The following is a 57671-nucleotide window of genomic DNA, read 5'->3' as shown; positions in this document are numbered from 1 at the left end:
GCCTGTACAGAATTTTGCAGTGAAACAGGCCGCCTACTATGCCGGAAAAGCTACCGGGATGCAGATCGGGATCGAACGGATACGCCTCTCCTTCCCGCTGAACCTGACTGTGCGGGGTGTGGAGGTCCTGACGGCTCCCACCGATACGCTTCTGACGTTGAAAAGCCTTTCCGTCAATGTGCAAGCCTTGCCTCTGCTGAAAAAAGAAGTGCTGGTAGACGCTATCAACCTGGAAGGGGTGAAAGTGAATACCGGGACTTTTATCGAAGGCATGGAGATAAAAGGCGTGCTGGGACGCTTATATGCCAAGGCCGACCGCATCAATCTCTCGAAAGAACAGGTGACGCTCAATACAATCGACCTGTCCGATACCGCTATCACCCTGCTACTGAACGATACGACAACGAAAGCCGACACCACCTCCACCCCAGTCAACTGGATATTGAAACTGGAAAAAATCAATTTCGACCGGGTGGCGTTTGCCATGCAGATGCCTGCCGACTCGTTGCGCCTGACTACCTATATAGATAAGGCGAACCTGAAAGACGGCGTCGTAGACCTGGGCACTTCACAATATGGGGCGGACCTGTTCACACTGACCGGTTCGACACTGGGATACGACGGCAACGACCAGGAGCCGGTGAAAGGTTTCGACCCATCGCATATCGCCCTGAGTAATGTCAATATCACCCTGGATTCGCTGTTCTACGGAGGGAGGGACATAAAGGCACGGATACGCGAACTCTCTGCCGACGACCGTTCCGGACTGGCGATCACTTCGCTGACCGGAAGCCTTCACAGTGACAGCACGACTATTAGTGTACCGCAATTATTGCTGAAAACAGCTGCTTCGGAAGCGCGCCTGCTGGCGATGGTTCCCTGGAGTTCGTTCGACGAAAACCCCGAAGGTGATATGCGGGTGTTATTAACCGCCTCTTTGGGTAAAGAAGATGTGATGACATTCGCCGGTGCACTGCCCGAAGATTTTCAGAAAGCCTATCCGCAGAAACCGGTTTCACTGACTGCCGGAGTAGAGGGAAACTTATCGTCCATGCTGCTCCGCCAGTTGAAAGCGGAGTTGCCGGGGACTTTCCGCATGGACGTTTCCGGAACGATGAAAGCGCTGACCGACAGTGTGCGCCGTTCTGGAAAACTGGACCTGAAAGCTAAAACCGGCAACCTCGATTTCCTGCTGACAATGCTTCCCCCCGCCGAACGGCACCGGTATAATATCCCGGCAGGCATCACCCTGACCGGCGAGGCGGCTCTGAAGAATAATGAGTATCAGGCCGATCTCCTGTTGAAAGAAGACAAAGGGAAAGTCCTGCTGACAGGCCGTTTCAACCCGGCCAAAGAGGCTTATAAAGCCGACCTGAAAGTGGATAGCCTGGAACCTGTGCATTTTATGCCGCTCGACTCGCTCTATTATATGAGCGCATCCATACAGGCGGAAGGCCAAGGGTTCGATCCCTTCAAAACCTCTTCCCGGGCAAAGCTGGACGGAAAACTGACGGATATACGATACGGCAATTACAACGTATCGGACGTCACCCTGGCCGGTTCGCTGGAAAAGAACTTCGTAAAGTTCGACCTGCTGAGCAAATATCCGCTGGCAAAGATGGATATGACGCTGAATGCGACCTTGCAAAAGAAAGAGATCAAAGCCATGCTGATAGCCGATGTCGAAAACTTCGACCTCTATGGCATGCACCTGATGAACGATTCGCTGGCAACCTCCTTCCAGCTTTTCGCGGAAGCGGAAACCGACATGGGAAAGAACAACCTGGTCGACGTCACCCTCGGAAACTGGGAACTGACTACCACCACGGGTATTTATAAACCGAAGACACTGACCCTGCACGCCCAAAGCACCCAGGACACCACCCGCGTCTCCTTCCATGCCGGCGACCTCGGGATCGTGCTGACCGGCAACTCCGACCTGGAGACCATGACCGATAAGTTCAACAAGATTTCCGAAGGGTTGAACAAACAGCTCGAGAAAGATTCGATGATCAATATCCCCGCCTTTAAACCGTTGCTGCCGGATATGCATCTGGCCATATCGGCAGGGAAGGATAATCCGATTTATAATATATTGCAACAGGCAAACGTCTCGTTCAACAACCTGAACCTGGAGGCGTTCACCTCTCCCGAAGAAGGTTTCCGGCTGGATGCCGGCATTTACAACCTGATGCAGGACACGACGCGGATAGACACAGTCAGCTTTGCGATCCGGCAGGACTCGCTCGGACTGTTGTATCAGGCCGATGTCATCAAGACGAAATTCCGCCAGCAGGCTCCGTTCACAGCCGGAGTCAAGGGGAAGGTCAGGAATACGTTTGCCGATGCCGAACTCCTGTACACGGACGGCCTGGGGAAAACCGGTATCCTGCTCGGACTGCGTGCCGACAAGGTGGAAGAAGGTTTCAACCTCCATCTGTTCCCGGACAATCCGATCCTGGCATTCCGCCCTTTCAAGCTGAACCCGGACAATTATATCCTTTATAAGAACGAAAAAGATATTGCCGCCGACCTCCGCCTGTCGGGCGAAGAGAACGCCTCCCTGTGGATACATTCGTTGCCCGAAAAGGATAAGATGGAGGAACTGCATCTGGAATTGAGCCAGATCAACCTCGATGTGATCTCAAAGGCTTTTGCGGAGATACCATCGATGAAGGGTATCCTGAGCGCCGACATGCAATATGCTCCGTCGGACAGTTCGTTCCTGGTCGTTGTCGATGCAAATATCGACAATCTGATCTATGAAGGCGGACGGGTAGGCGAACTGATGTTCAGCACCGTTTATCTCCCGCTGGCCGACAATACGCACCAGGTCGACATGCACTTCTTCCGTGACCAAAACGAAGTCATGTCGGCAACCGCCCTTTACAAGATGGGGAAAAACGACCACCTGGACGGGACGCTCGACGTAACACATCTGCCGCTGGATATGGTGAACCCGTTTATCCCGGATAATATGGCGGCGCTCAGCGGCGTGCTTGAAGGGAACATGACGATAAAGGGCAGCAGCAAAGCTCCCGAAATGAACGGATATATCGAAATGGATTCGACTTCAATGTTCGTCACTGCCGTGGGTACCAGTTTCCGGGTGGACGACAAGAAAATCGTGGTGAAAGAGAATAAGATCCTGTTCGACAAATACCATATCCACGCAGCCGGAAAGAACCCGTTCGTGATAGACGGCACGATCGACTTCAATAATCCTTCGCGGATGATGGCCGACCTGAAACTGAATGCCGACAACATGCAGTTGCTCGACGTGAAGCGTAACAAGGAAAGCATGGTGTACGGCAAACTGCTCGTCAACCTGGCGTCGACGGTCAAAGGTCCGCTGGATGCCTTAATGATGCGCGGCAACCTGCAACTGTTGGGAGGAACCAATGTGACTTATGTCATGAAAGACTCGCCGCTGACGGTACAGGACCGTCTATCCGACCTGGTGACTTTCACTTCATTCGAAGACACGCTGGTGAACCGACGCCGACAAGAAGCCCCGCTGCCTTTGGGCGGCCTGGATATGCTGCTGACCATCCGCATCGACCAGTCCGTACGGCTGAACGCCGACATTACCCCCGACCGCTCCAGCAAAGTCGAACTCGAAGGGGGTGGCGACCTTTCTTTCCAATATACCCCGCAGGGCGAGATGATCCTGAACGGACGATATACCCTTTCCGGTGGTATTGTAAAATATGCCCTGCCGGTCATCCCGCTGAAAGAATTTAATATCGAAAACGGTAGTTATGTGCAGTGGAGCGGCGATCCGATGGACCCGTACCTGAACCTGACTGCCACCGAACGTATCCGCACGAACGTGACGCTCAGCGGACAGAATCCGCGCATGGTGAATTTCGACGTGGGCATCGCCCTCAAACAGCAGTTGGAGAACCTGGGCCTGCAATTCGTCCTGACGGCTCCCGAAGACCAGGCGATGCAGACCGAACTGAGCAGCTTGGGTGAAGATGAACGCACGAAACTGGCAGTCGGCATGATCATGACCGGCATGTATCTGGGCAACTCCGGAAGCGGCAAACAGAATCTGAACATGGGTGCCGCCCTGAACAGCTTCCTCAACAGTGAGATCAGCAACATTGCCGGAAGTGCCCTGAAGACGGTCGACATCTCCTTCGGCATGGATACCTACGACGAGAACGGCGACGGCTCAGGCGGCCAGCGTACCGATTATAATTTCAGTTTTGCCAAACGTTTCTGGAACGACCGCATCCGTGTCGTGCTGGGCGGACGCATCTCGACCGGCGAAAATGCCAGCAACAGCAGCCAGACACAGGCCTTTATCGACAATGTCTCGATCGAATACCGGCTGGATGCCAGCGGAACCCGCTACGTGAAGCTGTTCCACGATAAGAACTACGAAAGTTTGCTGGAAGGTGAGATCACCGAAACAGGCGCCGGTATCGTCCTGCGCCGCAAGATGCTCCATCTACGCGAACTGTTCAATTTTAAAAAGAATCGACCCAAACCGGTAAATGAAGAAGAATGATGGAAAATAAGGACATATTATACAGACTGTTAAACGGCAGAGGGTGTGTTATCGCCTCGATATTCACTACCCTGATCCTGCTATCCTCTTCCTGTTCGACAACGAAGAACCTGCCTGAAGGCGAAGTTTTATACACCGGTATCAAGAAAATAGAAGTCACCGATGAAGATAAAACCACCGCCGGCGAAGATGCCCTCGCCGAAGTGGAAGGCGCCCTTGCCTATCCGCCCAACAATGCATTGCTGGGAAGTTCGTCCATCCGTGTGCCGTTGCCTTTCGGCCTCTGGGTCTATAATGCATTTGTCAATAAAAAGGGGAAGATTGGGAAATGGATTTTCGACAAGCTGGCTGCTAAACCGGTGTTCGTCTCCACCGTAAATCCCGAAGTCCGCATCAAGGTTGCACAAAACCTGTTGAAGGAATATGGCTATTTCAACGGAACGACTTCTTTCCAGGTGGATACCAATCCGAAAAATGCGAAGAAAGCAAAACTCATTTACCAGGTGGCCATGAACCATCCCTACACCTATGATAGTATCCGTTATGTAAGGATGCGTCACCGGATGGATACACTGATACAAAATACGATAGGTGAACGCCTGCTTCATGACGGTGAAAACTTCAACGTGACGAACCTGGAAGCCGAACGGCAGCGTATCTCCTCCTTGCTGCGCAACAACGGTTTTTATTATTTCCGTCCCGAGTTCATCACTTACCAGGCTGATACCATCATGAATCCCGGCAAGGTGGCGCTCCGCATCATGACCAAACCCGGACTGTCGCGTGCCGCTCTTCGCCCGTGGAAGATCGGCGATATATCAGTCTGGCTGAACGGCTATAACAATGAGACACCCACCGATTCGGTACGTTACAAAGACATGACCGTCTATTACGAAGGCAAACTGCGCGTCCGTCCGTCGGTGCTTTATAACCGCCTGCGGTTCCGGTCGGGCGACCTTTATTCGCAGGAAAAACAGCAACGGACCCAGACCAGCTATTCGCGCCTGGGTATTTTCCGGTATTCCGAAATGCAATATACCCCGCGCGACACCACCCGCCGCCAGGACACGCTCGACCTGAAGATCAACACGGTCTACGACCTTCCGCTCGACGGTGAGCTGGAAGTGAACGTCACCTCCAAAAGTAACGACCAGGTGGGACCGGGAGCTATCTTCAGCGTTACGAAACGGAATGTGTTCGGTGGCGGCGAGACTTTCGGAGTACGCCTGCGCGGTTCTTACGAATGGCAGACCGGCAACCGGGTGGATGGTGCCAAATCGGCCATCAACAGCTGGGAGATGGGATTGAGCGGAACGCTGACGTTCCCGCAATTGCTTTTCCCGGGAATGATGAAGAAAGACGGCTTGTATCCGTCAAGTACCTCTTTCCGGTTGTATGTCGACCAGCTGAACCGGGCACGTTTCTTCAAGATGCTGGCTTTCGGCGGAAGTGCTTCCTACGATTACCAGTCGTCCGCTACCAGTCACCATTCGATCACGCCGTTCAAGCTGACGTACAACCTGCTCCAGTCTACGACGCATGAATTCGACAGCATAACAAAGGATAACAAGGCGTTAAAACTGAGTCTGGAGAACCAGTTCGTACCGGCAATGGGTTATACCTATACCTATGATGATGCCCCGATCACTACACGCCGGAACCATACGTGGTTCCAGCTTGCCGTTTCGCAGGCAGGTAACCTCCTGGGTGCCGGCTATGCCATTGCCGGAAAGAAATTCAACGAAGAAGGGAAACATCTGCTGGGAAACAAGTTTGCCCAGTTCGTCAAAGGGACAGCCGAAATACGCTACGATTATAAGATCGGCCATAACCAGCATCTGGTCGGACGTATGATGGCGGGTGCTGTCTACAGTTACGGGAACGCCCGGGTCGCTCCCTATAGCGAGCAGTTTTATATCGGGGGTGCCAACAGTTTGCGTGCCTTTACGATCCGTTCGATCGGTCCGGGCCGTTACCTTCCTGAAAAGACTACTTACAGCTATCTCGACCAGACCGGCGACCTGAAGTTCGAAGCCAACCTCGAATATCGTTTCCCGATCCTGGGCGACCTGCACGGGGCTGCATTCGTTGACGCCGGTAACATCTGGCTGATCCGTGAAGACAAGCAGCGTCCCGGCGGCCAACTGAAATGGGGACGTATCCTGAAAGACCTGGCACTGGATGCCGGTGTCGGCCTGCGTTACGACCTGACCTTTATCGTGATCCGCCTGGATATGGGTATCCCATTACATGTTCCTTACGAAACGGACAAGAATGGTTATTTCAACGTCCCCAAATATACGCCGGGATGGCACCTGGCAATCGGGTATCCGTTCTAGGAAGTATAGTTGTTGAGGGGAAGGTCGATTATTATTCCTCCTCCCCTCCATACCTATATATAGTTATTTTACCCTTTCCCTTACGCTTCTTTTTTACCTATAATCGGTGATTGATGCGCTTTCCTTTTCAGCCGACCTTTGCAGCAGTTTAATAATGTAAAAAGATTCGGACATTGAAAGCGATATTTAACACACTAATGTTTGCACTATTCCTTGTAATTCTGCCGGTTACGGTAAAAGCACAGGGGGAGGCCATGATTTCAGGGAAGATATTATCAACGGAGAAAGAGATTGTTGATTTTGCAACAGTCTATCTGAAAGGTACCAATTACGGAGGAACGACGAATGAAGAAGGTATCTACCATCTCAAAGCTCCCGCAGGAAATTATACACTGGTTGTATCCGCCATCGGCTATAAAACAGTTGAAAAGCAAGTTAGGCTTATCAACGGCCAGCGCGTAAAACAAAATATCACCATCACTCCGCAAGTGGAAGAACTGGATGAAGTCGTAGTCGTTTCCAACGGCATCAGCCGCCTGAAACGTTCGGCCTTCAACGCCATAGCCGTAGATACCAAGGAACTACAAAACTCCACCAAAAGCCTGAGCGATGCGCTCGCCAAAGCACCGGGCATGAAACTCCGCGAATCGGGTGGTGTAGGCTCGGACATGCAGCTGATGCTCGACGGTTTCAGCGGAAAGCACGTGAAGGTCTTTATCGACGGCGTGCCGCAGGAAGGCGTAGGCAGTTCGTTCGCCCTGAACAATATACCGGTCAATTTCGCCGAACGCATCGAAGTATATAAAGGAGTAGTTCCCGTCGGTTTCGGAACGGATGCCATCGGCGGCGTTGTCAACATCGTGACGAACAAGAAACGACGCAACTGGTTCCTCGACGCCTCCTATTCTTTCGGCTCGTTCAATACGCACAAATCATACGTCAACTTCGGACAGACGCTGGATAACGGTTTCACTTACGAAATCAATGCTTTCCAGAACTATTCGGACAACGACTACTATGTAGATGCCCCGGTAAAGGATTTTGAAACCGGACGTCTCGACACGGATAAGAAAGAACGTGTGAAACGCTTCAACGACACCTACCATAACGAAGCCATCATCGGAAAGCTGGGATTTGTCAACAGGAATTGGGCCGACCGCCTGTTGTTCGGTTTCACTTATTCCAATATGTACCAGGATATACAGACGGGTGTACGCCAGAACACGGTTTACGGCGAGAAACACCGCAAAGGCCATTCCCTGATGCCGTCGCTGGAATACAACAAACGCAACCTGTTCACCGATGGTCTCGACCTGGTATTCACCGCCAATTACAACAAGAACCTGACGACCAACGTGGATACCTCCGCCTACGAATATAACTGGGCAGGCGACAAGCACCTGATGAACTCACGCGGCGAACAGTCCTACCAGCACACCCGTTCGGATAACAACAACTGGAACGGTACGGTCACCCTCAACTACCGCATCGGCAAGGCACATATGTTTACGTTCAACAACGTACTGACCGCCTTCCGCCGCTCCAACACCTCCCTGCTGACAAACGAGGAACTGACGGACGCCATCGACAAGGAGACACGCAAGAACATTGCCGGCCTCTCTTACCGCCTGATGCCGTCCGAACACTGGAACCTGTCCGTTTTCGGAAAGCATTACAACCAGTATGTAGCCGGTCCGATAGCAACTGATAACACAAGTTCAGAATATGTCCGCACCTCCCGCAGCGTCAACTCGATGGGATACGGGGCCGCCGGTACCTACTTCGTACTACCGGGGTTGCAGGCCAAACTGTCTTACGAAAAAGCCTACCGCCTGCCTACCATCGAGGAAATGTTCGGTAACGAAGACCTTGAGATGGGCGACATGGGCATCAAACCGGAAAACAGCGACAACCTGAACCTGAACGTAAGCTACAACAAAGCATTCAACAAACATAACGTGTATGTGGAAGGCGGTTTGATTTACCGCAACACCAAAGACTATATCCAGCGTAACATCACCGACCTGAGCGGTGGCAAACAAGCGGCGAGCTATATCAACTACGGCAAGGTGCTGACCAAAGGCTATAACATCTCCGCCCGTTACAGCTTTGCTAACTGGCTGAGCCTGGGCGGAAACTATACGCAGATGAATGTCCGCGACAACCAAAAGACGGCCATCAGCAACGGCGCAAACAATATCGCCTATAAACAGCGTATGCCGAACCTGCCGTACCGTTTCGCCGACTCCGACGTGACCTTCTACTGGCGTAACCTCTGGAAGAAAGGCAACACGCTGATAGTGACTTACGACAATCAGAACCTGCACAGCTTCACCTATTATTCTTCCATCATCGGTTCGAATAAGGGCGAATATGTGGTGCCGAACCAGTTCTCACACAACCTGACTCTCTCTTACAGCCTTCAGAACGGACGTTACAACATCTCGTTCGAGTGCCGCAACTTCACGGACGAAAAGCTATACGACAACTTCAGCCTGCAAAAGGCAGGACGGGCATTCTACGGAAAGGTCCGTGTCTATCTAGGTAATTAATCTCTCTAAAATAAATAGTAATAAACAATATTAAAACAAGACAAGATGAAGAAGAATTTCTTTTTAACAGGCCTTTTCGCTACTGCAATGGCCGGACTGACACTGACAGCGTGTGACGACGATCCATCTACCGGTGGCGGTGATGGCGGTGACGATGACAACAACGCGGAATATGTAATCGCAGCCTCTGTAACGGCTTCCGGAAATACAACCAATGTGCTGGTCAACGCCGAATCGTTGGACGAAGGTACCGTTACGACCATCAACAACGGCGTTGTGAACGACGGTGCAACCTACTGGGTATTCTTCAAGGAACAATATCTCTACGCCCTGACATACAACCAGGGAGAAGCCGGCGGAACCCGCTCGTATATCATGGATGCCAGCGGCGAACTGAAGAAGCGTTCTGCCGAGTTCGGTGTAAAGCGTTTTACCACCTATGGCATCTACGACAAATATATCATGACCTCTTCTACCGGTGACGGTCCTACGGAATGGAACGACGAAAACGGTTACACCCCGAAAGTATTCCTGCTTTCTTACCTGGACCCGGCAGCCGAAACATTCACCACCAACGATACGCAGAACAAAGCCTATTTGTCTGAAAACTTCCTGGGCACCGGTGAATACGTAACCCTGTCCGGTATGCTGGAACACAACAACAAGATTTACACAGCCGCCGTTCCGATGGGTCTGAGCCAGTACGGTACAAAAGACCAGAACGGCAAATGGGTATTGCCGGGCAACGAAGACCTGGTGAAGAAAGAATCGGGTGGTTCCAACAGCAGCGCCTACAAGAAAGACGAATTGCAGTGGACACAGTATCCGAACGAATGTTGGGTAGCCATCTTCGACGATGCAACCATGACCAGCAAGAAACTTATCAAAACAGACAAAATCAGCTATGCCGCAGGCCGTAACAAATCCCAGTATTACCAAATGATCTGGGCAGCCGACAACGGTGACGTATATGTATTCTCGCCGAGCTTCGCAAAGACGATGACCGATGCCCGCCAGAAGACAACGCTGCCCGCCGGTGTCGTTCGTATCCCCAGCGGAAGCACTGAGTTCGACGATTACTACTGCAACCTGGAAGCCCTGACCAACGGTAACTCTTTCCTCCGTAGCTGGCATATCGCAGACGATTATTTCATGTTACTGATGTACGACAGACCTCTCACAGAAACAGGCTATGTAGCCAACCAGTTGGCTATCTTCAAGGCCGGAGACAAGAAGTTGACATACGTAACAGGTCTTCCTTCAACCGACCAGATTTCCGGCTTCGGCAACGAACCGTATGTTGAAAAAGGCAACGCTTACGTAACCGTTACCTTCAACGAAGGCGGCGGCAACCCGGCTATCTACAAAATCGACCCGGCAACAGCCTCGGCAACCAAAGGTCTGACAATCGAAGCTACACAGGTGAGCGGTGTCGGTAAACTGACGGCTGCACAGTAAACAATAACAACGAAAGATGATTCGCATGTATATCTTTCTTATACTCCTCCTGCTCCCGCTAACCATACGGAGCCAGGAGGATATTTGTATAGGCAAGAAACAGTCTCTCCACTCTGCCGTATTAAATGAGGAACGGAACTACTGGATACACCTTCCCGCCGGCTATGAGCAGGATACAACGAAAAGATATCCGGTCATCTACCTGCTCGACGGAGACGCCTTCTTTCATTCGCTGGTAGGTATCAGCCGGACATTTACAACGGTCAGAGGCAAATACCTCCCGGAAAGCATCATCATCGGCGTGCTCAACGTCGACCGGACACGCGACCTGACGCCGACAGCCTCGGCAGCGGGACGGGACGGACGGATTGCCCCGGATGCCACTCCCCAGGGCGGCGGAAGCGAAACATTCAGCCGCTTCCTGACCGAAGAGCTCCGCGGCGTTATCGACAGCACCTGCCGGACGAACGGAAAGAATATGCTGATAGGCCATTCCTACGCGGGACTGTTCACCCTGAACACCTTCCTCCGCCATACGGAGCTGTTCGACACCTATCTGGCTGTCGACCCGAGCCTGTGGTGGGACCAGGGCAAGCTATCGCAGGAAGCTGCCGCATGGGTTGAAGGGAAAGACTTCACGGGTAAAAGCCTGTACATCGGCGTCGCTTCGAAGAAACGGACCGACCGGGTGGACATCCACCTCAACAAAGTAAACCACCTCCTCACGGAGGTATTGCCGCAGGCGAAGAACCTGCGTTTCTTTCATAAATCATTCCCCGAAGAGAACCACGGAACAGTCGCCATTCCGGGAATATACGACGGGATCAAACAATTATTCGGAAAATGAGAAAACTCTTTGCTAAAATACATCTATGGTTATCCATACCCTTCGGTATCATCATCGCCATTGTCTGCCTGACAGGGGCAATACTGGTATTTGAAACGGAGATACAGGAACTTTGCCACCCTTCCCACTACTTCGTAAAAGAGGTGAAGGGCGAACCGCTCCCGCCGGCCGCATTGATAGAATCAGCCCGGCGACAACTCCCCGACTCCATTAAGATAAACGGTATCCGCGTCACTCCCGACCCGAAACGTACCTACCAACTGGTGCTGCCGGGCAAAAAGGCCGCCGCCTTCATCGACCCCTACACCGCAGAGGTCACCGGCATCAACGACGGACAAGGTTTCTTCATGCAGATGATGCGCCTCCACCGCTGGCTGCTCGACTCCTATAAACGCGACGGCAGCTTTTCACTGGGGAAAGCGCTTGTAGGATACTCCACACTCGTACTGGCCATCATCCTCGTAAGCGGCCTTGTCATCTGGTATCCCCGTAACAGGAAGGCGTTGAAGAATCGCTTGAAAATAAAGGCGAACGCCGGCTGGTATCGTTTCTTCTACGACCTGCATGTGGCAGGAGGCTTTTACTCCACCCTCCTTCTGCTCGTCCTGACGCTCACCGGGCTGACCTGGTCGTTCGGTTGGTACCGGGATGCGTTCTATACGGCTTTCGGCGTAGAGACAACCCAGCCGCAGGTACATGCTCCGGCCCCTTCCGCCCAACAGGAACAGTCCGAAGATAAAAAGCCGGGGGAAAGAAGTCGCGGGGAGAGAGGCGGTCATCCGGAACGTTCCGGTTCTTCTGAAAGAAAAGAAAGGCAACAGAAAAGAACGGATTATACGGTATGGGCCGGCGTTCTATCGGATTTGCAGCACCGCTATCCGGCATACAACTCCATCACCATCCAGGACGGTTCAGCTTCCGTCTCCACCGCCCGATACGGTAATACTCGGGGGAGCGACCGTTACACATTCGATGCGGCAACGGGCCAAATCACCGATATCCAGTTATACAAAGACCTGCCCAAATCAGGAAAGATAAGAGGCTGGATATATTCCGTGCATGCCGGCACCTGGGGCGGCATGACGACGAAGATACTGAGCTGCCTGGTCTCCTTCCTCGGTGCAGTCTTCGCCATAACGGGTTATTATTTCTGGATTAAGAAGAAGATACGGAAAAGGAAGAGATAACCGCCCGGCTAAATGGCACACAAATGACGCTCATCTGTTTAATCTGCGTCATCTGCGTGCCATAGTGCGACATCACCTGCGGACTATCACCTTCTCCACCGTCCCATTGTCGAGGCGGACGAGGTAGATGCCGGGGGAGAGGGCATCGATGCGCGTCGTGCCGGCTGTCAGGGCGAGGCTACGGACGATGCGGCCGGTGAGGGCAACGACCTGCGCCTGCATCGGGCGGTCGGCTGTGATGAAGAGGCGGCCGTCGCGGGTGAAGATGCGGGTGGCGGTGGAGGCGACAGGTTCGTTCGCTACCGGGGGATTCTTCACGATGCCGCTGATGGTGACGGAGAGGTCGCTGCAGACGTTCTTCAACACATAGGCGCCGTCGCTGGTGCGCGGCGTGATGGTCTTGCCATCGTCGGTCGTCACTACGGGGACGGACTGGTCATAGGCCGCGTCGAGGGTAAGGTAGAAGCGGAAGTTATCCCAGGATTCGACCTGGTGGGAACCGGCTGCCGGGTCGGTCGTGACGCCTTCCACCGACGGGAGGGTGACGGTGTAGTAGACCGGCTCGGGCGGCGTGGGCGCTTCGTAGCGGAAAGAGGCCCTCAACCAGAGGTCGGCGCGGGGCATCTCGACGGTGGAGCCGCCGAGCGGCGTGTCGACGCTGCCCTGGCCGGTGCCGGAGAAGAAGCCTTCGAAAAAGTAATCCGTCCCGGTACTGTAAGAGAGCGTAAGAGGCGTTCCGGGACGCACGGCATCGCCATCATTGAGGGGCGTTGCCGGTTGTCCGGCGGTTACCGACAGGGTTCCTCCCGTTGCCTGGGTGAGATGAAGGAGCGGAAGGGCGGCAAGCGTACCGAAAGCGTCGTTGGGCGACTGTCCGGCGAGCAAGGTGCCGGGATACGAGAGGGAGCCGTCGGTAGCTTCTTCGACCAGCTTCAGGCGGGGCGATCGGGTGCCGTCCGTCCAGTCCCAGGCCTCTTCCCATCCGGCAGCGGCGGGCGAAACGCCTGCCAGGTCTTCGCGGACGGTTTCGCGGTAGGTGTCGGCGCCATCCAGCGAACCGGCGTCATAGCTATTGGCAAGGTTGCCGTTCAGGAGCATGGCGGGGTTGGCGTAGTTGGAAAGATAATTTAAAACGGTAGAAGTATTATTATAAGATGATACTATCCGGTGGATATTATCTCCTGTCCCGTTTACGTTCTTATTGAGAGCAAGGTTATGGGATAATTCACCGTCGCCGCTATAGACTCCGCAAATACCACCTGCATATTGTTCGGTTCCTCCCTGTGCCCGCACGTCTCCGGTGGCGTAGGTGCAGGAAAGGGTACCTAATGCATATCCGGCAATACCGCCGACATAGCAGTCTTTAGAAGCCGTAGCCTCCACTTCCACCGTTGCGTAACAATTAGTAAGGGTAAGGGAACCTGTACCGAAAAGGGCTGCACTTGCAAAACCAGCTATTCCTCCGGCATAAGCACCGTTTCCGTTTCCTGTCTCTGTTATCTTTATCGCCCCTGCCCCTTCCGCATAACAGTTGCGGAGGGTGGCAGCGCCATCGATACCTTGTATCCTTCCGGCTATTCCTCCGGCACAGACATAGCTACCTGTTGAAGCAGCCTCTATCCCATCAGCCGCCAGTTCGACACCCAGGTTTTGAAGCGTACCGTTTATGACATCACCGAATAAGCCGGCAAAAACAGCGGTAATTGTGTTATCACTCTTAATCTTCACCTTCAACCCTTTCACTTTATACCCTTTCCCATCGAAATGGGCACGGAAGGAGGCGCCGCTACGATTCCCTATCGGCATCCAGTTCTTCCCCTTCAAATCAATATCAGCAGAAAGGGCGAAGCAATAGCCGGAGAAGCCGGATTTACCGGAAGTACTGTTATCTATACTTTCCCCCTTATCCAACTTCAACTCTCTCGCCCTGGCATTCACCTGCCGTGCGAAATACGCCAGTTCTTCCGCGTTGGCGATAAGGATAGGATTCTCGAAACTTTTGCCGTCGCCCCCGTTTACATTGGCGATGGAAGTAGCCGCATAGTCTGACCAGATAAAGGCATTGAGGTAATTGCTTGCCAGGTAGTCTGTCTGGGAACCGGCAGGCCAGGCTGCAAAGGAGGGAGTGCCTTTCCCATCATCCGTTGCCATTCGGAGTTGCGGCAGGTTGTCTTCGGGAAATACCCAGGCGGTAGACCAGGCGTTATCGTTGGAGGGCGCATTTCTCAGGACGCTTTCAAAGTCTTCAAGGCTGGTGTTGCCGCCGTCCTGCGAGTCGGACGTGCTGCCGGATACTGCTTTGTAGTTTACCTTGACACCGGGGTTGGCGTAGTTGGAAAGATAATTTAAAACGGTAGAGGTATAAGATGATGCTATTCGGTGGATATTATCTCCTATCCCGCTTACGCTCTTATTGAGAGCAAGGTTATGGGATAATTCACTGCTGCCGTTAGAGAGTCCGCAAATACCACCTGCACATTGTTCGGTTCCTCCCTGTGCCCGCACGTCTCCGGTGGCGTAGGTGTAGGAAAGACCTGGTGCATATCCGGCAATACCACCGACCCTGCACTTATCAGAAGCCGTCGCCTCCACATTAACTGTTGCGTAACAATTAGTAAGGGTAAGGGAACCGGTACCGGTACCAGCAGCATCGGCTGCACCGGCTATTCCTCCGGCAGAAGCACTCTTTCCGTTTCCGGTCCCTGTTATCTTTATCGCCCCTTTCCCTTCCACATAGCAGTTGCGGAGGGTGGCAGCGCCATCGAAACCTTGTATCCTTCCGGTTATTCCTCCGGCATAGACATCGTAACCTGTTGAAGCAGCCTCTATCCCCTCATCCGCCAGTTCGACACCCAAGTTTTGAAGCGTACCGTTTATGACATTACCGAATAAGCCGGCAAAGACAGCGATAGTTGTGTCATCACTCTTAATCTTCACCTTCAACCCTTTCACTTTATGCCCTTTCCCATCGAAATGGGCACAGAAGTAGGCAGTACTGCCATTCCCTATCGGCACCCAGTTCTTCCCCTTCAAATCAATATCAGCAGAAAGGGCGAAGTAATAGCCGAAGAAGCCGGAAGTACCGGAAGTACTGCTTTTATCTATACTTCCTCCATTATCAACCGTCAACTCTCTCCCCCCGTCATTCACCTGCCGTGCGAAATACGCCAGTTCTTCCGCGCTGGCGATAAGGATAGGATGATCGAAACTTGTGCCGTCGCCCCCGTCTACATTGGCGATGGAGGTAGCCGCATTGTTCTCCCAGTCGTCGGGGTTGCCTGCCGTGGCAGCGAATGTCATAAAAAGAAAAAACAGCCCGGCGAATAAACGGAGGACTGCGCAAGGTCGTTGTACTGTTATTTTCATATGCATAATCAATATTAATATAGTGTGTGTAGATGGATGCGGAAATTTATGGGAGTCGTAACCGAGCAGTTACGAGTGTCGTAAACGCTCAGTTACGGGTGCCGTAAACGGTCGGTTACGACTCCCGTAACAAAAGGGTTACTCAATCTCGGGACGATCGCTTCCGCCTGTACCTACCTTCAGCAGGTAAGGGAAACGGCTGCGGCGTACGTCTTTGAGGAGGGTCTTGCTGTTACCGCCATACTGCGTGGCAACTTCCAGATAGTAGTTGCCGTCAGCCAGCGCGGGGATGATAAAGGCGAAGTTCGACGGTTCGTTGCGCGAGAGGACGGTCTCGGGCACGGCAACGACCTTCGTTTCGTCGGTGACGTCGACAAAGAAGAAGCCGACTTCCTTGCCTGCCTCGCCGACAATTTTCACGCGGTTGCCTTTGCCGTTGAGCGTGTTGCCCGGACTGAGTTTCTCGTTGGTCGTCTTGGTCAACACGTCGTAGACGGTCGTCACGGTCGGCATGCCGTCTTTCGTTCCGTTGATGATTACGTCGATCATATCGAGTTCCTTACGAAGCTCCGCCAGCGGGATGCAGCGCATAACTACCCGGTTGGTTGCGGGATTGAAGCCTGCACCGGGGCCGATCACGGCGCCTTCGACGCCCAAAGAGTTGTTGGCGAAACCGAATTCGACGGTAGCACCTGAGTATACTTCCTCCTTCGCCTGCTTTTCGATATCCTTGTAAGCGGTCAACAGTTCGGAAGCCGAGAATTTGCTGCCTGCTTTGGCGGCAAGGCTGCACAGGCCGTCGATAGAGCGTCGGCCCACATAAGTGATGTTGATGGTGGAGTCGTCTTCGCGCTCGGTCAGCTTGTTCTCGACCAGCGTTCCAATGATGCTTCTCCTTTTGGGTTCATCGTTTGCCATAATTATTGATTGTTTTAGTTCATGGAGAACTCCCGCATTCCTATTGATAATGAACCACTTTACAGAGAATTTCTATTGAAAAACATCAGTTTTTCCTTTTGAAGCATCCCCCTGTGAAACCCTCCTCGGTACCTCGTTGGTACCAAAGCACAACGAAAACACAACGGTATTAGGGGATGCAGACAACGCAAACGACGCAGACGCTCGCAGACTTTTTAATTTTCAATCTTTCTCTGCGTGCGTCCGCGTCGTTTGCGCTGTCCGCGTTCCCTAATAGATTTTATTCTCATATCCCCCTAAAAAACAAGCTGTCAGATGTTGCGTACCCCGAAATAATCCTTATATTTGCTCACATTATAAACGTAGTTCTCCATGTACTACGTCACTCTTCCGCCGCGTCATTGCCCACCGCCCGTCGTCTGAAAAGCATCCGTAACGCTGAACAAGGGAGGCATGATGAAAACTTATTCAGAACCCGAAATCCCCGTCTTCTTCATGCTGCTTCTCCTGTTCCTTACCGGTTAGATAAATGAAATCGTTCCCACTCCGGATCATATCGGAGGCAGGGACTTTTTCTTTTAACTTATCTATCTCGCCCTTTTCCTTGACACAAACCAAGGCACGATAGCTCTTCGAAGGTTTGTCAGCCACAAACCAGACACCCGTATAGGCAACACCTTCCAGATAATGCATCAGCGAAGTGCTGACCCCGGATATGCCGATAGGTCCCCGGAAAAATTTAACTTTGCCCGAATAAGGAGACAATCCTTCCAACTGTTCCGGGAAGGCCGGATTCTCCTTGCCATCCATCGGCAGATAATAACGAATTACCGCGTCCGCCTTACTTTTTGCCGCCGCCGAACCGGAAGGAAAAACGACCGACACATATTTATTCCCAACCACAGCCTGCAACTGGTAAGGCGACAGGCAATCGATGCACCCTAAAGTATCCGCCCGCTGGCATCTGAACACATGGAGCGAATAAATACCGAACGCGTCCTCCGGCGTTGGCATATCATAAATCTCAACCGTATATTCCTGCCCTTCGTAAACGACATCGCGGACTACCAGCTTACTGACGCCGTATTCGAGAAACTGTTCCGCTCCCCCGTTCATAAAACCATAAAGGCCGGAACCGGTAAATTCGCGCTCCCTTTTCACCTCAACCTCCTGTGCTGCCAGGAAAGCCGGGATAAACATCAAAAGCCCCAACCACTGTATAACGTGTTTCATGCCTGCAAATTTATTTCGACCAGTTCTATCTTTTCCTTGTCGGCCACTCCCAACTTGAACTCCTGTGCCATATCCATAAAGGCACGTGCCCCGGCTTTCTCTTCCTCCTGCACGCCTTCTTCGATACGTTTGGCAATCACCATATCATAACCGATGCGGTCGACTGCCACCGGGTCGCTTCCCGCCAGAATCGTATTGTAATGACAGATAAACTGCGGATTGGCAGCCGGCCCGCCATCGAAACAGCCAATCATACCGTCGGTAATATTCAATACCACCTTATCACGCAAAGGAGGAAAGGCACAAGCCGAAGCACAGGTGTCGTGCCACATCGGGCCGTGAAGCCGCGCCGTATTGGTAATAGAGCCGAAAGCCAGGTTCTTCATACAGGAAGTAATCGTCGTTCCCGCATTCTTCAGCACCGGGACGTTGATGATTTTCGTCACCATCTCCGTACATATCTTTGTGAAGTAAGAGTATTTTCCGCCATTAATCATGAACGGCATGGTGTAGGCATCATACTCGCCCTCCAAATCAACAAAGTAATATCGCTCCTTGTCAATCCGTTCTTCCCCGTAAAACTTTCCTTCGGCATTGATATAGCTGCCGTTCTCATCGGCGTATTCCGTACCGATGATGCGGATATCGGGGTAATTCTCCGGGGTAAAGCCGGACTCTTTCAGGTCTGCCTCCCGCCTATCCCAGATAACGATGTTTTTCCGGGAGATGCCGGCCTCTTCCAACTGGTTAATAATAGATTGCGTCAGAGCGTGCGAAGTAGACAGCAGCTTCCCGGCAATCGGATTCACTTTCAGTCCGATTACATCATCGGGACCGACAAATTGCAGCCATGCCTCTTTCAGATTCTCTTTCCCCGTCAGGTTCAACAGACAGTTCCGGAGCATTTCATAAGCGGCTTCCTCCGACGGTTGCCCGTCGACAATACAACCGGGGTGAGTCGCTTTTACCACTTTCCCGGGATATTTGCCCGGCATGGAGTTCTCATTCCGGGGAATGGCAAGGGCATCCTTTACATTGGTTGCCGGCTTCTCTTTGACCGCCTGCACCGAAGGGGCAGCCTTCACGATGGGAGAAAAAGCGACACTCGCCCCTCCAAGGGCTAACGAACGAAAAAAGTTTCTTCTTTTCATGGCATTACATTATTAAGTCTTCAGCCTGCTAAGGTATTGATTTTCTCCGGTGCATCTCCCCTTTTGACAGTTATTAGTACAACAAATCGCTTTCCGCAGGTATTGGTAGCAAACAAGAAAGTATTTACTTTTACCGAATTCTTTATAACTCAATAATACAATTAACTCACAATTTTGTTATAATTATAGAGTTGCTTGTAAGCGACCATCTATCAGATAAGAAAGAAGTTATTTAATTAAACAGAATCAAAAATGAATTTAGCAGAAGTCTTGCAGTTCCGCCGTTCCGTGCGGGTATATGATAAAGAAAAACCGATAGACCCGGAAAAGGTCAAACAATGTCTGGAACTGGCAACGCTGGCTCCCAACAGTTCGAACATGCAATTATGGGAATTCTATCAAATTACAGAACCCGAATTATTAGCAAAGATTTCGAAGGCTTGTCTGAGTCAGACAGCAGCCTCCACAGCTCCGGAAATAGTTATTTTCGTTACCCGTCAGGACTTATATAAGAAACGGGCAAAATTCGTTCTCGAGTTCGAGAAAGGGAATATCCTGCGAAACAGTCCTGAGGAACGCCAGGAGAAACGTATCAAAGACAGAGAATTATATTATGGGAAAGTAATGCCGTTCCTTTATGCCAGGTTCTTCGGTTTGCTGGGATTTTTAAGGGTTATACTGGCTAAAAGCATCGGTCTCTTCCGCCCTATGGTACGTGAAGTTTCCGAAAGCGACATGCGCGTCGTCGTTCATAAATCCTGTGCACTGGCTGCCCAGACATTTATGATTGCCATGGCAAATGAAGGATACGATACTTGCCCTTTAGAGGGTTTCGACAGTACACAAATCAAAAAACTATTGAAATTACCGCACGGTGCCGGGATAAATATGGTCATTCCATGTGGCATCCGAAAAGGTAACAGAGGCATCTGGGGAGAACGATGCAGAGTGCCGTTCAACGAAGTTTATCATAGGATTTAATCTATCTTTCAAACGGGGAGAGGCTCCTGTTTTCATACCTAGCAGTAGGTATTTAATACAGATTTAATACCAGAGTTGCCATTTTATACCGTATAATACCTTATATTTGCAACAAGGTGATGGAGAAGTTCAGGAAATATCTGCGTATAGCGCTCCCCGCACTGTTTATTGCGTATCTGGGATGCCTGATTGCGTTTACCCACGTCCATATCGTGAACGGGGTAACGATAGTCCATTCGCACCCTTACCATAAAACGGACGACGGCCGGCCGGACCATGAACATGGTTACGCGGAGTTCCAGTTACTTCACCAGCTTTCTACGATTCAAATCAGCGGAGCTGCGTTTGTTTCGATTCTGCTTGCCGCTTTTCTTACTACATTATTTATACTCAGAAATAATCCGGTCTACCCGGATTACCTGCTCCCTGTACGGGGAAAGTTATCTCTTCGTGCCCCTCCTGTAATCTGATACATACGGACTTTTTTTGTTAGGATGCCTGTGTTCAAACAGGTACATCCCTTGTATTACCTATTTATCAGAACAAATTAAAATGAATAAGATTATAACACTTATGCTATGCCTTTGCTGTGCCGTTACGGTTGCACGGGCAACAGGAGACGACGAGAAAATGAACGCTTCGGATGCTAATGTATTCGGACATGTACTGGACAAAGAGACAGGCGAACACCTGCCCTTCATCACCGTTATGCTGAAAGGGACGACCATAGGGACCACGACAGACAATTCCGGTCATTATTTCCTGAAAAACCTGCCCGAGGGCAAGTTTACACTCGAATTCAAATATCTCGGATACAAAACCGTAACCCGCGAAGTGACCCTGGTAAAAGGGAAAACACAGGAAATAAACGTCGAGTTGGAAGAAGATCGGATTGCCCTGGACGGCGTTGTCGTCTCGGCAAACCGGAGCGAGACTTCGCGGCGCCTGGCTCCCACCCTGGTCAATGTCATCGACTCGAAGCTATTTAAAACGACCAATGCGGTAAATCTGGCGCAGGGACTGAATTTTCAGCCAGGTGTACGTGTTGAGACAAACTGCCAGAATTGTGGTTTCCAACAGGTACGTATCAATGGGTTGGACGGGCCTTACACCCAAATATTAATCGACTCACGCCCAATCTTCAGCGCCCTTTCGGGGGTATACGGACTGGAACAGATTCCGGCGAATATGATTGACCGTGTCGAAGTGATGCGCGGCGGCGGTTCAGCCTTATTCGGCTCTTCCGCCATTGCAGGGACCATCAATATCATTACTAAGGAGCCATTGCGCAATTCCGGAGAACTGACGCATACGATTTCTTCTATCGGAGGAAGTTCGGCTTTTGATAACAACACGACACTGAACGCTTCGCTGGTGACGGACAACAGTAAAGCCGGCATGTACATCTTCGGTCAGAACCGCCATCGTTCCGGCTACGACCATGACGGTGACGGTTATACCGAACTGCCGAAACTTAAAAACCAGACGGTCGGTTTCCGTTCCTACCTGAAAACAAGCACTTACAGCAAGCTGACATTCGAATATCATCACATGAACGAGTACCGCCGTGGCGGTAACCTGCTGGACCGTCCGCCCCATGAAGCGGATATTGCTGAACAACTGGAGCATTCCATCGACGGCGGGGGCCTGAAGTTCGACCTTTTCTCTTCCGATTACAAACATAGGCTCAGCGTCTTTACTTCGGCCCAGAACACCGACCGCGACAGTTATTACGGTACAGCGCAAGACCCGAATGCCTACGGCAAGACTACCGACCTCACTTTTATGGCGGGAACACAGTATGCCTACAGCTTCGACAAGTTCCTGTTTATGCCGTCGGACCTGACAGCCGGACTGGAATACAATTACGACCATCTGAAAGATGAAATGATAGGTTACAACCGCTATACGAACCAGAAAGTCCATATCGAAAGCCTTTTCCTGCAAAACGAATGGAAAAACAAAATGTGGAGTTTCCTGATCGGAGCACGTATGGATAAACATAATATGATAGATAATGTGATATTCAGTCCGCGTGCCAATGTACGTTTCAATCCGACGGAGGATATCAATATCCGTGCCAGTTACTCCAGCGGCTTCCGTGCTCCGCAGGCTTTCGACGAGGATATGCACATCTCTGCCGTAGGTGGTGAAATTGCGATGATACAACGAGCAAAAGACCTGAAAGAAGAGAAATCGCAGAGTCTCAGCACATCGGTCGACTTCTATCACCGTTTCAAGAACGGAATCCAGACAAATTTCCTGATTGAAGGATTCTACACCAGCCTGAGCGATGTCTTTGTGTTGGAGGACATCGGTAAAGACGAGCAGGGTAATATCATCAAGGAACGCCGTAACGGTTCGGGAGCCAAAGTGATGGGACTGACGCTCGAAGGAAAAAGCGTTCTCTCCTCCTGGCTGTCCTTACAGGCAGGCGTTACCTTACAGCGCAGCCGTTACAACGAGCCGGAGAAATGGAGCGATAACGAGAATGTCCCGACAGAACGGAAGATGTTCCGCACTCCCAATACCTACGGTTACTTCACCTCGACGCTGACTCCGCTGAAACATTTCACGGCAGCTTTGTCGGGTACTTATACCGGAAGCATGCTGGTACAGCACCTGGCCGGCTATATCCCGATAGACAAGGCGGTCAAAACACCGGACTTCTTCGACATGAACATCAAGCTGGCATACGACTTCCACATCTACAAAGACATCAACCTGGAAGTAAACGCCGGTGTACAGAATATCTTCGAAGCCTACCAGTCCGACTTCGACCAGGGACGCAAACGCGACTCCGCCTACATCTACGGACCGGCCGCACCGAGAAGTTATTTTGCGGGGGTTAAGATTTCTTATTAGAAAGAATTGATCCTACTTTTCCCTTGATGGAAAAGTCGCCAAAAGATCAAGGCTGCACCTGCTTCGCTACTCCGCATCCTCCGTTCGCTGTCGTCTGTGAACTCGCTGCGCTCAAACAGCACAGCCTCCGGACGCTCTCTACGGATGCTTCGTTTAACGCTCATCAGCTGATGCCTTTCATAGAACGCTTTGCGTTCTCCTGGGATGGCCGATACTACCTGTTAAATCCAGAAAGTCTTTGTTCTATAAGTATCGGTGTCGGCTATCCCAAGCGGGGTAACAGGGGTAAATAAACAATTTTAGGGAAAACTATCCTACCATACCAGCCAGGTCGGATGACAATGCCTGTTTCTTCTTTGTGCAGAAACGTTCGCACTGCATGCAGATATCATATCCTAATAAGGCGCCGAGAATAAAATCTTCCTCAGGAGTAAGCAAGTTCAAAGGACGGGTAACCAGCAAACGGATTACATCAATACATTCAGGTCTGCCGAAATAAATATTCACACTCCGCTCACCGGCATCCTGCTTCACATAGCAAATCTGCTGGCTTTCCAGACGATCGGTGGCAATCTTTTCATAAGATTTATTGATCGTGCATAAAACCATGCTTCGTATCCCCTTTTTATATTCGTAGATATGATTCAAAAAAACTTTTACCTCTCCGGGAATCTTATTCTCTTTGACCGTTACCATCGCACTAACTGATGCAACCGAAAATAGCCACGAACTTACCGGATAAATCCAGTTTCTTTATCTTGGCAAGGAAATCATACCAGTCATCCTGCAAATCGCCGGCGCCCCAGGTAGAACTACCCAGTATCAAAACCTCATAACCTGCCAGATCGGAAGGAGAAGCCTTCGCCACATCGTACAGGTTAGAAGCATCCACGCCTAACTTGGCTGCTATACGTTTTGCAATATCCTCTGTTGTCCCGGTTGAAGAACCGTAAAAAATACCTATTGTCTTCATCTTATTCTATTTTTAATTGACGAAGACAAAGGTCAGATATCTCCCTTATAAAGGCAATACCTATAAATGTGTATTTTAGAGGGTTAAAATACCTACCGATTAATCAGCCACACGACCGACCGACTTTATGTTCTTTATCTTAGAAAGCGTCACACACATCTTCTGTATGTCTTCCACATCATGCACTTTCATCTTAATCTTTCCTTCAAACACACCGTCTTTCGCTTCAATAAGCAGACGCATGATATTTACATTGAAGTCATCGGAGATTGTTTTAGTGATTGTGTTCAGAACGCCAATCGAGTCGATACCTTTCACTTCGAGAGTAGCCTCAAAGGAAGCATTCTTATGGCTACTCCATTCGGTATTCAGGATACGTTCGCCGAAACTGCTCTTCAGGCGCATGGCAATCGGACAGGAGCGTTTATGAACAACCACATTGCCGTCATCGTTGATGAAGCCCAACGCATCGTCACCCGGAATAGGTTTACAGCATTCAGCAATGACATAATTACGTTCGAATGCTTCTTCACGAAGGATATAAGGTTTCGATTTATCGTATTTTGCTTTCGGTTTTTCTTCTTTCTGTACCTCTTCTTTCTCCTTATTATTCTTGAAACCAACTCCTAACGCCTGCTTTACATACTTAAATAAAACATTATCGGTCTTTTCCTTCAATAGCTTCTTTATATTTTCCGGCAAGGTGACATCACCCTTTTCCACGGCATAAAAGAATTCCTCCCGCTTGGAAAAACCGAAATACATACATAACTTATCCAGATTAGACGTACTTGCCTCCATATCAGAGCGCTTAAAGGCTGCAATCACCTTCTCCTCACCCACTTTGGCTGCATCCTTACGGGCACGCTTCAATACGGCATCGATCTTTGAACGGGCTTTTGCCGTAGTAACAAAATTAAGCCATTCCGCTTGCGGCTCCTGTGAACGGGAAGTCAGTATCTCCACCTGGTCTCCACTGGCCAACGGGTGACTGAGAGGAACCAGGCGATGGTTTACTTTCGCACCGATACATTTATTACCGATATTGGTATGCAGCGCATAGGCAAAGTCAAGCGCGGTTGCCCCCTGGGGAAGCGTTTTTATATCCCCTTTCGGGGTAAACACGAATATTTCAGAGGTAAAGAGGTTCAGCTTGATCGTATCCAGGAAGTCGAGGGCATTCGGGTCCGGACTTTCCAGGATTTCAGTAATTGTCTGAAGCCATTTATCGAGTTCGGTATCTTCTTCTACGCTGTGTTCTTTATATTTCCAGTGTGCGGCAAATCCTTTCTCAGCAATATCGTCCATACGCCGGCTGCGAATCTGTATTTCCACCCACTGCCCATCGGGGCCCATGACTGTCAGGTGTAACGCCTGGTATCCGTTAGCCTTCGGACGGCTTACCCAGTCACGGATTCGATCCGGACGAATACGGTAAATATCTGTTATTGCGGAATAGATATCCCAGCACATATTCTTTTCATCCACACCCGGCAGCGGGTCAAAAATGATACGGACGGCATACAGGTCATAGATATCTTCAAAGGTAATCCCTTTGCTCTCCATCTTGTTCCAGATAGAGTAAGCTGATTTCACACGAGCTTTCATCTCATAATGCAAGCCCATTTCTTTCAGTTTCTTATCGACCGGAATTGCGAAATGTTCGAAAAGTTTATTACGGCTTTCCTCGGAGGCTTGCAGTTTCTGTTCGATAAAATCATATTCCTGAGGATGCTCATATTTAAAACTCAGGTCCTCCAGTTCCGTTTTGATGGTGAAGAGACCCAGGCGATGAGCCAAAGGTGCATAAAGATAAAGTGTCTCTCCGGCAATCTTGAATTGTTTGGCGGGAAGCATCGAACCCAAGGTTCGCATATTGTGCAGACGGTCGGCGATTTTGATCAGGATTACACGAATATCGTCACTCATGGTAAGCAACAACTTACGGAAGTTTTCCGCCTGTGCCGAAGCCTGTTCTCCGAAAATACCACCGGATATCTTAGTCAGCCCATCTACAATCTGGGCAATCTTCGGACCGAACATATCACTGATATCCTGTACGGTATATTCCGTATCTTCCACTACATCGTGGAGCAGAGCCGAACAAATAGAAGTTGACCCCAGTCCCATTTCACGGCAAACAATCCGTGCAACGGCAATGGGGTGCATGATATAGGGTTCGCCGGACCGCCGTTTCACGCCGGCATGCGCCTGATTGGCAAAGTTGAACGCCTTAGTAATGCGCTCCACCTTCCTCCGGTGATTTGAATTCAGATAGTCCTTCAGCAGCTCGTTAAATCCATCCTGGATCATTTTCTCGTCTGCCGTCATAGCGGGTAACATGTCACCAGCTTCCTTTGTGTCTTTTGTGTCTATCGCATCACTCATGGTTACAACCTCTTCTTTTTATACAACGTCTGTAACCACAAATATACAAATATTCATCAAAAATCAGCACGGAAGCCAAGAAAATAGCAAGTTTTATCCCACAGGAATTTTCAGAACCTGTCCGGGACGGATATTTGCATTCGGTAATCCGTTCGCCTTTTGTATCAAAGCTGCCGACACACCGGGATACTTTTTCGATATCGTGTAAAGGGAATCTCCCGATTTCACCTGATAAGAGACATAGCCATTACTCTGTTTCTCAACTATTTCCGAAGGAGAAGTCGTTTTAGGTATCGCCTTAGACTTTGCTGTTGAAGCAAAAGCCACCCCGCCATTATCCACATACAAAGTCAGGCGCCGCCCATTAGCCAGACGGTTCGACTTCAGACCGTTCCATTGACGTACTTCTTTCGGAGTCACTCCATACCGGTCGGCTATCGCATAGATATTTTCGCCGGAAGCGACACGATGAGTAATCTTTTCGCGGTTAGAGGACTTTCTACTGTCTTTATCGGACGGATTATAAGCCAGACAATTCTCCAACAAATCTTCTGCACGATGCGTATAGATCGTATCTTCTTTGTCGATGAAAGCATATGTCTGGTTTACCGGCAATTTCAACACAGACGGCTCCGTGTTTCCGGGGATAATATCACGCTTATATTGCGGATTCAAGGCACGGATCTGTTGAATATCCATTTGTAGTATATCCGCCACCTGCTCCAGATGCAGTGCTTTTGTGACAACGACCGTATCGGTAGCCAGCGGCATACTGGTCTGTATCGGACAGATATTATGATCGCAATAATAGTTCATAATATAATTTGCCGCAATGAATAACGGCACATACGAGCGGGTTTCTTTGGGCAGATAAGGGAATATCTCCCAGAAGTCCGTCTTCCCTCCGGAACGGCGGATAGCTTTATTGACATTTCCCGGCCCGCAGTTATAAGAAGCCAGCACCAGATTCCAGTCACCGTAAATAGCATACATATCTTTGAAATAACGACAGGCGGCATGTGTAGCCTTTACCGGGTCACGACGTTCGTCAACAAGACTGTTGATCTCCAGTCCGTAAATCTTTCCGGTCGGAAGCATGAACTGCCATAAGCCGCAGGCACCGACACGTGACAAGGCTACCGGATTCAGGGCACTTTCCACCACAGCCAGATATTTCAATTCGATTGGCAAGTCATGCTCATCCAGAACCTGTTCGATGATTGGAAAATAAAAATCCGCCATACCCAGCATATAACGTACCAGATTACGACGGCGGTCGGCATATAAATCAATGCAATCGCGTACTACCTTATTATAAGGTAAGGAAATAACACGCGGAAGGCTTTCCAGACGTTCCCGGTAGACAGAGTCAGGGAACCATACATTTGCGGCATCGTCATGGCAATATTCATCTTTCTTGGAAAAGTATTGCACATGCCAGGAGTGAAGCAGGCTGTCGACATCCGCATCCAGACTTTCGGGTATCAGACCGACATCAACCGACAGGGAGTCGGCAGAAAGGTCCGAATACTGAGGTTCTTCATTTTCAGTTATTGTTTCCTGTGCACGGGCAACAGTAACGAAACAGCAGAAACAGAGTAATGATAATAAGTATTTCATGTATTAATTAGAATTTTATACTGCAATTCAGGCCATATATTCGTTCACTGACACTGGTCTTAGGCATCACCATCGGTTCCACCCGCATACTCAGGTCAGGAGATATATCAAAGTCGAACAACTGGGCATCCACATAAGCATCGATCATACAGATAGCATAAACGCCGGCTGTGATAATAATACTCAAATCCCTGTAACGACGGAAATAGTCCTTACGGCGCTTGATGTTATCCTGATAAGATGCAGTCGTAATAAATTTTTCCGGATCATATCCGTTCTTCTTCGCAATATCCGTCCATGAACTACTCCATTTAGACGGATCATCCGCATTGTTTTTCACATCATACATCAAATCAAAATAGGCCGTCGAATAATCCTTATAATTCTTGTTATTCCAGGTTATCGCATAGATACAGCCCATAAAACCACCATATACAATAGGTAATTTCCAGTAAGCCTTGTTATATATCTGTCCCAATCCCGGCAAAATAGCTGACAAAATAACCGCCTTTGTCGGATTGGGTTTGAACGGTTTCAGATCTATTTCCTTGCCCTTTACCCGGCTCGCAGAGTCAGCCGACTGAAGTACAGCCTGCACCGTTGAGTCGGGTGGTGCAACAACAACCGTATCGGCGTCGAGTATAACCGCCTTGCCTTGTGCTTTTGTATATAAAGAGATACCCGTAAGCACCACCAGCAAGCACAGTATCCTGCTTATTTTTAATTTCATCCTCACGAATCTACCGTCAACTTATTTCAATTTATCCAACAGACCGATCAGTCTTTCCAGTTCTTCTTCCGAGGTAAAAGGAATCGTGATGCGTCCTTTTCCCTTCTCGTTGCACGCCAATTGTACCTTTGTATTAAAGAATCGGGACAAATGATCCTTCAGCAGGTTAAATTCTTCGGGAAGCATCGGTTTACGTCCGACTGTTTTCTCTTTCTTTTCTGTCGCTACAGCTTCCGCTCCGTTCCGCACGATCTCTTCCACATTACGTACGGAAAGTCCTTCCGCCAATATTTGTTCATACAGGGCCAGCTGCACCTCCGGATCTTCGACCGGCAGCAGGGCACGAGCATGTCCCATATCGATTTTCTTATCTTTCAGGCCCATCTGTATCTCGGCAGGCAACTTCAGCAAGCGCAAATAGTTGGCAATAGTAGCCCGCTTCTTTCCTACCCGTTCGCTGAGTTTTTCCTGAGTCAGACCATAGCTATCTATCAGTTTCTGATAAGCCAATGCTATTTCTATCGAGTTAAGGTCTTCACGCTGTATATTTTCGATCAGCGCCATCTCGACTACATTCTCGTCGGCTGCCGTCTTGATATAGGCAGGAATCTGTTCCAGACCTGCCATCAGAGAGGCACGGTAACGACGTTCACCGGAGATGATCATATACTTCTCGGTTCCGATCTCTTTCAGGGTTATCGGCTGGATAACACCCAGGGAGCGGATAGAAGTAGCCAGTTCCTCCAGTGTTTCTTCCTCAAATATGGAACGGGGTTGATCCGGATTGGGCTGAATCTTGCTCAGTTCTATCTCACTGATAGAAGACGAACCGCCTGTCTTCAGGTCGTCCATCGTGATCAAAGCATCCAATCCACGGCCAAGAGCCGATCTTTTCATTACTGCCATAATTCTACTTATTTGTTTTTGTCTATCAGCTCCTGTGCCAGCTGCATATGATTGAGCGCTCCTTTCGATTCGGCATCGTAAAGCAATACCGGTTTGCCGTAGCTGGAGGCCTCACTCAGCTTCACATTACGCTGAATAACGGTTGTAAAAACGAGATCGCGGAACGGACGTTTCACCTCTTCGTAAATCTGGTTGGCCAGGCGAAGGCGCGAATCGTACATCGTCAGCAAGAATCCCTCGATTTCCAAAGCCGGATTCAGCTTTGACTTAATAATTTTTATCGTATTCAACAGTTTACTGATACCTTCCAATGCAAAATATTCACATTGTACAGGGATTATGACCGAATCGGCTGCCGTAAGGGCATTTACTGTAATCAGTCCCAGAGAAGGAGAACAGTCAATCAGGATAAAATCGTACATATCCTTCAGGGGAACGAGAATCTGTTTCAGGATTTGTTCCCGGTTCTCCATGTTCAGCATTTCAATCTCCGCACCCACCAGGTCGATATGCGACGGGATAATATCCAGTCCTTCCACCTCGGTCGGGATAATGGCACCTTTTGCATCCTCGCTATTTACCAAGCATTCATAGATGGACAACTCGACACTGCGAATATCCACACCCAGTCCGGAGGAGGCATTTGCCTGCGGGTCCGCATCAACAACAAGCACTTTCTTTTCGAGTGCAGCGAGGGATGCAGCCAGATTAATCGTGGTCGTTGTTTTACCAACTCCACCTTTCTGATTTGCTAAAGCGATAATCTTTCCCATACTTCGTCTATTAATTCGGAGGCAAAACTAAACATTAAAAACCTAACGAAATCAGGTTTTAGCAAAACAATGCTCGTTTTGTTGAAAAGTCGCCCTAACTGTTGATAACTTGCAAATATAAACAGAATATTTAATAACTTGTTCCAAATGAGGAATATGCATATACTTTTTTGGAAATGATAACGAAGTTTTAAAAATACAAAGCCTCCCCGATATCAACCGGAGAGGCTTGTTTTGTGTCTGCGTTCCTCCTTCTCAGGAGTACTTGACAGAAGAACTTTATTTTATTACTTAATATTCATCATCCCACTTGTTCACCCGTCGCAGGCTACTGAATGGCTCTCCCGAAGGAGAACCATTACGCGAAATGATTATTTTTGATTATAAATTTCTTATTTAATAATTGCTTTAACAGCGCTTTCGCCTTCAACAGCTACGAATACAATACCTGCAGGAACAGAGATTGTAGCTTCGCTAGAAGTGATTACTGTGTTAGCAATTGTCTGACCAAGAACGTTGCTGATAGCAACAGTCTTACCTTCAGCACCCTTCACTACAACAGCACCAGGAATTACAGATACAGATACTTCTGTAGTCTTAACACCTTCGTTTTCTGTCGGAGTTTCGTCTGTCTGACCGAAGTGGAATACCTGAGACTGGTTGATTACTTCGTTGATAGAAGCTGAGATGTCTTCATGATCACCTGTCGGTGTAATCTGAGCCAATACAGGAATACCGTTAAGAACTTTCACCCAAGCACCAGCGAATGAACCGATAGCAGAACCCTGACCATTAGATTCCATCAGGAAGCCTTCACTTGCATCAGCAGTTTCATCAGCCTGGTCATTGATCTTTCTCAGAGAGAATGCATAGTTCTTATGAGTACCGTCAAGTACATTAGCTACAGAATTAGCACGAAGCAAATCGAAGTCAATTACTTTTGTTCCTGTTTCTGTATTGTTAACGATAGTAGTAACATCTGCCAAAGTCTTACCATTATTCAGGATATAAAGAGTTTCTGCAGTAACATTACCCTTAGCATCAGTTGTTACCTGATGAACACCTTCTACAAATCCTAAACGAGTGTAATTTTCGAATTTGAATTTGTCAGCATCAGTCATTACATTATTGTTAGGCTGAACAGAGTCAGTATAGTTAACCAAGAAACGACCTGCCACGTAACCATTGTAAGCTACATAGTGATTGTCATCAGCAGCTTTTGCTTCAGCTTCAGTTTCCCAATAACCATGAGTTTTGCTGCCACACAGGAATCCGTCAGGAATAGAATCTACGTCTACAGCAAACAAGTACTGAGGCATGAATTTATTAGAAGACAGAACTTTGTCAACATACATAGCAGCAGCGTCAGCTGAAACACCCTTACTTTCAATACCTAAGAACTGAACGTCTGCGATCGGTTGAGAAGCGCTTACGTTTTTGCTGTCATTTCCGTCTTCGAACAGATATTCGTTTGCATTACCGCTCTTTCTGTAGATCTTCACTACATTGTTCATCGGCATGTCATAATCAGCAGTCATATCGATATACTGCGGACGGATCTTGTGCTGGAAGTAGAATGCAGAAGCACGATCTTCAGGATTGTCGTTCAAGCTAGAGAAACGTAATGTACCCAAACCATCTACAACATTAGCCTTGTTCCAACCATTAGATTCTTCTAATGTACCATTTGTATTTTGAATGTCTACCAATACATAGCAAGTATCAGTTACAGCATTATTAGCATCAGAACGTACCTGATCAGCTTTCAGATAGAAGTAAGCCCACTTAGCTTTTACACCATCGATATCAGCTTTCTTAACTGCTTCGTAGTAGTAATTGTTATCCTGTGCATTTTTAACCAATGCAAGATACTTCTTATCGTTGTCTAATAAATTAGCATCTTTCAGTTTCAAAACATAAGCTGTTCTTTCCAAATCCTGATAACCAGCCAACGAATAACCAAAATTGTTCACAATAGCACCTTTATTATTAGGCAATGTTGCTTCAGCGATTTCATAGATTGTAGGATCTGTTGCTTCTTCAGCTTTAGAGATCTTACCTACTTCACTCTGCAAATACAGGTTATCGTTATTGAAATGGTAATACTTGATAGTATAGTTGTTTTCAATACCATTGCTCAGTTCATCAACAGTGAACTTCTTGTATCCGTGATAAGCAGTCTTAGCGATCGGAGAAGTTACAGCAGTGAAGATGATAGAATCCTGAACACCCAGATTCTGGTTATTGAACATACCCTTGTTATCATTTCCACCTACATAAGTACGGTCGATAAAGCGGTAGATTGTTTCACCAGCAGCAGTAGTTCCCATATTATACAACTGACCTTCAAATACCTGATCAGCATATTCACGGTTGTGAATCTTCACACGACGTGCTACGCTTGAAGCATCGTTGCAATCCAACTGTTCAACAACCCACTGTGTAGCAGGCATCAAAGAGAAGTCCTGATCCATTGCCTGGTTGTCATACATCATGTTACCTTCCATGTTTTCAACGATATACATACCGTTAGCACGTTCTACAGAAGATTTAGTTGTATACAAATTAATGAAATACAAACCATTAGCAACTGTACCGCGAGTCAGATATTCGAACGGACGTACAATAGATGTTTTTACCTTAAATTCATCACGGTTGTCTCTGGCAACTGTCAGTACCGGATTAGTTTGACCCGGGATTGTAGCAGCTGTTAAAGAAACTGTATTAGAACCTGTAGTAGCGTATGTTTTAGTATTAGTAAACGTATTTGCTACAGTATAATCGTTTTCGAAATATTGTGTACAAGCTTTTGAAGCCTTCCAATCTGTATGAGCATTGAATTCAGCATCTTCCTGTACAGCAGCATTCAACGGTTCGATCAGCAAGCTGTCGTTTGTCGGGAAATAAGTCGCTTTGAAGTAGTAGCGAGCTTTCATATAATCACCATCTGTTGAAACCGGAGTTTTTACGGCAAACTGAACAGAAGGAGAAACTGAAGGAGCATATTTTTCTTCCTGATAACGAGCTGTATCAGCCAACAGATATTTGTTACCGATCTTGAAGTTCAGGTTGAATTTATTTGCAGCAACTTCTGCCAAACCTAAAGTCAATGCATCTTCTTCTGCAACAAATGATCCTGTAAAAGGAGCAGTACCTTCCAATGTATTCGGGTTGAACAGGAATTCGAAGTTAGTTGCATGGAAATCAGCATCCATACGAGCATTCAAATCGTCAGCAGTCATGATGATCGGATTAGCAACCACCGGCTTAAGATTTACTGCAATAGTAGGAATGTTACCTACTGACGGACCAGCTACATTTGAATCGTAAACAGCAGAAGTCAACAGTACACCTGTTTTATTCATACCGTCAGTAGCCAAATCACCTGTTACTGTAGCATCATCAGCAACTACCAAACACATCACCTGATTGTTTGCCTGATTGTGAAGATAAGAGAATACAGGAGAATAATCAAAAGGATTTACATTGCTGTTTACTGTGTACCATGACCAGTTGTCAGTACAACCATTCATTTCTACAGCAGCTGTTGCTTTAGCATTTGGAGCTGTACCAACTTTTGCAGCACGTTCGTGATCGAATGTCAATGCGAAACCAGTTTCTTTGTTTACATAAGTAAACTTACCACCACTTACACCATCTTCCTTGTCATAGTTGATTGTCCACAAAGAAGCATTCAGAGGAGCTTCGCTGGATTTAACTGCTTTCAGATAAATCTTACCTGTTTCATAGTTTCTTTCCTGAATCAATACATAAGGATCTGTACCATCATCCTGGATATTGGTTCCGGCAGTTACCTGTAATTGATAAAGAAGATTGTCTTGGATATGGTAAACATCCTGTGACCAAGCAGCCCCGTTGAATGTTGCACCACCAGTCAAAGCAGATAGACCAGCTTTACCTGTAGATGTTTTGGATACGGAAGTTGTAGCAAATGTGCGATAAGCATCTTGTACAGTCTGTGCATTTGCTGAGAACAACGTTCCTAAAGCCAAGCATCCTACCAGAGTAGAAAACTTTTTGTTCATAATTCTAAAATTTAATATTAATACTAAAGTGTAATAAGTTCTTATTCAATACGATCACCCTCAAAAGGTCCTCTTAACCTATGACTAAAATAATCGATCGTTTTAGCTAGTCATTTCTGTCCCCTCTTTTTAGTCCATTATTCATCTATTTCATCAGATAAAACACTTCTTATATATTAAGATGTACGCACGTACATTAATATTGCATTTACATAGAGTTGATTTTCAAGTCATACGCACATTCTAAACAGATACCGATCTTCGCTTTCCATGAGATCTAAAACTATTTTACCCACAAATTTATCCATACAGACGGAGTCATCCTCACAAGCCCACCGGATTACCAACTGTAAGTCAATCAATTAACAGATGAATCCACCATCCTATTCCGGCGTCACCAACACTTTTTCATACTATTTTTATACAAACAGACTCACTCGAACAGGCTAGTAAAAGGTAAAAAACAACATACGGAAAATTAAATATTAAACACCCTGAAATTAAGAGTAAAATATAGCACCTTTAAATATGTAAAGCTAGCCTTACGTATTTGTAGTATATAACTTACTTTTTTGTAATGATAGCATTACTTTTTAGAAAAGTATATATTACAGAAATCAAAGTAAGCAGAAAAACACTTAGAATTACCATACTTACTCCTTAGATATACGGACGTGACGGATTAGTTCCCGATAAGTAAAAAATAATAGCCGAACCGTCATTCCGCTTGCTTTATCACTTTACAACAGTGACGCCCAACAGAACTGCCGGCGTCACCCCATAAACGCGTGATAACCAACAGACAAAAGCCACAAACACAGTCGATGACTCCCTTTTAAATAAAACAAATATAAACTCCAGAAACTCAAATTGTACTGACCGGAAGTAACTCTCTCCGAACGTTAAGAAAAAATTAAAAGCATCCTCCGTCAAAAGATTATCGTTACATTTGTAGTGATATTTAAAAGAAGTTGCGATGAATGATAGACCGTTGATACTGATTACAAATGATGATGGCGTAAATGCCAAAGGTATTAAAGAGTTAACTGAATGCCTGAGAGACCTGGGCGATTTAGTCGTATTTGCTCCCGACGGCCCACGTTCGGGCATGAGCAGTGCAATTACTTCTGAAAATCCAATCAGATATAATCTGGTGAAGAGAGAACACGGACTTACAATCTACGAATGTACAGGGACGCCGGTGGACTGTGTAAAACTGGCTATCAATGAAGTGCTTGAACGTAAGCCGGACCTGCTCGTTTCGGGTATCAACCATGGTGGCAATATGGCGATAGCCGTTCTTTATTCCGGTACGATGGGAGCTGCTGCCGAAGGATGCGTATTCGGAGTTCCTTCGTTGGGAGTTTCGTTGCTCGACCATCATCCGGATGCCGACTTTACAGAATGTTGCCGCCTGGGACGTATGGTGGCACGCCGTGTACTGAAAGAGGGATTACCTACCGGAACCTATCTGAATCTGAATGTACCGAAAGTGGATACAGTCAAAGGCATGAAGATTTGCCGTCAGGCTGCCGGAAAATGGGTGAAGGAATACAAACGCTCGGAGAATGGAACCGGCAAACCGGTATTCTGGCTGACAGGTTCTTTCGAGAATGCTAAACCGATTCATCCGGACAACGATATGCTGGCACTCGACAGCGGATATGCTTCGCTGGTGCCCTGCAAACTGGATGTGACGGATTACGAATGGATGGAGAAATACAAAAACTGGGAAGGATGAAATATTTTCTGATCGCAGGCGAAGCTTCGGGCGACCTACATGCGTCGAACCTGATGGCGGCATTAAAAGAAAAAGACCCGGAGGCGGATTTCCGTTTCTTCGGGGGAGATTTGATGCAGGCTGTAGGCGGCACATTGGTAAAGCATTACAAAGAGATGGCTTTTATGGGTTTTATCCCCGTATTGCTCAACCTGCGAACAATCCTGAATAATATGAAAACCTGTCAGGAAGATATCCGGAAATATCAGCCGGACGTGGTGATACTGATCGATTATCCGGGATTCAACCTGAAAATAGCCAAATTCGTAAAGACAGTGCTGCATCTGCCTGTTTACTATTATATTTCTCCCAAGATATGGGCCTGGAAACAGTACCGTATCAAAGACTTCCGCCGTTATGTAGACCGGATGTTCTGCATCCTGCCTTTTGAAACCGAGTTTTTCCGCAAGCTGGATTACTCGGTCGATTATGTAGGAAATCCATCTGTCGATTCGGTTGCCCAATATAAAGAAAAGCAAGCCAACCGCCCCGATACGTTTATGGCCGATGAAGGACTGCCGGATAAACCCATCCTGGCCCTCCTTGCAGGAAGCCGTCGGCAGGAAATCAAAGATAACCTTCCGACCATGCTGGAGGTGGCAGCCGCCTATCCCGACTATCAGCCGGTTATAGCCGGAGCTCCCGGACTGGAACCGGAATATTACAAACAATATATAGGAAACCATCCTGCCAAAATCATCTTCGGCAAGACATACGACCTGCTGCAACACAGCCGGGCCGCCCTGGTCACCTCGGGTACGGCAACGCTTGAAACGTCACTATTCCGCGTACCGCAGGTAGTCTGTTATTACGTCGTGGCCGGACCGTTGGCCAGTTTTATCTTCCGCAATTTCTTCCATACCAAATATATCTCGCTGGTGAATCTGATTGCCGGACGCGAAGTCGTACAGGAATTGTTCGGCGCCCGCTTCTCTTATCAGCAGATACACGATGAGCTGGGCAAAATACTTCACGATACAGCTTACCGTCAACAGATGCTCGACGGTTACGACGAGATCATTCAGATGCTCGGAAAACCCGGTGCTTCACAACGTACAGCCGAACTTATTTACCAATCACTGAAGCATTAACATCTTTTATCATTTTCTTTTGCAGCATTTTCCGTTATTCTTCCATCTAACCTTTTAGAATGGGAAAATAAACAATTGTGATATGAATGTGATGAGGACGTTGAAAACTTTTATACTGGTTCTGGGAACCATTCTGGCGACCTTTACCATGTATTCTTGTTTAGATGATGACAGCAATTCTTCTAATAAATACAGTTTTGGAATAGCTACGATCAAACCATTAGGGAATGACGCCTATTACCTGCAATGGGATGATTCAACGACTTTCTGGCCGGCATCCGGCGTTACTCCTTATTTCGGGGTAGATAAAGAAAGACGTGCTTTTATAAACTTTACATTATTGGGAGATTCGACCAGCCACATGGCAGAAGGATATGATTATGCAGTCCGTGTAAACAGAATCGACAGTGTATTGACTAAATCGATCGTTGGCGATCTGGGCGAGAAAAATGATGAATATTACGGCAATGATCCGTTATGGATGAAGTCCGTATGGATTGAGGATGGTTATATTAACTTCCAGTTCGAATCTTATTTCGACGGATCGACCAAACATTTTCTCAATCTGGTGAAGATGAACAATACGGATACATATGAACTGGAGTTCCGTCATAATGCATACAACAACTTGTCGGGTGGACAAGGATGGGGCCTGGCCTCATTCAGACTGAATAGTCTGCCGCCTACAAACGGTGATACAGTGACGATGAAGGTGAAGTATAAATCGTATGAAGGTGATGATACGATTGAACTTAAATACAAATCAGGTACCCCTGCCGGTAAAGCGCCGATGTTGGGAGCCGAGAATTTTCAAGTGACAAATTAAACCTTCCCACATAACTTTTATTTTTATCATTTAGTTCAGGGAGAGAGGCATCGTGATGATGCCTTTCTTTTTTTTGTCTAATTTTGTGACAGAGATGCAACGGTCGGACGTTTTCTCTCGTTTATATAAACAAATGAACGAAACAACAGTACAACTAATAAAGGGTTGCCGGGAAGGAAAACGGAGTGCGCAACTGGGCTTGTACAAACAATTCGCACAGCGATTGTACATAGCTTGCCTGCGCATTGTCGGCAACAGCGGTGAAGCGGAAGAAGCCATGCAGGATTCGTTCCTGAAAATCTTCACGCACATCGACCAATATAAAGATGGACAATGTTTCGAAGCCTGGATACACCGGATAGCAGTCCATACGGCCATCGATTATGTGCGCCGGCAAACACCGGAATGGGAGGAGCTATCCGACAACTATGCCGATCCGGAGCCGGACGGACCGAACGAAGAGGAGATAGCCTATTCGGTAAAACAGGTGAAAGAGGCAACCGGTAAATTGCCCGCCGGTTACCGCGTAATCCTCTCGCTCTACCTCTTCGAGGGATATGATATGGAAGAGATTGCCTCTATCCTGAACATTCAGCCGCCAAGCGTACGCAGCCAATATCTGCGGGCAAAGCGCAAATTGTTAGACATTATAGCAGCAAATTGACATGGACAAATTAAAGAATTTCATAGACACCAATAGAGAAGCATTTGAAGATGACCTTATGCCGGAAGGTCACTTCGAACGCTTCGAAAAGAAACTGCCGCCTGCCCGCAGGAAACATTTCAAACTATATAGTTTGTCTGCTTTCGCTGCCGCAGCCGCCATTGCACTGATACTCCTGCTCCGCATGCCGGGTGGGACGCCTGCTCCTGTAAATCAAAAAGCTGCCATACAGCAACAGTGCAGCCAGCAAAAGGAATTTGGCGAACTTCAGATGTATTACAAGATGCAGATCAACGATATCATGGCGCAAATGGAATCGTTGTATAAAAAGGAAAAAACTCCGGGAGCCGCCGGCCTGTTACAGGAAAGCAAAAGGATTCTGAAAGATAACTATATGTTTGAAGAAACAATCCTCCCGACACTGCCTTGCTCGAACGACGGCCTGTTCGCAATGAACCAGCATTATAGTGCGAGTGTCGAAAGCCTGAACATCATGCTGAAACAGATGGAAATAGTTACAAACGATAATGATGACAAATAAAATATATATATATATCATGAATACAAAACAATTAAAAAGCCGTTCCTTATTACTTTTGGCAGTGTTACTCATCGCTAGTACCGCTATCAGTTGGGGTGCAAAACCGGAAAGTATTAAGAAGAAAGAAATCAGTAAATCTTTTGACGTCAGCCTGAGTGACCTATTGATGACGGACAATCGTTACGGCAATACGACCATCACGCACTGGAACAAGAATGAAGTGGCAATCCGCGTTGAGATAGAGGCAAAAGCCGAAAGTGCGGATGCTGCACAGGCTTGCATCGACCGTGTGAACATCGAACTAAAGAAAAGCGGGAATACGGTTTCCGCCATCACTTCGCTGAAACAGCAAAACTGGGGTAATAACAATTCCAATATCCGGTTTACGATCAATTATTTTATCAGCATGCCTTCGAAACTGTCAATCAACCTGTCGCAGAAATACGGGAACATCAATCTGCCGGACAAGAATGAAGGCAAAAGCACGATACAGGTGAAGTACGGCAACCTGAATGCCGGCAGTTTCACCCAGCCTCTCAACCTGGAAGCTAAATACGGGAATGTGGATATTAATAATGTAACGAAGGCGAATCTGGACCTGGGATACTGCGGAAACGTCTCGGTCGGCGATGCAGAACAAATGAATGCCGACAATAAGTATTCGAATATGAATATTAAGAAATGCGGCCAGATCAATCTGGAAAACAAGTATGGTAATATAAAAATCGAAAGTCTTGACAAAGGCTATATGGAGATCAAATACAGCGAAGCGATGATCGGTTCGGTAAAAGATGAATTGAATGTGGATGAACTGGCTTACAGCACATTGACAATAAAAGAATTGTCTGCCAACTTCAAACAGGTGAATGTAGATGCACGCTATGGCAATCTGAATATCAGCGTTCCGGCAAAAGCCTCTTTCAAAATCGCTGCCGAAAACATGAAATATGCCAACCGTCATGTCAGTGGTTTCAACATCACAAACTCTTCGACAGAGGATAAAGTGAACCATTACTATGAAATCAACGGCGGAAACAAGGGACGCATCAATTTCGACGGAAATAATTACAGCAATATTAATGTGAAGGCGTTAAAATAGAAAAAGAATATACTATTTGTTATAGTGACGGGAGTAACTAATTCCCCTCTTGAGAGGGGAAACAGTTACAACTTGTCAATATAAACAATTCAAGCCTGATAATATCAAAATCGCAATGCCAATACTTTATCCAGTGCCGAATAAAATATCAGCGAACCGGCGATAGCCGCAATTGTCATAATAAACGGCAGTTTATCCTTTATCCCTTCCAGCATATGATCAACGCTTCCTGCGGGTTGTTGGCCTAAAAGCATCAATACGCCGGCAAATACGACGAGATATGCAATAATGATGCCAACAATCATAAAAGGGGGCATTCCGGAACTCATCCGGGCCTTTTTCACTTCCGGTACTTTCAACGGTTCTTCCTGCATGATAAGCTCCATGATCCGCAGGCTTAAATCCGGAGATGGCTTAACCATTCCTTCTTTCAGAAGTTTGCCGGTCAAGCGGTTTATATCTTTATCTGATGTACTCATAACACATTCGCTGTTTCATTCTTCATCATTAACTGTAATGTCTCGTAGAAATGCTTACGTCCCCGAAACAATTTTACTTTAATATTGGAAGGCGTCAGATCCGTGATCTGACCGATGTCCGCAATGGAACACTCTTCCAGGTAAAAGAGATTAAGTACCAGGCTCTCGTCGGCTGGTAACTTTTTCAATACACGTGCAATTATTTCTTTCCGGTCTTCCCGCTCCAGGATAGCCGTTGCGCTATCTACTTCACTGGTTGTAAGATCGGTTGCAATAGCATCATCATAACTGTCGAATACGGATTGCTTCCGCTGGGCGGTAATGGCCGTATTATAGACAATTTTATAGAACCAGGTAGAAAACTTACTGCCAAACTGGAAAGACGGAAGTGCACGATACATCTTGACAAAAGCATCCTGCACGACTTCTTCTGCCTCCTCGCGATTCTCCAGTATGCGGAAGGCAATCGTAAATGCCATCTGCTGGTACTTCGCGACGAAGCAGGAGAAACTTTTGGTGTCCCCTGCCAGAATGCTTTTTATCCATTTTTGTTCGTCCATCAATCCGGTTTATTGTTCTTTCTCTTTTTCCAACATCTTGAGAACAATGAAGAAATAGGCCAGATAAGCTATACCGCCACCTAAAACTGTAAAGATAACAACAGAAAAACCAGCCCAGTCATGCGGCATCGTATCATCCAGATATATACCACCAATAGCACCCAAAGCCAACCCGATCATCAGCAAACCGTTGCGCAGGGCATTGAATTTATTCACCTTCCTTTCCGGCTCTTCCAATACAATACCTTTCTCGATCATAGCCATACGCTCTTCATGTTTTGTCCGGGTAGTTCTTACTACAAGTACAATAAGCAACACTACGGGCAAGCCTACCGCACAAACAATTGCAACCAGGGGAATCAACCAATCTTCCATAATTTCAATATTTAATTTGTTTCTAATTTGTTTCGTTTACAGATAAGACTAACGTTCTGGAAAGAAGGTTACAGGAATGACAAACTATTTTCAAAAAAAATACCCGAAAACCGGATGCACCTCCGATTTCGGGTATTTATCAATAAGTTATCCGTAAACTACGGAAAGATTAATCCAATATTTTAATCTTAATGTTACGATACCAAACGTCGTCACCATGATCCTGCAAACCGATGAAACCTTCTTTGTTAGGTCCACCACAATTCATAAGCAGTTCATAAGCCAACGGCCATTTGTCTTTGCTGAATTTACTCTTGTCCAACATTTCTTTCCACTGCTGTGTCCACAAGTGATATTCAACAACCGGTTCGTCATTCTGATAGTGAACAACCGTACCTTTGTAACACATGATCTTAGACTTGTTCCATTCGCCGAACGGTTTAGAATTCTGCGGTTTAGCCGGGATCATATCATACAGGGAAGCAGACATACGATTGCCATCTTTACCCAATTTAGCATCCGGATGATTTGCGTTGTCAAGAATCTGGTATTCAGGAGCAGAAATATAAGAAGGTTGTCCTTCCACTTCCTGGATCATGATAAATACACCTGAGTTAGAACCCTTAGCTACCTTCCATTCCCATTCCAGTTCAAAGTTCTTGAACTTATGAGCAAATACCAGGTCACCACCGTCTTTAGCACCAGCTTCACCGGCACCAGAACCTTTCATATAAATAGCACCGTCATTCACACTCCATCTTGCAGGAGCATCTGCACGGCCATATCCTCTCCAGCCATTCAGTGTTTTACCATCAAACATAGTAATCCAACCATCGGCATCTTTCGGGAATTTAGACAGGTCGACTGTCGGTAAATCCAATAATTTGTATTCAGGCACAGCTGCTTCTGTTTTTGCTTCGGCTGTTGCATCGGCAGCAGCTTCATCTGTTTTCTTTCCACCGCCACAAGATGTAAAATAGCACATCATCAGCGCGGCACTGACAAATAATACTGACTTCTTCATTTTTATGTAGTTTAAAACTGTTATCTAGGCATATCAGGCAATTTCCAACCATCGCGATAGTTGTGCTTGATCAGTTCTGCTGCAAACTGTTTTGCATTAACAGGATCTGTCCAGTCTTTTGCAAACGAAGGATGACCATCTTTGATAGTGAAACCGTCTTTGATACAAGTCTTTATCATTTCGTTATCACCGATGTTCGTAAATTGCATGTTATTGCCATCCCATTTCAATGTTCTGTTCAAACTCTGTAAACGAACTGCTAATACACCCATCACGATCATTTCGTTGAACGGACCGGCTTCCGAGAAATTCGATTTTGTTTGTACACGGCTGGATGCATTTTCTTTGCAAGCACGTACCCAATCCATTTCATGTCCTTTTACACGACGACATACTTTAGGAGCATTTGGAACACGACCTGACAACAAGAACGGCTGCTGTCCGTAACAACCGCAAATCAATGTATCTTTCGTTCCATGGAAAATAGTCAGACCGCCACCAGGTCCCATCAATTCTTTTCCTTCCGGGAAACCTTCCGGACGATTCGGCATCATACCACCGTCATACCAATGAATTTCAACTTCCGGCATGGCCAGTTTCGGCATATTTTCACGAGCCGGGAAAATAAACTTCACATGCTGTGCATTAGGAGCGCAATCACGAAGCAACAAAGTAGAGGAAGCTTCAACGCTTGTCGGGTAACCCAATTTCAATGCCTTAAACGGAGTGTGCATGATATGGCAAGCCATATCGCCTAAAGCACCTGTACCATAAGCCCACCATCCGCGCCAGTTCCAAGGATGATAAATTTTGTTGAAAGGTTTCAATTCGGCAGGACCGGTAAATAAATCCCAGTTCAATGTAGAAGGCACCTTATCTGCTTTATCCGGAGTATTCAAACCTTGCGGCCAAATAGGACGGTCTGTCGCACATTCAACTTTTGTGATATCACCGATTTCGCCATTCCAGATCCATTCGCAAACCAAATCCGTATCTTCAGAAGAAGAACCTTGGTTACCCATCTGAGTTGCAACATTTGTAGAAGCAGCCAGTTTAGTCAACAAACGAGATTCGTACACAGAGTGTGTCAACGGTTTCTGACAATAAACATGTTTGCCCAATGTCATCGCATCTCCCGTAATCATAGCATGTGTATGGTCGGCTGTAGCGATAATAACGGCATCAATAGATTTACCCATCTCATCGTACATCTTGCGATAGTCCCAATATTTTTTAGCATTCGGATGTTCGTCGAATACGCCTTTCGCATATTTCCAATCCACGTCGCAAAGAGCAACGATGTTTTCACTTCCTTTTACAGCATTAATATTGGCATGTCCCATACCGCCGATACCGACAGCAGCAATATTCAATTTATCTGTTGGAGCCACATACCCATGACTTTTTCCTAAAACGGAACCCGGAACAATGGTCAAAGCAGCAGCAGCGGCTGCGCCTCTTTGAAGAAATGATCTTCTAGTGATGTTTGACATAGTAATAATTTTTTATAGATTAGCACTTAATAATAATATTCTGATTCAATTGTCACATCTTAAAAACACAAACTGACGCAAATATAGCCAATGCGAAAATAACAACAAGCCGTCCTTCCCGCTTTCTTTTTCAAAATAGTTTTTTTTAACAGTGCTTATAGACAATGTCTATTTTTTCATAAATATTATCTATAGAACTAGGTGTTTGAAAAGTCGTTCTTTCTTTTATATTTGTCTAGCACAAAACATATTCACCGGATTTCTGTTATATAAATGAAGAGCTGAACATGAAAAAGAAACCAATACTTGTTCGAATTTACCAATTTTACCTGGAAGGATTTCGTGAAATGAAGCTGGGTAAAACGCTATGGCTGATTATATTGGTCAAGCTCTTCATCATGTTTTTTATATTAAAACTGTTTTTCTTTCCTAATTACCTGGGACAGTTTGACAGCGATTCCGAGAAACAGGAACACGTATCGGGTGAATTGATCAATCGAGCAATTACTCCTTAATTAATATAATTATGATCGAAAGCATTGACACTTCTTTGATTGACTGGTCGAGGGCGCAGTTCGCTCTGACGGCCATGTATCACTGGCTTTTTGTACCCCTGACTTTAGGGCTTGGTGTGATCCAGGCAATACTGGAAACCATTTATTACAAAACAGGTGACGAATTCTGGAAAAAGACAGCTCAGTTCTGGATGAAGCTGTTTGGTATTAACTTCGCGATCGGTGTTGCCACCGGTCTGATTCTCGAATTTGAGTTCGGGACGAACTGGTCGAACTACAGCTGGTTCGTCGGTGATATTTTCGGAGCGCCGCTGGCCATCGAAGGTATCCTTGCTTTCTTTATGGAAGCGACATTCATCGCGGTTATGTTCTTCGGGTGGGACAAGGTGAGCGAACGTTTCCACCTGGCTTCTACCTGGCTGACCATTATCGGAGCCACCTTATCCGCCCTGTGGATTCTGATCGCCAATGCCTGGATGCAGCATCCGGCAGGTATGCAATTCAATCCGGACACGGTACGCAACGAAATGTTCGATTTCTGGGCTGTCGCTTTGTCGCCTGTCGCCATCAATAAATTCTTCCACACCGTATTATCCGGCTGGATCGTAGGTGCGTTATTTGTAATAGGCATCAGTAGCTGGTATCTGTTGAAGAAACGGGAAACGCGTTTTGCCCTGGAAAGTATCAAGATCAGCGCCATTTTCGGACTGGTTGCTTCTTTACTGATCCTTTGGACCGGTGACGGTTCCGCCTATCAGGTTGCTCAGAAACAGCCGATGAAGCTGGCTGCCATGGAAGGCCTTTACGAAGGAGGAAACGGTGTCGGACTGGTGGGCATCGGGATGCTGAATCCGGAAAAGACCAGTTATAAAGATAATGTAGAGCCGTTCATCTTTAATATACAAATACCCAAAATGCTGTCTTTGCTGGCAGAACGCAAGATAGACGGATATGTGCCGGGTATCAATAATCTGATCGAAGGAGGATATGAAACCAAAGACGGCACACCGGCCCTTTCCGCTACCGAAAAGATCGCCAAAGGGCAACTGGCTATCCAATCACTCGCCAAATACCGCGAAGCCAAGAAAGAGAAAGACGAAGCGGCCGCCAAACAATACCGGGCGACACTTGAAGAAAACTTTCCTTATTTCGGTTACGGTTACATCAAAGATCCGGGCGACCTGGTTCCTCATGTAGGAATGACGTTCTATTCCTTCCGCATCATGGTGATTTTGGGAGGTTACTTCATCCTGCTCTTTATCATTGCGATCATCTGGAGTAAAAAAGACAAGTTCAAAGACACCCGCTGGCTTCAGAAAGTATGCCTGTGGTCGATTCCGCTGGGATACATTGCCGGACAGGCCGGATGGATCGTTGCCGAGGTGGGACGCCAACCCTGGGCCATACAGGATATTCTTCCGACAAGCGCATCTATCTCCAAACTGGCTACATCGTCTGTACAGACCACTTTCTTCCTGTTTCTGATCCTGTTTACCATCTTACTGATTGCCGAAGTGGGAATTATGGTGAAGGCTATCAAGAAAGGACCGGCCGTATCTACTAACAATGAAAACTAAAAATATACACCATGGATAGTACATATATATTATTACAACATTACTGGTGGTTCCTCGTATCCCTGCTGGGAGCACTGTTAGTATTCCTGCTTTTTGTACAGGGAGGTCAGTCATTGCTCTTTTCGATCGGGAAGACGGAGCTGGAACAAAAGATGTTATTAAACTCAACCGGACGTAAATGGGAGTTTACCTTCACAACGCTGGTTACTTTCGGTGGTGCCTTCTTTGCCTCTTTCCCCTTATTCTACTCGACCAGTTTCGGCGGTGCTTATTGGGTATGGATGCTCATTCTGCTTTGCTTCGTGATACAGGCCGTATCCTACGAATACCAAGCTAAAAAAGGAAACTTACTGGGCAAAAAGACTTACCAGGTATTCCTGATCATCAACGGCGTGCTGGGCCCGATCCTGCTGGGAACTGCCGTAGGGACTTTCTTCAACGGAGCCGAATTTTCAGTGAATAAAGGACAAATGACAGATATTGCCATGCCGGTTATCTCGACCTGGAATAACTCTCTGCACGGGCTGGAAGCAGCATTTGTATTCTGGAACGTTTGTCTCGGGCTGGCCGTATTCTTCCTGGCACGTGTGCAGGCATTGCTCTATTTCATCAACAATATTGACAATAAGGATATAGTGAGCCGCTGCCGGAAACGCTTGATACCGGAAACAGCTTTGTTCCTGGTGTTCTTCCTGCTGTTCCTCGTACGTTTGATGCTGGTAGACGGTTTTGCCGTGAACCCGGAAACGCAGGAGGTGTTCATGCAGCCTTATAAATATTTCATCAACCTGATCGAGATGCCGGCTGTACTGGCAGTTCTGCTGGTGGGCGTAGTGCTTGTCTTGTTCGGTATTATTAAAACAATCCTGTCGCAAACGTGGCGGAAAGGAATCTGGTTTGCCGGGACAGGGACCGTCCTCACCGTACTGGCGTTATTGCTCTGTGCCGGTTGGAACAACACGGCTTATTATCCGTCGTTGACCGATCTGCAAAGTTCGCTGACTCTTCAGAATAGTTCATCAAGTCCGTTCACGCTGAAAGTGATGAGTTACGTATCCATTCTCGTTCCGTTCGTGCTGGCTTATATATTCTATGCATGGAGGGCACTCGATCTTCATAAGATCGACGCAGAAGAGATGGAACAGAAAGACGGGCACACTTACTAAAGAACACGGCGTCCGTACGGGCGGTTCGCAAACCGCCCTTTGCAAGAAACATACCCCATAAAACAAAGGAAACGGCGAAGCTCACGCTTGGCCGTTTCTACATTTAACCGTTTTAAACAAAAAGAAAAAGTTAGTTAAGGCTTAGAATAAAATATCTTAAGTCTTTTTTACTTACTATAGAATGCTTCCTTTAGGACAGCAAACAAATATATGTAATCCGAAGCATCTTCGGAACAATCCGACCGCATTTTTTGTTATTTTTCACAGAACACAGATGCTTTTGTATTATCTTTGCAAACAATTATCCAAGGGATTCCTTTATGGCAGATTTCAATTTAAACATTTTGGGATGCGGTTCGGCCTTACCTACAACACGGCATCTGGCAACCTCTCAGGTAGTAGATTTACGGGACAAATTATATATGATAGACTGTGGCGAAGGCACACAGGTGCAGATGCGCCATATGCGTATCAAATTCAGTCGGTTGAATCATATTTTCATATCCCACCTGCATGGTGACCATTGTTTTGGTCTGCCCGGCTTGATCTCCACACTCGGTATGCTGGGACGCACCGGCGAACTGGTGATACATGCACCCAAAGAGATCGAAAACTATATGCGTCCGGTATTGGATACATTCTGCAAAGGCATGCCTTACGAAGTCCGTTTCAATCCTGTGGATACACGTAGTCATTCGCTGATTATGGAGGATCGCTCGCTTTCCGTCTACTCCATTCCCCTGAAACATCGTATCCCGACCTGCGGCTTTTTGTTTGCCGAGAAGCCTAAAGAAGCCCATATCATCCGCGAGATGACCGACTTCTATCAGGTCCCCGTCAGATGCATGAAGGATATCAAGCTGGGAGAGGATTATGTCACGCCGGAAGGAGAAGTGATTCCCAATTCACGACTAACACGCCCGGCAGCTCCCCCCAAACGGTATGCGTATTGCTCGGATACGGCCTACAATCCTTCCGTCATCCCGATCATTGAAGGGGTAGACCTTCTTTATCATGAGGCGACCTTTGCCGAATGCGACAAGGCACGCGCCAAAGAAACATTCCATTCTACAGCACGGCAAGCGGCAGACATCGCTCTGAAAGCCGGTGTCAAACGCCTCGTTATCGGCCATTATTCTGCCCGTTACGAGGACTTGGCAACATTGCATCGTGAAGCGGAAGAAGTATATCCCGGCACCATTCTCGGAGCCGAAGGGATGGTTTTGCCTATATAATATCGTGGTTTTCTTAAATAATAACTGCCAAATATCCAGCATATTCAAAATTATTCATACATTTGTACGAATTTAGGGTTTCGAATATGAGAATATTATTTTCCATAATCCTGTTGATCAGCGCTTACGTTGGTTCCCCGTTTATTGCAAGTGCGCAGCAAACGGTTCAGGCAACGCATGCCATAAAGCAAGCAGAACCCGATTCTATCGAAATCAGCGCCTACGACAACAAGGTGGTTGTGAAGAATGCTCCCATCGGAAGCAAGCTGGAAATATACAGTGTAGTAGGCATCCGTGTCAAGGAAATCGAGCTGAAACAACCGGATGGCGAATACACCGTTAACATCGCCAAAGGTTACTATATCGTCCGCATCGGCGAAACTGTCCGCAAAGTAGCCATCCGCTAAATACATCTCCGTTGTTTTTGGATATCTTTTTATTTATATCCATCACATCTCATTCTAATTTCCCCAAAGTTTTTTACACAGTGGGGAAAAGTCCCCACCATAATGGGGAAAAATCCCCACTGCAATGGGCTTATTTCCCCACCCTGATGGAACTTTTATTTCATCCGCACAAGCTATAAGTTCTTCCCGAATAAAACAAACCTCCGTCTTCCCGAAAAGAAAAGAGGACCTGCCACCAAGACAAGCCCTCTTCTTCTGTAATTATATATGTATAGGTTAAAAAGCGTAGGAAAGACCGATAGACGGCATCAAGGCATATACGTTGTAATGTCCGCCGAATGTACGGGGTTTCTTTAAAAGGTCCAGGTCGGTATAAGAACCGTCGCGCCCGAAACCTGTTACATAAGAGAATGCAAAATCAACGGATAAAGACTGTAACGGACGGAAACTCAAACCGGCAGTGATACCCAGTTTGTTCATACTCGGAGTTTCGGGATTCAGATAATTATCTTCTACCGGAGTTTCGTCGAAATATGCACCTAAACGAAGGTCCAGACGGTTTGTTGCTGCAAACTGAGTTCCCAGACGATAGATACGTGAGTTTTTATATTTCTTCGGGGCATCGATATCATAATCGCTCAATTCGGATGCCGGATAGAAGTTCACAACTAAAGAGTTGTAAGCACCCCAGCCTACAAACTGAACTTCACCGGAAACAATCCAGCGGTCATTGGGTTTGTAAGTCAGGCCGACATTCCAGTTATCCGGCAGAGGCAGTTCAGCAGAGAAAGTAGCCTGGTCCAGTGGAGGAATATTGATTCCGCCCTCAGGAATACCGGGAATAGTGATGCCACTTGCCTGGAGCTGACCAACCAAGCCATTTACCTGTTCCAACAATCCTTTAATTCCTAATTCATTAGCATAGCTCAAACGGACATCACCTTCTTTCACACGGGCTTTCACCTTTGAACGGTAAGATAAACCGACCGTGAATTTATCGTTAATATCATACATCGCACCCACATTGAACCCGAAACGGATACCTGCATCTCCTTTCAAAGAAGCAGAAGCTGCGGATACTTCGTCATATTTAGCCATTTCTGTGACCAACTGGTCAACAACCGGTCTCAATTCCGGCTTTGCTTCAAGTATCGGACCAAGTTGCCCCATCATGCTCTCAGCCAAACCTGTCATGGCACGCGGAGCAATCAAGGCACGATTCAGTTCAATATTACCGAATTCCATCATCAGGCCTGCGCCGATACTCAGGTTATCCATAATCTTCCAGGAAACAGTTGGCTGAATATTGAATGCCTTCAAAGAGATATCCTGCACCAGGTGAGCACCTTTCCAGTCGCGTCCCCAGTTAATCGCACTACCATAAGGAGTGTTTACACTGATACCGGCTGCCAGGAAGTCATAAATCTTGAAACCGGCATATACATATAAAGGAGTACTTGCCTTATTATCCGTTTTTTGTACATAACCATCATCTCCCGTAAACTTACCATTGGCAAACACCCCGGTAATACCGGCCGACAAATCCACGTTCTTATCCATAAACACCAGACCAGCCGGATTAAAATGCATGCTTTCTGCACCCAACTTCATGGCTACACCTACGTGTCCCATACCTGCCTGCTTGGTACTCTGAGCGTTAACCTGGTAACCCTCTGCCGCTGCATACGACATCGGAAGCATGGAAAGACATGCTAAAGCGATAACTTTCTTCATAAAATATTCATTAATTAATACCTCTCTTATAACATCCTCTCAGATGCAAACGCCGGCAAAGATAAAGACTTTTCTTTAATATTGCACACTTTTAACAAGAATGTGCGGCACATTTCCGCATTTATTGTGCAATTTCTCCACAGAATAAATAATTCAGAAAATCTCCTTATCTTTGCAACGCAAAGGAACGTTTCCCTTGCCGTGTGCTTGCTGAACCACGTATAAAACAAGAAAAATATGAAACATCAAGATGCCGCTCTGGTATGCTTCTCCGGTGGACAAGACTCCACCACCTGCCTGTTTTGGGCCAAGAAGCACTTTAAACGCGTAGAAGCCGTCTGTTTTACTTACGGCCAGAAACATTCCCTCGAAATTGATATTGCACGCAAGATTGCTGCCGATGCCGACGTGCCGTTCCAATTGCTGGACGTATCACTAATCAGCCAACTGGCACCTAACTCGTTGACGGACACTTCTATCGAAATGGATGAAGACAAACCGGCCGACAGTTATCCGAACACCTTCGTACCGGGAAGGAACATGGTTTTCCTGACATTCGCTGCCATCATGGCACGGAGCAAAGGGATTTTCCATCTCGTCACCGGCGTATCGGAGGCTGATTTCAGCGGATACCCCGATTGCCGCGACACCTTCGTCCGCTCGCTCAATGTGACGCTGAACCTGGCGATGGATGAACAGTTCGTCATCCATACACCTCTGATGGACCGCAATAAAAGCGAAGTATGGCAGCTCTCCGACGAACTGGGCGTATTCGACCTGGTCCGCACGCAGACACTGACCTGCTACAACGGCGTCCCAGCCGACGGTTGCGGCCATTGCCCCGCCTGCAAACTGCGTCGGGAAGGATTAGAGAAATACCTTAAAAGGAAGTTAACAGTTAACAAGTAACTGCAAAAATGGATACAAGAAAGAATGAAAACGAACTGCACCTCCTGGGCGGTTCTACCGAATATAAACAGGATTATGCCCCGGAAGTGCTGGAAGCATTTACCAACAAGCATCAAGGTAATGACTACTGGGTACGTTTCAACTGCCCCGAATTCACCAGCCTCTGCCCCATCACCGGACAGCCCGATTTTGCGACTATCCATATCGACTATATACCCGATGTGAAGATGGTGGAAAGCAAGAGTCTGAAATTATACCTCTTCAGCTTCCGCAGCCACGGAGCCTTCCATGAAGACTGTGTCAACATCATCATGAAAGACCTTATCAAGCTGATGGACCCGAAATATATCGAAGTGACGGGCATCTTTACCCCTCGCGGTGGCATCAGCATCTATCCGTACTGCAACTACGGCCGTCCGGGTACCAAATACGAGCAACTGGCCGAACAACGCCTCTTCAACCATAACGCATAAAAGTATTTTCCGGTAGCAGATGCTACAACGTGGCAAATAATTATGTAGATTTGCAATCACTTAATTGTAAACCTACATAATTATTTAGACCATGAGGAATAGAAATTTCACTATCAAGGCAACACTGGCCGCTATGGCCTGCACCGCCTGCGTAAATCTGAGCGCACAGCAAAAAGAGTATCCGCAACCGGAAAAGATGACTCCGGGCATGTCGGAGTACTGGACGCCTCAACCCAAGATTGTGACTCCGGGAGATATCAAAACAAATTCCGCCCCGTCGGATGCCATCGTCCTGTTTGACGGCAAAGACCTCTCCGCCTGGGAAAGCACCAACGGCCAACCGGCCCAATGGACCGTTCACGACGGCGTATTCACTGTCAATAAAAAGACCGGTGATATCCAGACCAAACAGAAGTTCAACAACTACCAGCTACATATCGAATGGTGTGTTCCTGAAAACATCACCGGAACCAGCCAGGGACGCGGCAACAGTGGCATCTTCATGCAAGGAATGTACGAAGTTCAGATACTCGACTGCTACAACAACGAAACATACGTGAACGGCCAGACCGGCAGTATCTACAAACAGACACCGCCATTGGCAAACGCTATGCGTAAACCGGGCGAATGGAATGTGTACGACATCATCTACACCGCCCCGATTTTCAAAGAAGACGGAACCTACCGCGTTCCCCCCAGCATCACCGTTATCCAGAACGGCATCGTTTTGCAGAACAACACGACCATCCTCGGAACAACCGAATATATCGGCTTCCCGAAAGTCGTTCCCCATGGAGCCGGCCCGATTATCCTGCAAAGCCACGGCGACCCGAGCGAACCGATCAGCTTCCGGAATATCTGGTTGAGAGAGTTATAAGAATCAATAAGTAAAGTGTTTATATACGATGAAAACAAATAACCTATTCGGTATATGGCTGCTGTTCCTTTGTGCGACCGTCCTTTCCGGCTGCAACAACTATTTATTAAACGGCAAAGACGGAGATGAGGAAGAAGACAACGAAGAAGTATGGTATAACAATATACCGGAGGGAAACTTCTTTTCAAGAGGAAACACTTTACGATTCTATTATATAGATGAAAAGGGAAACGACCTCATCAACCCGAGCGACCTGAAAACCTTCCCTGTCTCGTGGAACGAAGAGCTGGACAATCCGCTCGAACGCACCTACGACAACATCCGCGATATCGAAAGCAACACCATCCGCTACAACGGCAATCACAACTGGATACTTTATGATTCGGAAGAACGACTCCATTACTGCACGGTGAGCGCTTACGGAGATGAAAGACAAAGTACTTATACGTTCCCTATCTATGTAAATGGCGATACCGATAAAATGGAAATCACCTATAAATACACAGACAAGGGCGTTATCGGAGGAAAGTACTGGGGGAAAATCGTTTCCTGGAAATACAACGGCACACATATCTACTCGGATGATGATGAGTACGACAAAAAGATATTCATCCGGAAGTCCGGTGGCAAAACAACCGTTTCTCTCGAGCGATAAGAAATCGGAGATTTCAGTCACACGATAGCACGCAGATTGAGCAGATAGCCGCAGATAATATATTTTAAATAATATAAATCTGTGGTCATCTGCTCAATCTGCGTCATCTGTGTGCTATCTACAAACTTTATATACCATTGTTATTAACAACAGCCCTTTCCTGTTTATCGGTGAAATTCCCGTATTCGTCTATGAACCACTGCCCTATTTCTATTCTGATTGTATAGTTTTTTAATGTAAAGTAGTTTTGCTTCCGTAACAAGGTAAAAAGAATGTTTAGGTCGCAAAACGAAAGCATTATGAAACAAGTATCTCTAATAATCCTCTCCTGCCTGCTTCTCCTGCCCGCCGGGATGAAAGCAGAAGACGACATGCCGAAGCAATGGACGCTTCGTAATTGTATAGATTATGCACTGGAGCATAATATCACTATTCGTCGAAACCGCATCAACGTCGAAAGCACCCAGGAAGATGTAAAGACGGCAAAAGCGGATTTCCTCCCTTCCCTGAGCGGTAATATCAGCCAGCGTATCGTGAACCGTCCGAACAGTGCGAGCGGCACCATCATCAGCGGCGACAACATCACCACCAGCGAAAGCAAAACCTCGTACAACGGCAGCTACGGCATCGACGCAAGCTGGACCGTGTACAACGGTAGCAAACGGGTGAACACGCTCAAACAACAGCAACTGAACAGCCGCATAGCCGAACTCACCGTCGACGAGAGCGAAAACTCCATCGAGGAAAACATCACCCAGCTTTACGTGCAGATACTTTATTCCGCCGAAGCCGTGAAGGTGAACGAATCGACACTGGAAGTAAGCCGGAAAGAGTTTGAACGCGGACAGGAACTGTTCAACGCCGGAAGCATCGCCTCCAGCGACCTCGCCCAACTGGAAGCACAGGTCAGCAACGACAACTACCAGCTAGTCACTTCGCAAACGACCCTGCAAAACTACAAGCTACAACTCAAGCAACTCCTGGAACTCGACGGCGACTTCGAAATGGACCTTTTCCTGCCGCCACTCGACGACAGCAGCGTGCTGATACCGCTCCCTACCAAGGATGACGTCTATCAGACCGCCCTCAACCTGCGTCCCGAAATCGAATCGAGCAAGCTAAACATAGAGGCCTCCGACATGAACATCAAGATTTCCCGCGCCGGATACATTCCGAGCCTGAGCCTCAGCGCCGGCATCGGTACGACCAATGCCAACGGCAACGACTTCAGCTTCAGCGAACAGGTGAAACAGAACTGGAACAACTCGATAGGGCTGACCCTGAGCATCCCCATCTTCGACAAGCGGCAAACCAAAAGTGCTGTCAATAAAGCCAAACTGCAACGTCAGACCAGCGAACTGGACCTGATGGACAACCAGAAAACGCTTTACAAAACCATCGAAAGCCTCTGGCTCAGTGCCAACAGCGCACAGCAGCAATACGTAGCCGCCACCCAGAAACTGAAAAGCACACAGGCCAGCTACGCCCTTGTCAGCGAACAGTTCAACCTAGGCATGAAGAACACCGTGGAACTGCTCACGGAAAAGAACAACCTGCTAAGCGCACAACAGGAAACGCTCCAGGCCAAATACACAGCGATCCTGAATGCAGGCCTGCTGCGATTCTACCAGGGAGAACAAATCGACCTGCTCTAAATTTCCAGTAAAGAAAAAATAAAACAGATAAAGATATGAACAAGAAACTTATTATCGGTATAGCAGGCGTGCTGGTCGTAGCCGGAGGAATCTGGTTCTTCACAGGTAAAACGTCGAAAGGCGGCATCCGGCTCGAGACAGCCAAAGTAGGCCGCAGCTCCATCTCAAACACAGTAACGGCAACCGGGACAGTCGAACCGGTGACCGAAGTCGAAGTCGGTACACAGGTATCCGGCATCATCGACAAGCTGTATGCCGACTACAACGACGTAGTGAAAGCCGGCCAGCTAATCGCAGAAATGGATAAGGTCAACCTGAAAGCCGAACTCGCTTCCGCTCAGGCCCAGCTGGCTAGCAGCAAGACCGAATACGAATACCAGCAAAAGAACTATGCCCGCAGCAAAGTCCTTTTCGACAAGAAGCTAATCAGCGACGCCGATTACGAAACGGCCACCTACAACTACGAGAAGGCCAAAGCCGCTTACGAGCAGAGCCAGGCCTCGATGGTGAAGGTAAACCGCAACCTGGAATACGCGACCATCACCAGCCCGATAGACGGTGTCGTTATCAACCGCGCCGTTGAAGAAGGACAGACCGTTGCCGCCGGCTTCGAAACCCCGACCCTGTTCACCATCGCCGCCGACCTGACGAAGATGCAGGTAATCGCCGATGTCGATGAAGCCGATATAGGCAACGTGGAAAACGGACAGCGCGTCAGCTTCACCGTCGACGCTTATCCGAACGACGTGTTCGAAGGAACCGTCTGGCAGATTCGCCTGGGCGACAGCAGCAGTAGCAGCAGTTCGTCGACCTCCACCTCAACCGTTGTCACTTATGAGGTGGTCATCACTGCCGACAACCCCGACCTGAAGCTAAAACCACGTCTGACAGCCAACGTCACCATCTATACGCTTGAACGCGAAAACGTGTTGACAGTGCCGACCAAATCATTGCGTTTCGTCCCTGAAGAAGAGTTATTGCCGGGCACCGGCTACACCGCCGAAAACAGTGCACAGGAAGCTCCCGCCGGCAAACGCATCATCTGGGTAAAACAAGGACAACAGCTCACTCCGAGAGCCATCACCGTCGGTTCTACCAGCGGCAATATGATTGAAGTGACCGAAGGACTGACCGAAGGCGAAGAAATAGCCGTAGACCTGACCTCCGACGCTCCCGCCCCAATGGCCGAAGCAGCCGAAAAGAGCCCGTTCATGCCGGGACCTCCGGGAGGAAACAAGAAGAAGTGATATTGTAAACTGTAACACACCCCCTGCCCCCTCTCAAGAGGGGGAAAGGAAACTCCCGACACTACCTGTTATCTACCAACAAGTAGTAACTCTTCCCCTCTCGAGAGGGGGCAGGGGGTGTGTCAGAATTAAACAACAGAACGAACAATGAAAGAGATTATTAAACTAGATAATATCAAGCGTGACTTCCATGTCGGTGACGAAACCGTCCACGCCCTGAGGGGTGTCAGCTTCACGATACATGAAGGCGAATTCGTGACCATCATGGGAACCTCCGGCTCGGGAAAAAGTACGCTACTGAACACGTTAGGATGCCTCGACACACCGACCAGCGGCGAATACTATCTCGACGGCGTCTCAGTCCGCACCATGGGGAAAAACGCCCGTGCCACGCTGCGTAACCGCAAGATCGGATTCGTATTTCAGAGTTACAACCT

45 protein-coding genes and 1 pseudogene (2 of these 46 cut by a window edge) are annotated in these 57671 nt (G+C 47.6%); 27 read left to right on the top strand and 19 right to left on the bottom strand.

What is annotated here, in order from left to right; all coding sequences use genetic code 11:
• The 6 genes from K6V26_RS26055 to K6V26_RS26030 all read left to right on the top strand — a co-directional run.
• Window positions 1–4519, top strand: the 3' portion of a protein-coding gene (locus K6V26_RS26055; RefSeq protein WP_009859826.1) for a translocation/assembly module TamB domain-containing protein. It extends 86 nt beyond the left edge of the window; the window shows 4519 of its 4605 coding nt (coding positions 87–4605); its start codon lies off the left edge, out of view; it ends in the stop codon at window positions 4517–4519.
• A complete protein-coding gene (tamL, locus tag K6V26_RS26050) occupies window positions 4519–6858 on the top strand; it encodes a translocation and assembly module lipoprotein TamL (RefSeq protein ID WP_224265882.1) in 2340 nt (779 codons plus the stop codon). Before K6V26_RS26055 ends, tamL begins: the two co-directional genes overlap by 1 nt.
• Window positions 6859–7112: 254 nt before the next feature.
• Complete coding sequence (locus K6V26_RS26045; RefSeq protein ID WP_224265881.1) at window positions 7113–9410, top strand: TonB-dependent receptor; 2298 nt, start codon at window positions 7113–7115, stop codon at window positions 9408–9410.
• Between the two features lie 45 nt (window positions 9411–9455).
• Window positions 9456–10868: a DUF4374 domain-containing protein gene (locus K6V26_RS26040; protein WP_224264242.1), complete on the top strand. Its 1413-nt coding sequence runs from the start codon at window positions 9456–9458 to the stop codon at window positions 10866–10868.
• Window positions 10869–10884: 16 nt separating this feature from the next.
• Window positions 10885–11715 carry an alpha/beta hydrolase gene (locus K6V26_RS26035; RefSeq protein WP_317197510.1) on the top strand — a complete coding sequence of 277 codons (831 nt, stop codon included), beginning with the start codon at window positions 10885–10887 and terminating at the stop codon, window positions 11713–11715.
• Window positions 11712–12902, top strand: a complete 1191-nt coding sequence (locus tag K6V26_RS26030; protein ID WP_224264240.1) for a PepSY-associated TM helix domain-containing protein — start codon at window positions 11712–11714, stop codon at window positions 12900–12902. The genes K6V26_RS26035 and K6V26_RS26030 overlap by 4 nt, the downstream gene beginning before the upstream one ends.
• A 72-nt stretch (window positions 12903–12974) precedes the next feature.
• Here K6V26_RS26030 and K6V26_RS26025 read toward each other — a convergent pair whose 3' ends face one another.
• The 4 genes from K6V26_RS26025 to K6V26_RS26010 form a co-directional block, all read right to left on the bottom strand.
• Complete coding sequence (locus K6V26_RS26025; RefSeq protein WP_224264239.1) at window positions 12975–16268, bottom strand: T9SS type A sorting domain-containing protein; 3294 nt, start codon at window positions 16266–16268, stop codon at window positions 12975–12977.
• Window positions 16269–16406: 138 nt separating this feature from the next.
• Window positions 16407–17186 carry a DUF4469 domain-containing protein gene (locus K6V26_RS26020; RefSeq protein ID WP_224264238.1) on the bottom strand — a complete coding sequence of 260 codons (780 nt, stop codon included), beginning with the start codon at window positions 17184–17186 and terminating at the stop codon, window positions 16407–16409.
• 468 nt (window positions 17187–17654) lie between these two features.
• Window positions 17655–18419 carry a DUF6599 family protein gene (locus K6V26_RS26015; protein ID WP_224264237.1) on the bottom strand — a complete coding sequence of 255 codons (765 nt, stop codon included), beginning with the start codon at window positions 18417–18419 and terminating at the stop codon, window positions 17655–17657.
• Window positions 18416–19570 (bottom strand): DUF362 domain-containing protein, encoded by a 1155-nt coding sequence (locus K6V26_RS26010; protein WP_224264236.1) that lies wholly within the window; start codon window positions 19568–19570, stop codon window positions 18416–18418. The genes K6V26_RS26015 and K6V26_RS26010 overlap by 4 nt, the downstream gene beginning before the upstream one ends.
• 252 nt (window positions 19571–19822) lie before the next feature.
• Between K6V26_RS26010 and K6V26_RS26005 the strand changes: the two genes are divergently transcribed.
• The 3 genes from K6V26_RS26005 to K6V26_RS25995 all read left to right on the top strand — a co-directional run bounded on the left by K6V26_RS26005 (window position 19823) and on the right by K6V26_RS25995 (window position 23416).
• A complete protein-coding gene (locus tag K6V26_RS26005; RefSeq protein WP_224264235.1) occupies window positions 19823–20551 on the top strand; it encodes a nitroreductase family protein in 729 nt (242 codons plus the stop codon).
• A gap of 119 nt (window positions 20552–20670) precedes the next feature.
• Window positions 20671–21021 carry a hypothetical protein gene (locus K6V26_RS26000; RefSeq protein WP_128132880.1) on the top strand — a complete coding sequence of 117 codons (351 nt, stop codon included), beginning with the start codon at window positions 20671–20673 and terminating at the stop codon, window positions 21019–21021.
• Between the two features lie 82 nt (window positions 21022–21103).
• Window positions 21104–23416 (top strand): TonB-dependent receptor, encoded by a 2313-nt coding sequence (locus K6V26_RS25995; RefSeq protein WP_224264234.1) that lies wholly within the window; start codon window positions 21104–21106, stop codon window positions 23414–23416.
• On the opposite strand, the gene K6V26_RS25990 is transcribed toward K6V26_RS25995, so the two are convergent.
• The 9 genes and pseudogenes from K6V26_RS25990 to K6V26_RS25950 form a co-directional block, all read right to left on the bottom strand.
• On the bottom strand, window positions 23413–23580 hold the full coding sequence (locus K6V26_RS25990; RefSeq protein ID WP_224264233.1) for a hypothetical protein: 168 nt from the start codon (window positions 23578–23580) through the stop codon (window positions 23413–23415). The genes K6V26_RS25995 and K6V26_RS25990 overlap by 4 nt on opposite strands.
• Window positions 23581–23725: 145 nt before the next feature.
• Window positions 23726–24112: a DUF2023 family protein gene (locus K6V26_RS25985; protein WP_224264232.1), complete on the bottom strand. Its 387-nt coding sequence runs from the start codon at window positions 24110–24112 to the stop codon at window positions 23726–23728.
• 13 nt (window positions 24113–24125) lie between these two features.
• Window positions 24126–24389 (bottom strand): annotated as a pseudogene (locus K6V26_RS25980) (flavodoxin domain-containing protein); the annotation flags it as partial.
• Between the two features lie 99 nt (window positions 24390–24488).
• Window positions 24489–26777, bottom strand: a complete 2289-nt coding sequence (locus tag K6V26_RS25975) for a RelA/SpoT family protein (protein WP_224264231.1) — start codon at window positions 26775–26777, stop codon at window positions 24489–24491.
• 93 nt (window positions 26778–26870) lie between these two features.
• Complete coding sequence (locus K6V26_RS25970; protein WP_224264230.1) at window positions 26871–28397, bottom strand: lytic transglycosylase domain-containing protein; 1527 nt, start codon at window positions 28395–28397, stop codon at window positions 26871–26873.
• A 7-nt stretch (window positions 28398–28404) separates the two neighbouring features.
• Window positions 28405–29127 (bottom strand): DUF5683 domain-containing protein, encoded by a 723-nt coding sequence (locus tag K6V26_RS25965; RefSeq protein WP_224264229.1) that lies wholly within the window; start codon window positions 29125–29127, stop codon window positions 28405–28407.
• 21 nt (window positions 29128–29148) lie between these two features.
• Window positions 29149–30033 carry a ParB/RepB/Spo0J family partition protein gene (locus tag K6V26_RS25960; protein ID WP_195586775.1) on the bottom strand — a complete coding sequence of 295 codons (885 nt, stop codon included), beginning with the start codon at window positions 30031–30033 and terminating at the stop codon, window positions 29149–29151.
• Window positions 30034–30041: 8 nt separating this feature from the next.
• On the bottom strand, window positions 30042–30806 hold the full coding sequence (locus K6V26_RS25955) for a ParA family protein (RefSeq protein WP_009859843.1): 765 nt from the start codon (window positions 30804–30806) through the stop codon (window positions 30042–30044).
• 392 nt (window positions 30807–31198) lie between these two features.
• Window positions 31199–34852 carry a DUF6383 domain-containing protein gene (locus K6V26_RS25950; protein ID WP_224264228.1) on the bottom strand — a complete coding sequence of 1218 codons (3654 nt, stop codon included), beginning with the start codon at window positions 34850–34852 and terminating at the stop codon, window positions 31199–31201.
• 976 nt (window positions 34853–35828) lie between these two features.
• Here K6V26_RS25950 and surE point away from each other — a divergent pair.
• The 6 genes from surE (at window position 35829) to K6V26_RS25920 (ending at window position 40853) form a co-directional block, all read left to right on the top strand.
• Entirely contained in the window at window positions 35829–36593 is a 765-nt protein-coding gene (surE, locus tag K6V26_RS25945) for a 5'/3'-nucleotidase SurE (protein ID WP_009859845.1), read from the top strand.
• On the top strand, window positions 36590–37723 hold the full coding sequence (gene lpxB / locus K6V26_RS25940; protein WP_224264227.1) for a lipid-A-disaccharide synthase: 1134 nt from the start codon (window positions 36590–36592) through the stop codon (window positions 37721–37723). Before surE ends, lpxB begins: the two co-directional genes overlap by 4 nt.
• Window positions 37724–37805: 82 nt before the next feature.
• Complete coding sequence (locus K6V26_RS25935) at window positions 37806–38549, top strand: NigD1/NigD2 family lipoprotein (RefSeq protein ID WP_009859847.1); 744 nt, start codon at window positions 37806–37808, stop codon at window positions 38547–38549.
• Window positions 38550–38643: 94 nt separating this feature from the next.
• The gene (locus tag K6V26_RS25930) at window positions 38644–39213 is read left to right on the top strand and encodes an RNA polymerase sigma factor (protein WP_370449600.1); all 570 of its coding nucleotides are present in this window, start codon (window positions 38644–38646) and stop codon (window positions 39211–39213) included.
• A gap of 1 nt (window position 39214) precedes the next feature.
• Window positions 39215–39754 (top strand): hypothetical protein, encoded by a 540-nt coding sequence (locus tag K6V26_RS25925; protein WP_195438997.1) that lies wholly within the window; start codon window positions 39215–39217, stop codon window positions 39752–39754.
• A gap of 16 nt (window positions 39755–39770) precedes the next feature.
• A complete protein-coding gene (locus K6V26_RS25920) occupies window positions 39771–40853 on the top strand; it encodes a hypothetical protein (protein ID WP_224264226.1) in 1083 nt (360 codons plus the stop codon).
• Between the two features lie 104 nt (window positions 40854–40957).
• On the opposite strand, the gene K6V26_RS25915 is transcribed toward K6V26_RS25920, so the two are convergent.
• The 5 genes from K6V26_RS25915 to K6V26_RS25895 all read right to left on the bottom strand — a co-directional run bounded on the left by K6V26_RS25915 (window position 40958) and on the right by K6V26_RS25895 (window position 44784).
• Complete coding sequence (locus K6V26_RS25915) at window positions 40958–41332, bottom strand: hypothetical protein (RefSeq protein ID WP_009859851.1); 375 nt, start codon at window positions 41330–41332, stop codon at window positions 40958–40960.
• Window positions 41329–41892, bottom strand: a complete 564-nt coding sequence (locus K6V26_RS25910; RefSeq protein WP_009859852.1) for an RNA polymerase sigma factor — start codon at window positions 41890–41892, stop codon at window positions 41329–41331. Before K6V26_RS25910 ends, K6V26_RS25915 begins: the two co-directional genes overlap by 4 nt.
• Window positions 41893–41901: 9 nt before the next feature.
• Entirely contained in the window at window positions 41902–42267 is a 366-nt protein-coding gene (locus tag K6V26_RS25905; RefSeq protein ID WP_048318179.1) for a DUF6249 domain-containing protein, read from the bottom strand.
• Between the two features lie 169 nt (window positions 42268–42436).
• Window positions 42437–43291, bottom strand: a complete 855-nt coding sequence (locus tag K6V26_RS25900) for a 3-keto-disaccharide hydrolase (protein WP_048318178.1) — start codon at window positions 43289–43291, stop codon at window positions 42437–42439.
• A gap of 20 nt (window positions 43292–43311) precedes the next feature.
• Window positions 43312–44784, bottom strand: coding sequence for a Gfo/Idh/MocA family protein (locus K6V26_RS25895; protein WP_009859855.1), 1473 nt, complete (start codon window positions 44782–44784; stop codon window positions 43312–43314).
• A 287-nt stretch (window positions 44785–45071) separates the two neighbouring features.
• Between K6V26_RS25895 and K6V26_RS25890 the strand changes: the two genes are divergently transcribed.
• From K6V26_RS25890 to K6V26_RS25870, 5 genes are all read left to right on the top strand, one after another.
• Window positions 45072–45299 (top strand): DUF4492 domain-containing protein, encoded by a 228-nt coding sequence (locus tag K6V26_RS25890; RefSeq protein ID WP_009859856.1) that lies wholly within the window; start codon window positions 45072–45074, stop codon window positions 45297–45299.
• A gap of 11 nt (window positions 45300–45310) precedes the next feature.
• Window positions 45311–46876 carry a cytochrome ubiquinol oxidase subunit I gene (locus K6V26_RS25885; protein ID WP_224264225.1) on the top strand — a complete coding sequence of 522 codons (1566 nt, stop codon included), beginning with the start codon at window positions 45311–45313 and terminating at the stop codon, window positions 46874–46876.
• Between the two features lie 11 nt (window positions 46877–46887).
• Complete coding sequence (locus tag K6V26_RS25880; protein WP_009859858.1) at window positions 46888–48042, top strand: cytochrome d ubiquinol oxidase subunit II; 1155 nt, start codon at window positions 46888–46890, stop codon at window positions 48040–48042.
• 320 nt (window positions 48043–48362) lie between these two features.
• The gene (locus tag K6V26_RS25875; protein WP_010800761.1) at window positions 48363–49277 is read left to right on the top strand and encodes a ribonuclease Z; all 915 of its coding nucleotides are present in this window, start codon (window positions 48363–48365) and stop codon (window positions 49275–49277) included.
• 86 nt (window positions 49278–49363) lie between these two features.
• On the top strand, window positions 49364–49684 hold the full coding sequence (locus K6V26_RS25870) for a T9SS type A sorting domain-containing protein (RefSeq protein WP_009859860.1): 321 nt from the start codon (window positions 49364–49366) through the stop codon (window positions 49682–49684).
• A gap of 276 nt (window positions 49685–49960) precedes the next feature.
• On the opposite strand, the gene K6V26_RS25865 is transcribed toward K6V26_RS25870, so the two are convergent.
• Window positions 49961–51418, bottom strand: a complete 1458-nt coding sequence (locus tag K6V26_RS25865) for an OmpP1/FadL family transporter (protein WP_010800762.1) — start codon at window positions 51416–51418, stop codon at window positions 49961–49963.
• Between the two features lie 237 nt (window positions 51419–51655).
• Between K6V26_RS25865 and queC the strand changes: the two genes are divergently transcribed.
• The 7 genes from queC to K6V26_RS25830 form a co-directional block, all read left to right on the top strand.
• Window positions 51656–52327 carry a 7-cyano-7-deazaguanine synthase QueC gene (queC, locus tag K6V26_RS25860; protein WP_195586767.1) on the top strand — a complete coding sequence of 224 codons (672 nt, stop codon included), beginning with the start codon at window positions 51656–51658 and terminating at the stop codon, window positions 52325–52327.
• A gap of 8 nt (window positions 52328–52335) precedes the next feature.
• Window positions 52336–52800, top strand: coding sequence for a preQ(1) synthase (queF, locus tag K6V26_RS25855; RefSeq protein ID WP_009859863.1), 465 nt, complete (start codon window positions 52336–52338; stop codon window positions 52798–52800).
• A 91-nt stretch (window positions 52801–52891) separates the two neighbouring features.
• Window positions 52892–53677, top strand: coding sequence for a 3-keto-disaccharide hydrolase (locus K6V26_RS25850; RefSeq protein WP_010800764.1), 786 nt, complete (start codon window positions 52892–52894; stop codon window positions 53675–53677).
• Between the two features lie 28 nt (window positions 53678–53705).
• On the top strand, window positions 53706–54332 hold the full coding sequence (locus tag K6V26_RS25845) for a hypothetical protein (RefSeq protein WP_224264224.1): 627 nt from the start codon (window positions 53706–53708) through the stop codon (window positions 54330–54332).
• Window positions 54333–54685: 353 nt separating this feature from the next.
• Entirely contained in the window at window positions 54686–55987 is a 1302-nt protein-coding gene (locus tag K6V26_RS25840; RefSeq protein ID WP_224265880.1) for a TolC family protein, read from the top strand.
• Between the two features lie 35 nt (window positions 55988–56022).
• Entirely contained in the window at window positions 56023–57234 is a 1212-nt protein-coding gene (locus K6V26_RS25835; protein ID WP_224264223.1) for an efflux RND transporter periplasmic adaptor subunit, read from the top strand.
• 147 nt (window positions 57235–57381) lie between these two features.
• Window positions 57382–57671, top strand: the beginning of a protein-coding gene (locus K6V26_RS25830) for an ABC transporter ATP-binding protein (protein ID WP_009859868.1). Its footprint extends 451 nt past the window's final position; only the first 290 of its 741 coding nucleotides appear in the window; it begins with the start codon at window positions 57382–57384; its stop codon lies beyond the right edge, outside the window.

The sequence above is a fragment of the Parabacteroides goldsteinii genome (assembly GCF_020091425.1).
GTDB classification, from domain to species: domain Bacteria; phylum Bacteroidota; class Bacteroidia; order Bacteroidales; family Tannerellaceae; genus Parabacteroides; species Parabacteroides goldsteinii.
This window is presented reverse-complemented; position numbering and strand designations above follow the sequence as displayed.

Excerpts from the sequence above, each read along its gene's own strand:
- K6V26_RS25850 (WP_010800764.1), top strand. The coding sequence starts at position 52,892 with ATGAGGAATAGAAATTTCACTATCAAGGCAACACTGGCCGCTATGGCC.
- K6V26_RS25900 (WP_048318178.1), bottom strand. The coding sequence starts at position 43,291 with ATGAAGAAGTCAGTATTATTTGTCAGTGCCGCGCTGATGATGTGCTAT.
- K6V26_RS25910 (WP_009859852.1), bottom strand. The coding sequence starts at position 41,892 with ATGGACGAACAAAAATGGATAAAAAGCATTCTGGCAGGGGACACCAAA.
- K6V26_RS25950 (WP_224264228.1), bottom strand. The coding sequence starts at position 34,852 with ATGAACAAAAAGTTTTCTACTCTGGTAGGATGCTTGGCTTTAGGAACG.
- tamL (WP_224265882.1), top strand. The coding sequence starts at position 4,519 with ATGGAAAATAAGGACATATTATACAGACTGTTAAACGGCAGAGGGTGT.
- K6V26_RS25965 (WP_224264229.1), bottom strand. The coding sequence starts at position 29,127 with ATGAAATTAAAAATAAGCAGGATACTGTGCTTGCTGGTGGTGCTTACG.
- K6V26_RS25880 (WP_009859858.1), top strand. The coding sequence starts at position 46,888 with ATGGATAGTACATATATATTATTACAACATTACTGGTGGTTCCTCGTA.
- K6V26_RS25975 (WP_224264231.1), bottom strand. The coding sequence starts at position 26,777 with ATGAGTGATGCGATAGACACAAAAGACACAAAGGAAGCTGGTGACATG.
- K6V26_RS25985 (WP_224264232.1), bottom strand. The coding sequence starts at position 24,112 with ATGGTAACGGTCAAAGAGAATAAGATTCCCGGAGAGGTAAAAGTTTTT.
- K6V26_RS25885 (WP_224264225.1), top strand. The coding sequence starts at position 45,311 with ATGATCGAAAGCATTGACACTTCTTTGATTGACTGGTCGAGGGCGCAG.
- K6V26_RS26035 (WP_317197510.1), top strand. The coding sequence starts at position 10,885 with ATGATTCGCATGTATATCTTTCTTATACTCCTCCTGCTCCCGCTAACC.
- K6V26_RS25905 (WP_048318179.1), bottom strand. The coding sequence starts at position 42,267 with ATGGAAGATTGGTTGATTCCCCTGGTTGCAATTGTTTGTGCGGTAGGC.
- K6V26_RS26045 (WP_224265881.1), top strand. The coding sequence starts at position 7,113 with ATGATTTCAGGGAAGATATTATCAACGGAGAAAGAGATTGTTGATTTT.
- K6V26_RS25895 (WP_009859855.1), bottom strand. The coding sequence starts at position 44,784 with ATGTCAAACATCACTAGAAGATCATTTCTTCAAAGAGGCGCAGCCGCT.
- K6V26_RS25915 (WP_009859851.1), bottom strand. The coding sequence starts at position 41,332 with ATGAGTACATCAGATAAAGATATAAACCGCTTGACCGGCAAACTTCTG.
- surE (WP_009859845.1), top strand. The coding sequence starts at position 35,829 with ATGAATGATAGACCGTTGATACTGATTACAAATGATGATGGCGTAAAT.
- lpxB (WP_224264227.1), top strand. The coding sequence starts at position 36,590 with ATGAAATATTTTCTGATCGCAGGCGAAGCTTCGGGCGACCTACATGCG.
- K6V26_RS25890 (WP_009859856.1), top strand. The coding sequence starts at position 45,072 with ATGAAAAAGAAACCAATACTTGTTCGAATTTACCAATTTTACCTGGAA.
- K6V26_RS26030 (WP_224264240.1), top strand. The coding sequence starts at position 11,712 with ATGAGAAAACTCTTTGCTAAAATACATCTATGGTTATCCATACCCTTC.
- K6V26_RS25845 (WP_224264224.1), top strand. The coding sequence starts at position 53,706 with ATGAAAACAAATAACCTATTCGGTATATGGCTGCTGTTCCTTTGTGCG.
- K6V26_RS25995 (WP_224264234.1), top strand. The coding sequence starts at position 21,104 with ATGAATAAGATTATAACACTTATGCTATGCCTTTGCTGTGCCGTTACG.
- K6V26_RS25920 (WP_224264226.1), top strand. The coding sequence starts at position 39,771 with ATGAATACAAAACAATTAAAAAGCCGTTCCTTATTACTTTTGGCAGTG.
- K6V26_RS25925 (WP_195438997.1), top strand. The coding sequence starts at position 39,215 with ATGGACAAATTAAAGAATTTCATAGACACCAATAGAGAAGCATTTGAA.
- K6V26_RS26025 (WP_224264239.1), bottom strand. The coding sequence starts at position 16,268 with ATGAAAATAACAGTACAACGACCTTGCGCAGTCCTCCGTTTATTCGCC.
- K6V26_RS25840 (WP_224265880.1), top strand. The coding sequence starts at position 54,686 with ATGAAAGCAGAAGACGACATGCCGAAGCAATGGACGCTTCGTAATTGT.
- K6V26_RS26015 (WP_224264237.1), bottom strand. The coding sequence starts at position 18,419 with ATGAAACACGTTATACAGTGGTTGGGGCTTTTGATGTTTATCCCGGCT.
- K6V26_RS25835 (WP_224264223.1), top strand. The coding sequence starts at position 56,023 with ATGAACAAGAAACTTATTATCGGTATAGCAGGCGTGCTGGTCGTAGCC.
- K6V26_RS26000 (WP_128132880.1), top strand. The coding sequence starts at position 20,671 with ATGGAGAAGTTCAGGAAATATCTGCGTATAGCGCTCCCCGCACTGTTT.
- K6V26_RS26020 (WP_224264238.1), bottom strand. The coding sequence starts at position 17,186 with ATGGCAAACGATGAACCCAAAAGGAGAAGCATCATTGGAACGCTGGTC.
- K6V26_RS26005 (WP_224264235.1), top strand. The coding sequence starts at position 19,823 with ATGAATTTAGCAGAAGTCTTGCAGTTCCGCCGTTCCGTGCGGGTATAT.
- queC (WP_195586767.1), top strand. The coding sequence starts at position 51,656 with ATGAAACATCAAGATGCCGCTCTGGTATGCTTCTCCGGTGGACAAGAC.
- K6V26_RS25990 (WP_224264233.1), bottom strand. The coding sequence starts at position 23,580 with ATGAGCGTTAAACGAAGCATCCGTAGAGAGCGTCCGGAGGCTGTGCTG.
- queF (WP_009859863.1), top strand. The coding sequence starts at position 52,336 with ATGGATACAAGAAAGAATGAAAACGAACTGCACCTCCTGGGCGGTTCT.
- K6V26_RS25865 (WP_010800762.1), bottom strand. The coding sequence starts at position 51,418 with ATGAAGAAAGTTATCGCTTTAGCATGTCTTTCCATGCTTCCGATGTCG.
- K6V26_RS25875 (WP_010800761.1), top strand. The coding sequence starts at position 48,363 with ATGGCAGATTTCAATTTAAACATTTTGGGATGCGGTTCGGCCTTACCT.
- K6V26_RS25960 (WP_195586775.1), bottom strand. The coding sequence starts at position 30,033 with ATGGCAGTAATGAAAAGATCGGCTCTTGGCCGTGGATTGGATGCTTTG.
- K6V26_RS26010 (WP_224264236.1), bottom strand. The coding sequence starts at position 19,570 with ATGAAAAGAAGAAACTTTTTTCGTTCGTTAGCCCTTGGAGGGGCGAGT.
- K6V26_RS25955 (WP_009859843.1), bottom strand. The coding sequence starts at position 30,806 with ATGGGAAAGATTATCGCTTTAGCAAATCAGAAAGGTGGAGTTGGTAAA.
- K6V26_RS25935 (WP_009859847.1), top strand. The coding sequence starts at position 37,806 with ATGAATGTGATGAGGACGTTGAAAACTTTTATACTGGTTCTGGGAACC.
- K6V26_RS25970 (WP_224264230.1), bottom strand. The coding sequence starts at position 28,397 with ATGAAATACTTATTATCATTACTCTGTTTCTGCTGTTTCGTTACTGTT.
- K6V26_RS26040 (WP_224264242.1), top strand. The coding sequence starts at position 9,456 with ATGAAGAAGAATTTCTTTTTAACAGGCCTTTTCGCTACTGCAATGGCC.
- K6V26_RS25930 (WP_370449600.1), top strand. The coding sequence starts at position 38,644 with ATGCAACGGTCGGACGTTTTCTCTCGTTTATATAAACAAATGAACGAA.
- K6V26_RS25870 (WP_009859860.1), top strand. The coding sequence starts at position 49,364 with ATGAGAATATTATTTTCCATAATCCTGTTGATCAGCGCTTACGTTGGT.